The 57671-nt window shown below is 46.3% G+C and carries 51 protein-coding genes and 3 tRNA genes (1 of these 54 running past the window's edge); 24 read left to right on the top strand and 30 right to left on the bottom strand.

The window, feature by feature from the left end; all coding sequences use genetic code 11:
- From argC to ABDW33_RS11900, 4 genes are all read right to left on the bottom strand, one after another.
- A protein-coding gene (argC, locus tag ABDW33_RS11915; RefSeq protein WP_343690289.1) for an N-acetyl-gamma-glutamyl-phosphate reductase crosses the window boundary here: on the bottom strand, positions 1 to 876 show its 5' portion. 108 nt of this gene lie to the left of the window's left edge; only the first 876 of its 984 coding nucleotides appear in the window; the start codon lies at positions 874 to 876; its stop codon lies off the left edge, out of view.
- Between the two features lie 6 nt (positions 877 to 882).
- Positions 883 to 2085, bottom strand: coding sequence for an argininosuccinate synthase domain-containing protein (locus ABDW33_RS11910; protein ID WP_343690288.1), 1203 nt, complete (start codon positions 2083 to 2085; stop codon positions 883 to 885).
- A gap of 42 nt (positions 2086 to 2127) precedes the next feature.
- Positions 2128 to 2955, bottom strand: a complete 828-nt coding sequence (locus ABDW33_RS11905) for a GNAT family N-acetyltransferase (protein ID WP_343690287.1) — start codon at positions 2953 to 2955, stop codon at positions 2128 to 2130.
- A gap of 510 nt (positions 2956 to 3465) precedes the next feature.
- Positions 3466 to 3903 (bottom strand): discoidin domain-containing protein, encoded by a 438-nt coding sequence (locus ABDW33_RS11900; protein WP_343690286.1) that lies wholly within the window; start codon positions 3901 to 3903, stop codon positions 3466 to 3468.
- A 297-nt stretch (positions 3904 to 4200) separates the two neighbouring features.
- Here ABDW33_RS11900 and ABDW33_RS11895 point away from each other — a divergent pair, with 297 nt between their 5' ends.
- Positions 4201 to 5595 (top strand): Gfo/Idh/MocA family oxidoreductase, encoded by a 1395-nt coding sequence (locus tag ABDW33_RS11895; protein ID WP_343690285.1) that lies wholly within the window; start codon positions 4201 to 4203, stop codon positions 5593 to 5595.
- A gap of 106 nt (positions 5596 to 5701) precedes the next feature.
- On the opposite strand, the gene ABDW33_RS11890 is transcribed toward ABDW33_RS11895, so the two are convergent.
- From ABDW33_RS11890 to ABDW33_RS11880, 3 genes are all read right to left on the bottom strand, one after another.
- On the bottom strand, positions 5702 to 6250 hold the full coding sequence (locus tag ABDW33_RS11890; protein WP_343690284.1) for a hypothetical protein: 549 nt from the start codon (positions 6248 to 6250) through the stop codon (positions 5702 to 5704).
- Complete coding sequence (locus ABDW33_RS11885) at positions 6247 to 6606, bottom strand: hypothetical protein (RefSeq protein ID WP_343690283.1); 360 nt, start codon at positions 6604 to 6606, stop codon at positions 6247 to 6249. The genes ABDW33_RS11890 and ABDW33_RS11885 overlap by 4 nt, the downstream gene beginning before the upstream one ends.
- A 92-nt stretch (positions 6607 to 6698) precedes the next feature.
- Positions 6699 to 7994 (bottom strand): sugar MFS transporter, encoded by a 1296-nt coding sequence (locus tag ABDW33_RS11880; protein ID WP_343690282.1) that lies wholly within the window; start codon positions 7992 to 7994, stop codon positions 6699 to 6701.
- Positions 7995 to 8324: 330 nt separating this feature from the next.
- On the opposite strand from ABDW33_RS11880, the gene ABDW33_RS11875 reads away from it, so the two are divergent.
- The 4 genes from ABDW33_RS11875 (at position 8325) to ABDW33_RS11860 (ending at position 12852) form a co-directional block, all read left to right on the top strand.
- Complete coding sequence (locus ABDW33_RS11875; RefSeq protein WP_343690281.1) at positions 8325 to 9977, top strand: MFS transporter; 1653 nt, start codon at positions 8325 to 8327, stop codon at positions 9975 to 9977.
- Positions 9949 to 10914, top strand: a complete 966-nt coding sequence (locus ABDW33_RS11870) for an ROK family protein (protein ID WP_343690280.1) — start codon at positions 9949 to 9951, stop codon at positions 10912 to 10914. The genes ABDW33_RS11875 and ABDW33_RS11870 overlap by 29 nt, the downstream gene beginning before the upstream one ends.
- A gap of 32 nt (positions 10915 to 10946) precedes the next feature.
- Complete coding sequence (locus ABDW33_RS11865; protein WP_343690279.1) at positions 10947 to 12002, top strand: N(4)-(beta-N-acetylglucosaminyl)-L-asparaginase; 1056 nt, start codon at positions 10947 to 10949, stop codon at positions 12000 to 12002.
- A gap of 112 nt (positions 12003 to 12114) precedes the next feature.
- Entirely contained in the window at positions 12115 to 12852 is a 738-nt protein-coding gene (locus ABDW33_RS11860) for a copper homeostasis protein CutC (RefSeq protein WP_343690278.1), read from the top strand.
- 101 nt (positions 12853 to 12953) lie between these two features.
- Here ABDW33_RS11860 and ABDW33_RS11855 read toward each other — a convergent pair whose 3' ends face one another.
- The 4 genes from ABDW33_RS11855 to ABDW33_RS11840 all read right to left on the bottom strand — a co-directional run bounded on the left by ABDW33_RS11855 (position 12954) and on the right by ABDW33_RS11840 (position 19905).
- The gene (locus tag ABDW33_RS11855; protein ID WP_343690277.1) at positions 12954 to 14423 is read right to left on the bottom strand and encodes a RagB/SusD family nutrient uptake outer membrane protein; all 1470 of its coding nucleotides are present in this window, start codon (positions 14421 to 14423) and stop codon (positions 12954 to 12956) included.
- A 14-nt stretch (positions 14424 to 14437) separates the two neighbouring features.
- Positions 14438 to 17851 carry a TonB-dependent receptor gene (locus tag ABDW33_RS11850; protein WP_343690276.1) on the bottom strand — a complete coding sequence of 1138 codons (3414 nt, stop codon included), beginning with the start codon at positions 17849 to 17851 and terminating at the stop codon, positions 14438 to 14440.
- Between the two features lie 302 nt (positions 17852 to 18153).
- Entirely contained in the window at positions 18154 to 19206 is a 1053-nt protein-coding gene (locus ABDW33_RS11845; protein ID WP_343690275.1) for a FecR domain-containing protein, read from the bottom strand.
- A gap of 138 nt (positions 19207 to 19344) precedes the next feature.
- Entirely contained in the window at positions 19345 to 19905 is a 561-nt protein-coding gene (locus ABDW33_RS11840) for an RNA polymerase sigma-70 factor (protein WP_343690274.1), read from the bottom strand.
- Between the two features lie 284 nt (positions 19906 to 20189).
- Between ABDW33_RS11840 and nagB the strand changes: the two genes are divergently transcribed.
- The 5 genes from nagB to ABDW33_RS11815 all read left to right on the top strand — a co-directional run bounded on the left by nagB (position 20190) and on the right by ABDW33_RS11815 (position 25300).
- Positions 20190 to 22115 carry a glucosamine-6-phosphate deaminase gene (gene nagB / locus ABDW33_RS11835; protein ID WP_343690273.1) on the top strand — a complete coding sequence of 642 codons (1926 nt, stop codon included), beginning with the start codon at positions 20190 to 20192 and terminating at the stop codon, positions 22113 to 22115.
- Positions 22116 to 22439: 324 nt separating this feature from the next.
- Positions 22440 to 23327: an SAM-dependent methyltransferase gene (locus tag ABDW33_RS11830; RefSeq protein ID WP_343690272.1), complete on the top strand. Its 888-nt coding sequence runs from the start codon at positions 22440 to 22442 to the stop codon at positions 23325 to 23327.
- Between the two features lie 4 nt (positions 23328 to 23331).
- Complete coding sequence (locus ABDW33_RS11825; RefSeq protein WP_343690271.1) at positions 23332 to 24009, top strand: gamma-glutamyl-gamma-aminobutyrate hydrolase family protein; 678 nt, start codon at positions 23332 to 23334, stop codon at positions 24007 to 24009.
- Positions 24010 to 24053: 44 nt separating this feature from the next.
- Positions 24054 to 25010 carry a YpdA family putative bacillithiol disulfide reductase gene (locus ABDW33_RS11820; RefSeq protein WP_343690270.1) on the top strand — a complete coding sequence of 319 codons (957 nt, stop codon included), beginning with the start codon at positions 24054 to 24056 and terminating at the stop codon, positions 25008 to 25010.
- A gap of 83 nt (positions 25011 to 25093) precedes the next feature.
- On the top strand, positions 25094 to 25300 hold the full coding sequence (locus ABDW33_RS11815) for a hypothetical protein (RefSeq protein WP_343690269.1): 207 nt from the start codon (positions 25094 to 25096) through the stop codon (positions 25298 to 25300).
- A 31-nt stretch (positions 25301 to 25331) separates the two neighbouring features.
- On the opposite strand, the gene murB is transcribed toward ABDW33_RS11815, so the two are convergent.
- Positions 25332 to 26348: a UDP-N-acetylmuramate dehydrogenase gene (gene murB / locus ABDW33_RS11810; RefSeq protein ID WP_343690268.1), complete on the bottom strand. Its 1017-nt coding sequence runs from the start codon at positions 26346 to 26348 to the stop codon at positions 25332 to 25334.
- A gap of 48 nt (positions 26349 to 26396) precedes the next feature.
- On the opposite strand from murB, the gene ABDW33_RS11805 reads away from it, so the two are divergent.
- Positions 26397 to 27086 (top strand): NAD(P)H-binding protein, encoded by a 690-nt coding sequence (locus ABDW33_RS11805; protein ID WP_343690267.1) that lies wholly within the window; start codon positions 26397 to 26399, stop codon positions 27084 to 27086.
- 75 nt (positions 27087 to 27161) lie between these two features.
- Here ABDW33_RS11805 and priA read toward each other — a convergent pair whose 3' ends face one another.
- The 3 genes from priA to ABDW33_RS11790 all read right to left on the bottom strand — a co-directional run bounded on the left by priA (position 27162) and on the right by ABDW33_RS11790 (position 30927).
- The gene (gene priA, locus ABDW33_RS11800; RefSeq protein WP_343690266.1) at positions 27162 to 29609 is read right to left on the bottom strand and encodes a primosomal protein N'; all 2448 of its coding nucleotides are present in this window, start codon (positions 29607 to 29609) and stop codon (positions 27162 to 27164) included.
- Positions 29606 to 30349, bottom strand: a complete 744-nt coding sequence (locus ABDW33_RS11795) for a lysophospholipid acyltransferase family protein (protein WP_343690265.1) — start codon at positions 30347 to 30349, stop codon at positions 29606 to 29608. Before ABDW33_RS11795 ends, priA begins: the two co-directional genes overlap by 4 nt.
- Positions 30350 to 30489: 140 nt before the next feature.
- Positions 30490 to 30927 (bottom strand): DUF4258 domain-containing protein, encoded by a 438-nt coding sequence (locus ABDW33_RS11790; RefSeq protein WP_343690264.1) that lies wholly within the window; start codon positions 30925 to 30927, stop codon positions 30490 to 30492.
- A 172-nt stretch (positions 30928 to 31099) separates the two neighbouring features.
- Here ABDW33_RS11790 and mtaB point away from each other — a divergent pair, with 172 nt between their 5' ends.
- From mtaB to ABDW33_RS11770, 4 genes are all read left to right on the top strand, one after another.
- Positions 31100 to 32377, top strand: a complete 1278-nt coding sequence (gene mtaB, locus ABDW33_RS11785; protein ID WP_343690263.1) for a tRNA (N(6)-L-threonylcarbamoyladenosine(37)-C(2))-methylthiotransferase MtaB — start codon at positions 31100 to 31102, stop codon at positions 32375 to 32377.
- A 121-nt stretch (positions 32378 to 32498) separates the two neighbouring features.
- Positions 32499 to 32573, top strand: a tRNA-Val gene (locus ABDW33_RS11780).
- 34 nt (positions 32574 to 32607) lie between these two features.
- Positions 32608 to 32682, top strand: a tRNA-Val gene (locus ABDW33_RS11775).
- Positions 32683 to 32721: 39 nt separating this feature from the next.
- Positions 32722 to 32796: transfer RNA gene (locus ABDW33_RS11770), tRNA-Val, on the top strand.
- A gap of 72 nt (positions 32797 to 32868) precedes the next feature.
- Here ABDW33_RS11770 and ABDW33_RS11765 read toward each other — a convergent pair.
- Positions 32869 to 33795, bottom strand: coding sequence for a trypsin-like peptidase domain-containing protein (locus tag ABDW33_RS11765; RefSeq protein ID WP_343690262.1), 927 nt, complete (start codon positions 33793 to 33795; stop codon positions 32869 to 32871).
- A gap of 112 nt (positions 33796 to 33907) precedes the next feature.
- Between ABDW33_RS11765 and ABDW33_RS11760 the strand changes: the two genes are divergently transcribed.
- Entirely contained in the window at positions 33908 to 34051 is a 144-nt protein-coding gene (locus ABDW33_RS11760; protein ID WP_343690261.1) for a hypothetical protein, read from the top strand.
- Positions 34052 to 34432: 381 nt separating this feature from the next.
- Positions 34433 to 34870, top strand: a complete 438-nt coding sequence (locus tag ABDW33_RS11755) for a hypothetical protein (RefSeq protein WP_343690260.1) — start codon at positions 34433 to 34435, stop codon at positions 34868 to 34870.
- On the opposite strand, the gene ABDW33_RS11750 is transcribed toward ABDW33_RS11755, so the two are convergent.
- Positions 34814 to 36967 (bottom strand): cation:proton antiporter, encoded by a 2154-nt coding sequence (locus ABDW33_RS11750; RefSeq protein ID WP_343690259.1) that lies wholly within the window; start codon positions 36965 to 36967, stop codon positions 34814 to 34816. The genes ABDW33_RS11755 and ABDW33_RS11750 overlap by 57 nt on opposite strands.
- 130 nt (positions 36968 to 37097) lie before the next feature.
- Here ABDW33_RS11750 and ABDW33_RS11745 point away from each other — a divergent pair, with 130 nt between their 5' ends.
- A complete protein-coding gene (locus ABDW33_RS11745; protein ID WP_072361060.1) occupies positions 37098 to 37406 on the top strand; it encodes an ATP-dependent Clp protease adaptor ClpS in 309 nt (102 codons plus the stop codon).
- Complete coding sequence (aat, locus tag ABDW33_RS11740; protein WP_343690258.1) at positions 37406 to 38044, top strand: leucyl/phenylalanyl-tRNA--protein transferase; 639 nt, start codon at positions 37406 to 37408, stop codon at positions 38042 to 38044. The genes ABDW33_RS11745 and aat overlap by 1 nt, the downstream gene beginning before the upstream one ends.
- A 206-nt stretch (positions 38045 to 38250) precedes the next feature.
- Here aat and ABDW33_RS11735 read toward each other — a convergent pair whose 3' ends face one another.
- Positions 38251 to 39168 (bottom strand): hypothetical protein, encoded by a 918-nt coding sequence (locus ABDW33_RS11735; protein WP_343690257.1) that lies wholly within the window; start codon positions 39166 to 39168, stop codon positions 38251 to 38253.
- 182 nt (positions 39169 to 39350) lie between these two features.
- Here ABDW33_RS11735 and ABDW33_RS11730 point away from each other — a divergent pair, with 182 nt between their 5' ends.
- Positions 39351 to 40010 carry a metal-dependent transcriptional regulator gene (locus ABDW33_RS11730; protein ID WP_343690256.1) on the top strand — a complete coding sequence of 220 codons (660 nt, stop codon included), beginning with the start codon at positions 39351 to 39353 and terminating at the stop codon, positions 40008 to 40010.
- A 9-nt stretch (positions 40011 to 40019) separates the two neighbouring features.
- Positions 40020 to 41897 (top strand): Nramp family divalent metal transporter, encoded by a 1878-nt coding sequence (locus ABDW33_RS11725; protein WP_343690255.1) that lies wholly within the window; start codon positions 40020 to 40022, stop codon positions 41895 to 41897.
- A gap of 99 nt (positions 41898 to 41996) precedes the next feature.
- Here the strand turns inward: ABDW33_RS11725 and ABDW33_RS11720 are convergent, their stop codons facing one another.
- From ABDW33_RS11720 to ABDW33_RS11700, 5 genes are all read right to left on the bottom strand, one after another.
- A complete protein-coding gene (locus tag ABDW33_RS11720) occupies positions 41997 to 42737 on the bottom strand; it encodes a LytTR family transcriptional regulator DNA-binding domain-containing protein (RefSeq protein WP_343690254.1) in 741 nt (246 codons plus the stop codon).
- Positions 42715 to 43776, bottom strand: a complete 1062-nt coding sequence (locus ABDW33_RS11715) for a histidine kinase (protein ID WP_343690253.1) — start codon at positions 43774 to 43776, stop codon at positions 42715 to 42717. The genes ABDW33_RS11720 and ABDW33_RS11715 overlap by 23 nt, the downstream gene beginning before the upstream one ends.
- A gap of 46 nt (positions 43777 to 43822) precedes the next feature.
- Entirely contained in the window at positions 43823 to 44173 is a 351-nt protein-coding gene (locus tag ABDW33_RS11710; protein WP_343690252.1) for a DUF4288 domain-containing protein, read from the bottom strand.
- A gap of 16 nt (positions 44174 to 44189) precedes the next feature.
- Entirely contained in the window at positions 44190 to 44948 is a 759-nt protein-coding gene (locus tag ABDW33_RS11705) for a DUF5668 domain-containing protein (protein WP_343690251.1), read from the bottom strand.
- Between the two features lie 170 nt (positions 44949 to 45118).
- Positions 45119 to 45760: a GDSL-type esterase/lipase family protein gene (locus ABDW33_RS11700; RefSeq protein ID WP_343690250.1), complete on the bottom strand. Its 642-nt coding sequence runs from the start codon at positions 45758 to 45760 to the stop codon at positions 45119 to 45121.
- A 192-nt stretch (positions 45761 to 45952) separates the two neighbouring features.
- On the opposite strand from ABDW33_RS11700, the gene icd reads away from it, so the two are divergent.
- Complete coding sequence (gene icd / locus ABDW33_RS11695) at positions 45953 to 47218, top strand: NADP-dependent isocitrate dehydrogenase (RefSeq protein ID WP_343690249.1); 1266 nt, start codon at positions 45953 to 45955, stop codon at positions 47216 to 47218.
- A 167-nt stretch (positions 47219 to 47385) separates the two neighbouring features.
- Entirely contained in the window at positions 47386 to 48618 is a 1233-nt protein-coding gene (locus ABDW33_RS11690) for an NADP-dependent isocitrate dehydrogenase (protein WP_343690248.1), read from the top strand.
- Between the two features lie 245 nt (positions 48619 to 48863).
- Here the strand turns inward: ABDW33_RS11690 and ABDW33_RS11685 are convergent, their stop codons facing one another.
- The 7 genes from ABDW33_RS11685 to ABDW33_RS11655 form a co-directional block, all read right to left on the bottom strand.
- Positions 48864 to 50522: a L,D-transpeptidase family protein gene (locus ABDW33_RS11685; RefSeq protein ID WP_343690247.1), complete on the bottom strand. Its 1659-nt coding sequence runs from the start codon at positions 50520 to 50522 to the stop codon at positions 48864 to 48866.
- 252 nt (positions 50523 to 50774) lie between these two features.
- Entirely contained in the window at positions 50775 to 51602 is an 828-nt protein-coding gene (locus ABDW33_RS11680; RefSeq protein ID WP_343690246.1) for a hypothetical protein, read from the bottom strand.
- Positions 51603 to 51610: 8 nt separating this feature from the next.
- Positions 51611 to 52159 carry a heavy-metal-associated domain-containing protein gene (locus ABDW33_RS11675; protein WP_343690245.1) on the bottom strand — a complete coding sequence of 183 codons (549 nt, stop codon included), beginning with the start codon at positions 52157 to 52159 and terminating at the stop codon, positions 51611 to 51613.
- 62 nt (positions 52160 to 52221) lie between these two features.
- Positions 52222 to 52605, bottom strand: a complete 384-nt coding sequence (locus ABDW33_RS11670; protein ID WP_343690244.1) for a hypothetical protein — start codon at positions 52603 to 52605, stop codon at positions 52222 to 52224.
- Positions 52606 to 52766: 161 nt separating this feature from the next.
- Positions 52767 to 52982, bottom strand: coding sequence for a hypothetical protein (locus ABDW33_RS11665; protein ID WP_343690243.1), 216 nt, complete (start codon positions 52980 to 52982; stop codon positions 52767 to 52769).
- 147 nt (positions 52983 to 53129) lie between these two features.
- Positions 53130 to 55097 (bottom strand): putative porin, encoded by a 1968-nt coding sequence (locus tag ABDW33_RS11660; protein ID WP_343690242.1) that lies wholly within the window; start codon positions 55095 to 55097, stop codon positions 53130 to 53132.
- Positions 55098 to 55160: 63 nt separating this feature from the next.
- Positions 55161 to 55982 carry a purine-nucleoside phosphorylase gene (locus ABDW33_RS11655; protein WP_343690241.1) on the bottom strand — a complete coding sequence of 274 codons (822 nt, stop codon included), beginning with the start codon at positions 55980 to 55982 and terminating at the stop codon, positions 55161 to 55163.
- A 284-nt stretch (positions 55983 to 56266) separates the two neighbouring features.
- On the opposite strand from ABDW33_RS11655, the gene sucC reads away from it, so the two are divergent.
- Positions 56267 to 57481 (top strand): ADP-forming succinate--CoA ligase subunit beta, encoded by a 1215-nt coding sequence (gene sucC, locus ABDW33_RS11650; protein ID WP_343690240.1) that lies wholly within the window; start codon positions 56267 to 56269, stop codon positions 57479 to 57481.
- Positions 57482 to 57671: the final 190 nt, after the last annotated feature.

Below are 57671 nucleotides of genomic sequence, written 5' to 3'. Positions count from 1 at the left end.
GATAGAGTGGATCACGAGTTTGTTGCCCACTTTTTCCAGCTGGATCAGGACCTTATTGGTGTTTACCACCTGTTTCAGGTCAATCTGTTTATCACTTACATGTGTGAAAGGATGAGTAGCATAGTAGTCTTTATACAGCTGCTGAGCTTCTTCGAGAGACAGATCGCTGTTCAGGTAAGAAGTGATCCAGATGCCTCTTGGAAAGTCACCTCTTACAGGTACAAAATTGATCTCACCGCCGAACGAAGGTTGCAACAGCTGTAAGCTTCGTCGTATTTCCTTCAGGTGCTGATGGCTCAGCACTTTGTACGTGCTCACGTTGTTAGCTCTCCATGTAAAATGGGAAGTCGCCTGCAGGCTTTGGCCGGCACCGGTAGAACCAGTGATACCGGTAGTATGTACTTCCTGCAGTTTACCCGCCTTTGCCAGTGGCAACAGGCCGAGTTGTATAGCAGTAGCAAAGCAGCCAGGGTTGGCAATATTCTTTGCACTGGCAATTTTTTCTCTGTTCATTTCCACCAGGCCGTATACAAACTCACGACCTTTGGCGGTCTCTCCAAGTCGGAAATCCTGACTCAGATCGATGATATTGATGTGTGCAGGAATGTCATTCTCTTCTACGAATTTCTTCGCTTCGCCATGTCCCAGGCAAAGGAAAATAACATCTACATCGTCGCTGAGCGCTCCTGTAAAGGTGAGCTCAGTTTCGCCCAGCAGGTCAGCATGTACGGCATATAACGGATTGCCGGCATTGCTGCGACTGTGTACGAAAGATATATTGACGTTAGGATGATTCAGCAGCAGGCGGATCATTTCACCACCACCATAACCGGCACCACCTACGATTCCCGCATTTATTTTTTTCTCAGTTGCCATTCGTAATTATTTGCCGCCGTTGGCGCTCTCAGTTACCTGATGCCAGATCATAGTCTGGTTACCGAAGATCTTGCTGAAACCTCTCACGTCTTCACCGCTCCAGCCATTGTTCATTTCACCATACTTACCAAACTTGCTGCTCATCAGATCGTAAGCAGATTCGATACCGGTTACCTGGAAGCGGTAAGGTTGTAATGTTACAAATACTTCGCCGGTTACGTTTTCCTGGCTATGCTGTAAGAACGCTTCGATGTCGCGCATTACAGGGTCCATGATCTGACCTTCATGCATCCAGTTGCCGTAGAATGAAGCCAGCTGGTCTTTCCAGCTCAGCTGCCATTTTGTAAGCACGTGTTTCTCCAGTGCATGGTGAGCTTTGAGAATGATGACAGGCGCAGCCGCTTCGAAACCTACGCGGCCTTTGATACCGATGATGGTATCACCTACATGTATATCGCGGCCAATGGCAAATGGGCCTGCTATCGTCTGTAAATATTGAATTGCTTCAGAAGGATGTGAGAAAGTCTTGTCGTTCACACCCGTCAGTTCTCCCTTCACAAATTTCAGTTTCACCTGCTCAGTACCTTCTTTCGTCAGCTGTGTAGGCCATGCTTCCTCAGGCAGGAAACCGTTTGAAGTCAGGGTCTCTTTACCCCCTACAGAAGTACCCCACATACCTTTGTTAATAGAGTATGCTGCCTTTTCAAAGTTCATTTCAACACCTTTGGATTTCAGGTAAGAAATTTCTTCTTCGCGGCTCAGTTTCATATCACGGATCGGAGTGATGATTTCAACACCCGGGATCATGATATGGAAAATCATATCAAAACGCACCTGATCGTTACCAGCACCGGTACTACCGTGTGCAACAGCGTCAGCACCCACTTCTCTTACGTATTCGCCGATGGCAAGTGCCTGGCTCATACGCTCTGCACTTACGCTCAGCGGGTAAGTGTTATTCTTCAGTACATTACCGAAGATGAGGTATTTGATTACACTATCATAATAAGAACGTACTGCATTTACCGTCTTATGGCTCTTCACACCTAAATTGTAAGCGCGTTTTTCAATTTCTACCAGCTCTTCTTCAGAAAAACCACCGGTATTCACGATTACAGAATGCACTTCATATCCTTTTTCTTCGGTCAGATATTTAACGCAATAGGAAGTATCGAGTCCTCCGCTAAATCCCAGTACTACTTTTTTCATTTACTTATAGTGATAATGATTGTTGATAATAATATTGTCTATCTATAAAAAATTAAACAGGAAGAACCGCTTCTTGCTCGCTGCTGTAGCACCACCGCCACCGCTTCCACCTTCTTTCTCTTTACCGCTCTTGAGCAACACATATCTTTTGAAACGTAACCAACGTTCAAACAGCTTGAAGTTGTCAGAGAACTTACGCTTCCGCTGTGGTTGCTGGATAGTACCATTTGCGGCCACCATCACTTTCGGTTGCATGATCACATTGTAATGTTCTGCTGCACGCTTCGCTGCTTCCTCTTTCTCTGCGGCTTCTTTTGCCTTCTCTACAGGATCGTAAAGCATAGCCGTACACAGGCAGTTCTTACGATTCTTGCTCGTGAGTACATCAAAGTTAACACAACTACGGCAACCTTTCCAGAACTCTTCATCATCTGTCAGTTCGGAATAGGTAACCGGCTCATAGCCCAGTTCGGAATTGATCTTCATCACAGCGAGACCTGTCGTGAGACCAAAGATCTTGGCATCAGGATATTTCTCTCTTGAGAGTTCAAATACTTTATGCTTAATGGCTTTCGCCACACCATGTCCACGGAATGCGGGGTTTACAATAAGACCTGAATTGGCTACAAACTTCTCATGTCCCCAGGCTTCTATATAACAGAAACCTACCCATTCACCTTTGTCAGTAACTGCGATCACAGCTTTACCTTCTTCCATTTTATGCTGTACATATTCCGGAGAACGCTTGGCTATACCTGTTCCTCTGGCCTTGGCAGATGATTCCATCTCGTCGGTTATGGTCTTACCATAATGCTGATCGTCAACGGTGGCAACCCGTACGATGATATTCGGATTTTCCAATCTTGTCAATTGAAAACGTTACAATAAATAAATTGAATCTACAACCCATTCTGAATGGGGGAAAATACCTTAATGGATTTGTGAGGAGGCATTAAGGTTGCGATAGCGGGCTGGCTAGGCGGCACTATCAAATACGAGGTCGTCGGGAAAGGTATCTAAAGACATTGAACCCAATGGAGTATTCACCTTCCATCAGGGAAGGGTGATAAGGAGAAAGAGTATGGGCCGCAAAGTTTTCCAACTTCAGTTCAGCATTAAATTGTTAAAAACTGTCTTTAATTAATCAACCGCAAAGTTATAATATTATTTATTCAATGTGGTCAAAAAATTTTCAGGTTTACTGTTAAATTTCCAGTGCAAAATTAACAAAAGCCGAGCCAAACAGAGATTTACAGGAAATATTTTTTTCGAATTTATATTTTACCTGATCTACAATATGTTATAAAAAAGGAGCCCTGAACAGAGCTCCCCGTTTTTGTAGTTGTGTTAATGAAAATTGTTTGTAGGTGTAGGAATAAATCAGCCTTTCGGTGCATTGAACAGTTGTACCTCACTCAACACCGGGCAGGCTTTGGCACCGGTAATCGTGATCCGGACCTCTCTTGTCTTCGTAGCCGGTAATAATAATATACGCTTATGGCCAATGGTCGTTTCGTTCGCTATCTCTTTATATTGACCGTGATCCGGCACTTCTACCCTGAAGCGCTGTACACGCTGCCCCGGTGCAATGTACTCCTGCAACAATAACCTGTTGAAAGTCATCGCCTTCCTGAAGTGCAGCTGGGCTCTCTTCGCCGTGCGCGCCCATTGACGGGTATCAAATTGCATAGGATTAAAAACTTTCGGATCTTCCTTTCCATCCTCCCATTTCTTATCCGTAAACGTATTGGGGCCGAAATGAATAAATAAGTAGTTCTCGAGGTCCTGCCACTCCAGCTGCGCTTTTGTGGGCACCATAAGAGGCAATGTCCTGAGCTTTTGTTGCAGCCAGACAGGTTAACAGCAAGACTGTAATCAATAATCTTTTCATTGTTTTATATCATGGTCTCCGCAAGTAATACCATCGGGAAGACGATGACGGCTACTGGTAGAGAAAATAAAGGAAGTCATAGTTAAAATACTGGCAATCCGCTACCCCTGCCATGAATGAAAAAATTGCATTTCAAAATCATTTACATTACATTTAACGACCAGCTACACAATACAATACACCATTCAATCATGTTATCGCCAAGAGCAAAACCAAAATGAAACATGAAAAAGCAGCACTTACACCGGAGAACATTTCTCAAAAACACAATGGCCGCCGGAGTCGGCCTCACTTTGCTGGATACTCCTTCCAGACTTTTCGCTAACGTAAAAAAAGAAAAAGTAAGAATGGGACTGATCGGCGTCGGCGCCAGGGGACAAGGCCACCTTGAACTCTGCCTGAACCGTGCAGACGTAGAGGTAGTCGCCATTGCCGACCCTGACACCAACTGGGCAATACCCGGCGCAAGAAAACTCATTGATAAAATTTACGGCAGCAAAAGGAAAGTAGCAGAATACACAAACGGACCCGAAGATTTCCACAATCTACTGAAGAGAGACGACATCGATGCTGTCATTATCGCCACTCCCTGGGAATGGCATACACCACAGGCTGTAGCCGCCATGAAAGCAGGCAAAACTCCTGCCGTGGAAGTATGCGGCGCTACCGATGTAGCAGAATGCTGGCAACTTGTAAACGTGAGCGAAGAAACAGGCGTTCCTGTCTTTGCTATGGAAAATGTAAGCTATCGTCGCGACATCATGGCTGTGCTCAACATGGTGAGACAAGGCCTGTTCGGAGAACTCATTCACCTGCAGGGAGGCTACCAGCACGACCTCCGCAAAGTGAAGTTCAACGATGGCAAACAAATTTATGGCGGCGGCGTGGAGTTTGGCGAGAAAGGACTCTCCGAAGCCCACTGGCGTACCAATCACAGCGTACACCGGAATGGCGACCTCTACCCTACCCACGGTCTATGGCCGGTAGCCAACATGATCAATATCAACCGTGGCAACCGCCTCATTTCCTTAACATCAGTAGCCACCAAATCGCGTGGCCTGCATAAATATATTGTTGATAACAGCAGTGAAAGCCACCCTAACGCCAAAGTACAATTCAACCTCGGCGACATCGTCACTACCCTGATCCGCACCAGCAACGGGGAAACCATCATGCTAAGCCATGATACCAATTCTCCCCGCCCCTACTCGCTCAACTTCCGGGTACAGGGTACCAACGGCCTCTGGATGGACGACAAAGCCAGCGTATATGTAGAAGGTAAAAGTCCCTACGATGAATGGGAAAAAGCCGGCACACCTGAAGATGCTGGCAGCTACATGGGCAAATACGATCACCCGCTCTGGAAACGCTACACCAAAAGCTCTGCCGGTGCAGGACATGGAGGCATGGACTGGTACGTGATCAACAGCTTTGTAGAAAGTATCAAAAGAGGGGCGCCATATGCACAGGATGTGTATGACCTGGCCACGATGTACGCCATCACGCCACTAAGCGAAGCTTCTGTAGCAGAAGGCGGCAGCGTGCAGTATATACCAGATTTCACAAGAGGCAAATGGATTGACCGGAAACCGGTCTTTGCACTTGATGACCAATATTAAAAAAAGCGGGTGTTCATAAGAACACCCGCTTTTTTTATAGCTTACGACGCTTCTATATGCAAGTTTATCTGCCTCGATATCTCCACCCTGGCAATCAGTATAAAAATTACCTTACTTTTCCATATACAAGCTTCGCCATCACCCAACCCGTCTTGTTGATCATGCCGGGATTCATAATCCATTTCACACGGCTGTTTTCATTCAATATCGCTGTAAAATCGATCTGGCGATTTGCACCCTCTTTCCCCTGGTAAGTTCCGCTCCTGAAAACTGACAACTTATTCCCATTAAAAAACTGCTGTAAAAAGTAATTGAAATCAGCACTCATCAGGTAAAAATCCGGATAAGAAGACAGGCATAACAGATAGGACTGATCAATGGCATCGGCCGCCAAAGCCTCATGGGTATTCAGTTTAAATGCCAATGTGTTAAACAGTGCATCATCTCCCTTTTTATCGCCTGCATACACTCCGGTTACAATAGAATCCAGTCCGCCTTTAGTACTCCGGTAATACACACCCCTTGCATACGGCATTCCCGCCGGAATACTGTCGCCATTTGTACGTGTAAAAGAAGACGTATACGCATGCAAATACCCGCTACTATCATATGTGAGATTAAAAGTTGCTTCATTGGCCTCATTATAGTAGATCATTTTATCCAGCCGCCAGTCATAAGTATATTAAACCTGTAGATCCTGAACCAGGGTTGCTTTGCAGTACGTGCTATTGCCATAAAATCAGACACACAATGCTCATTATAGTACATAAAACTATATTCAATAGAATCCGCAGGTGAGGCTGTAAAATGTCTTGTTACACCCGCTATTTTATGTAGGCTGTTGTAAGTAATCGTGTCGTGTGCTACATAGCCGGCAGTCGTATCAGAAGAAGCATAGAAATAAACCGATGTAGGCAATGAGGTATTCGTATCAGTAGCAGGTGTATCCTGCTCTTTATTACAGGCAACAACAAGCAGGATCAGACAGCAACAGCAAACAGGTAATCTCATAAACCGGGATTTGGGTGAAGGAATCGAACCCTGTAAAAATAGAAAAACCGCCCCAATGAGGGACGGTTTTCACAAAATATTAAGTATCTTATTTAAGCCTTCTTCAATCCTACTTTATGACCACTCAGGCCGTAATACAGGATATACAGGTAACATGGCAGCATCACTACATAAGCAATATGCCTGTCAGAGCCTTTCGCAATAGCACCATAGATCAGCGGCAGGATCGCACCGCCACAAATCGCCATCACCATAAAAGCAGCACCGATCTTTGTATACTTACCCGCCTTATTCATTGCCAGCGGCCAGATACCAGGCCACATTAACGCATGTGATAAGCTGAGCAGGATAACGCAGATGATAGAAGTCCAGCCAGTAGTTGCCAGCGCAGCTACAGAGAGGATCAGCGCCAGTGAGGCACAAATGATCAGGCCTGTTTTCTGGGAGATCACTTTCGGAATCAGTACGATACCAGACAGGTATCCCACTGTCAGGGCAATCAGGCTATAAATACCCAGGTTGGTCGCCACCATCTTCTCCAGGCCATTGTATTCACCATACAGCGCCAGGGAATCGATCGCCAGCACTTCCACACCCACATAAGCAAAGATGCAGACTACACCCAGCAGCAAATGAGGAGGGATCCCTTTCTTAGCACCCGCTTCTTCCACAACAGTACCCTCTTCTTCCGTATTAATTTCAGGCAGATCAGATTTTCTCACCATGAAGGCAAGCGCCAACAACACTACGGTCATGACCAGGTAAGGCACCACGACGCGCTGTGCCAGTGCCTGTAATTCCGCTTCTTTGGCTGCACCGGTCAGGGTTTCGATCCTGGCAGATAACTGAGCGGCATCACTGAATAACAACTGCACGAGTACGAAAATGCCAATCATACCGGCTACCTTGTTACAAATGCCCATGATACTGATACGCTGTGCCGCTTTTTCAATCGGCCCCAGGATCGTCACATACGGGTTAGAAGCTGCCTGCAGCAATGTCAGCCCGGTGCCCTGTGCAAATAATCCCAGCAGGAACAAGGGGAAACTACGGGTGTAGGCAGCAGGAATAAAGATCAGGGAACCTACGGCCATGATGAGTAATCCGAGGGACATCCCTTTCGTAAAACCAATTTTTTTCAGGATGGCAGAAGAAGGTATCGCCATCACGAGGTAAGAGATGTAAAAAGCAAAGGTGACGAAGAACACCTCGAAGTCTGATATTTCACAGGCCTGCTTCAAAAAAGGGATCAGCACGCTGTTCAACCAGGTCACAAATCCAAAAATGAAAAATAAAGTGCCGATAATGCCCATCGCTTTGCCATAGCTGGTTGGCTGTTGTGGTTGCATAGGTAAAGGCTCTTTAATAGATGTAGCGGAGTTCCCCATACTGCTGTTTTATATATTATTTAAACACTTTGATTGATATTTGCGAACATACTTAACAATTTCAGCATTTCCTAATGAACAACGATAGTTTGGGCGTTGTTAATAGACAGATGCTAAATTTCCACGCTAAAAGGATTAAAAAGTATGTTAAATCATTCCTTCTTTCGCGTTTTGTTAACTATCGAAGGAATTAGATAGATATTTTATACCATATTAGCTAAAACGTTTTTGCATCAGAAAAATAGGGATATTTTTCTTAAATATTTAGGAATTCTCAAAAAATAATTTATACATTTATCGCTGCAAAAATTACAGTAATTTAACACGTTTATGGTTCAACAAACAAAGCAAAGTACACATCCATCTTTCTTTGTACTGATACTTGTATTTTTCTTCTGGGGTTTCGTTGCTGCTTCCAACAGCATATTCATCCCCTTCTGTAAGGCACATTTCCACTTGAATCAGCTGGAATCACAGCTGATTGATTTCTCATTCTATGGTGCTTACTTTATCGGCTCCCTGCTGCTGTACTTCCTGTCAGCTCTCAGAGGCGTTGATATTCTCAACAAGATCGGTTATCAGAAAGGTATTATCTACGGCCTGCTTATCTCTGTCGTAGGCGCTGTGGCGCTCATCGCTGCAGTCAATCTGGGTAGCGGCATGGCAAATGAAACCTATGCCTTTTATCTCATTCTGGGCGCATTCTTTATCGTTGCCCTGGGTTTTTCCCTTCAGCAGACCGCTGCCAATCCTTTTGCCTTCCTCCTGGGAGATCCTGCAAAAGGCGCTCACCGTCTGAACCTGGCGGGAGGTATCAACTCGCTTGGTACCACCATCGGCCCACTTATCGTGAGTATCCTGCTCTTTGGTAGTGCCAAGGGCGCAGCTTCCGCAGATACTGACATCAGTAAGATCAACACACTTTACATCCTGCTGATCGTACTGTTCCTCGTAGCTGCTGCTATCTTCTGGTTCTCGAAAATGCCGAAAGAAACGTCGGACGAGCCATTTGAACAATCGCCCAAAGCCAGTAAGACACTGGCTGCTATCACAGCGTTGTTCGTGCTCATCATGATCGGACTGGGCCAGGAAAATAAACTGCCTTTCTTCGTGATCGGTATCGTAGGTATCCTCGCGGTGCTGTTCTACGCAAAAGTAGTTTCGCAGAAAGGTGCTAACCTTACCCTGCAGAAAGGCGGCGACGGCTGGGGTGCTATGAAATACCCACAGCTGGTACTGGGCATGATCGCCATCTTCGTATATGTTGGGGTGGAAGTAACCATCGCCAGCAATATGGGTGGCCTGCTCGAAACCAAAGGCTTCCTCACTGAAAACGGTCTGACCACCGCTGAAATCGATCCTTATGTTTCCCTGTTCTGGGGTAGTATGATGATCGGTCGCTGGACAGGTGCCATCTCTGTATTCAATGTATCGGAAAGAATGCGTAAAATCCTTTGCGTAATCGTGCCGTTTTTCGCCTATGGACTCGTACTGGCAGCTAACTATGCAAAGGGTACAGATGTAAGCGTATTGTACCCATATGCAGGTATCCTGGTGATACAGATCATAGGTTTCTTCGCTGGTCAGGACAAACCTGCCCAGACACTCATGATCTTTGCCATACTCGGTATCGCAGCCAATGTGATTGGCCTGATGACCACCGGTTATGTTTCTCTCTTCAGTTTCATCAGTGGCGGTTTATTCTGCTCCGTGATGTGGCCTTGTATCTTCGCTCTTTCCATCGCTGGCCTGGGCAAGTATACAGCACAGGGATCTTCCTTCCTGATCCTGATGATCCTGGGCGGTTCCCTCGTACCTCCGGTACAGGGTGGTCTGGGAGACGATCCGAATATTGGAACGCATTATTCTTATATAATCCCAGTAATATGCTTTGCATATCTGGCATTCTTTGCATTCAGAGTTAAAACTATTTTAAAATCACAGGGAATCGATTATGAGTCAGCAATTAGCGGTGGGCATTGATATTGGTGGAACCAATACAAAGTTTGGCATAGTAGATCGCAGAGGTAATATTCTGTGTGATGGTCGTATGCTAACGAACCAACACGAACATGTAGATGCATTCCTGGACGAATTGCACGGACACCTGTCCGTACTCATCGAACAGGTTGGTGGTATCCAAAACATCAGAGGAATTGGCGTAGGAGCCCCTAACGGAAACTTTTATACAGGAAATATTGAATACGCACCAAACCTTCGCTGGAAGGGTGTCGTTCAGATGTCTAAATTGCTGGAAGCTAAATTTGGTGTCCCTGCTGTTTTAACAAATGATGCAAATGCTGCTGCCCTGGGTGAATTTATGTATGGTGCTGCCAGAAGCATGAGAGACTTTATCGTTATTACCCTGGGTACAGGTGTTGGTAGCGGTATCGTTGCAAATGGTCAGCTGATCTATGGTCACGACGGTTTTGCCGGCGAACTGGGTCACTGCATCGTGATCCCTGGTGGCCGTTTCCACCCCGGTACCAAGGCACATGGCTCACTGGAAGCATATGCTTCCGCTACAGGTGTGACCAACACGGCCCTGGAATTCCTGGAAACCCGCCCGGAGACAAAAAGTATGCTGCGTGAATTCAAAAAAGAAGAAGTAAATTCAAAAGTAATTTATGAAGCTGCCATGAAGGGAGATCCCCTGGCCATGGAAGTATATGAATTCACTGGTAAAGTACTGGGTGAGGCATTAGCGAACTTCGTGATGTTCTCCAGCCCTGAAGCCATCGTACTGTTCGGTGGTCTTACCAAAGCCGGTGACCTGTTGATGAAACCAGTTCGTGAGCATATGGAAAAGAACCTGCTGCCTATCTTCCAGAATAAGGTAAAGCTGGTATTCTCCGAACTGAAAGAAAGCGATGCTGCTATATTAGGTGCGAGCGCACTGGCATGGGAGATGAAAGATTAATACCAACATAAAGCACTTGTAATTTAAACATCATGCAAGATCGCAGACATTTTTTAAAAGCAGCGGCCCTCGGTGCCGCTGCTTTGTCTTTAGACGGGGTAAAGAGCGCACACGCGGCACCGTTTGTAAAAAAAGACAGGAGCACTAAGCCCATCGTACTATCTACATGGGATTTCGGCCGTGCTGCCAACCTGGCCGCATGGGAGATTTTGAAAAAAGGCGGTCGCGCATTGGATGCCGTAGAAGCCGGTGTGAAAGTACCTGAAGCAGATCCGAACAACCATACCGTAGGCTTCAGCGGTTATCCTGACCGCGATGGCCGTGTGACCCTCGATGCCTGCATCATGGACGAAAAAGGTAACTGTGGTTCCGTGGCCTCCCTGGAGCACATTACGCATGCTATCTCCGTAGCAAGGCTGGTAATGGAAAAAACACCGCACGTGATGCTCGTAGGTGATGGTGCCCTCCAATTTGCACTGTCTCAGGGTTTCAAAAAGGAAAACCTGCTCACACCCGAGTCTGAAAAGGCCTGGAAAGAGTGGCTGAAAAAATCCGAGTATAAACCCCTCATGAACATCGAAAACTCTTCATACGGACAAGGGACCAACCCAACTACTTTTAGTCCGCTCATGCTGCCTGGCAACCAGTATAACCATGATACAATCGGTATGGTGGCGATCGATGCAAACGGTGACCTGTCAGGTGCATGTACCACCAGTGGTATGGCGTACAAACTGCATGGCCGGGTGGGTGACTCCCCTATCATCGGTGCAGGTTTGTATGTAGACAACGAGGTCGGCGCCGCTACTTCTACCGGTGTGGGCGAAGAAGTGATCCGCATCGTAGGCAGCCACCTGGTAGTTGAACTGATGCGCCAGGGTTACTCTCCCGAAAAAGCCTGTAAAGAAGCCGTGGAACGCATTGTAAAAAAAGGGCCCGAAAGATCAAAAGGCCTGCAGGTAGGCTTCCTCGCAGTGAACAAAAAAGGAGAATATGGCGCTTACTGCCTGCAGAAAGGATTCAGTTATGCTGTACTTTCTGAAAAGGAAAATAACGTGCTGATTGACGGCAAGAGCTACTATAAATAAGTGAACAGCTCATTTAAACAACGGGAATTGCCACTGCTTTAAAATTCAACCCGATTCAATCCGGGTGAATGATGTATACAGCCAACATAGGGCATTCTCTATTTAATAAGACATGATTACACTTGAAATATGTGCAGCTTCGGTAGCATCCTGTATCGCTGCGCAGGAAGGTGGTGCTAAACGTATAGAATTGTGTGACAACCTGCTGGAAGGCGGTACTACCCCCAGCTATGCAACCATCGCACTGGCACGTGAAAAGGTGAATATTGACCTGTATCCCATTATCCGTCCCCGTGGTGGCGACTTCCTGTACGATGAACTGGAATATGCGACCATGCAGAAAGACATCCAGCTCTGTAAGGAACTGGGTTGCAATGGCGTGGTGATCGGTCTGCTCACAGCCGAGGGCAAAGTAGATGTACCCCGTACCAAAGCACTCGTAGAACTGGCATGGCCCCTGGGCGTCACCTTTCACCGGGCATTTGATATGACGGACGATCCTTTGCAGGCACTCGAAGACGTGATCAGCACCGGTTGTGAGCGTATACTTACTTCCGGACAACGCAATACGGCCATTGAAGGCACCGACCTCCTGAAAACACTGGTGGAAAAGTCAGCAGGCCGCATCGCTATCATGGTGGGCTCCGGCGTGCGGGCAAATAATATCGCTACACTGATCAGGGAAACCGGTGCAACCGAGTTTCACACCACTGCCAAAGGATATAATGAGAGTAAAATGATATACAGGAATCCCAATGTAAGTATGGGTGGCATACCCGGCGTACCGGAATATGGCATTTCCCAGACACAGGTGGAAGAAGTGATGAAAATATTAGCATTAGCTAAATAAAACATCCGGGAAAAGGGCATTCATCAAATCCATTTTCCAGAATAAAAAAAGCGCTTTTGCCATGGCAAAAGCGCTTTTTTTATTGTATTGAGCAGGTCTTACTACAGTTCATTTTGTTCAACCGCCTTGTTGGCATTCAACTCATCCTGTGGTATCAGGAACTGCCACTGCTTATCACCTGCGGGCATGGTCAATACTCCACCTGCGAGTGTGCTGCTATGGTTCGCCCCGGTCCTATCCAGTGCCATATTCAGACGTTTCAGATCAAAGAACCTGAACCCTTCTCCCCACAATTCGATCCGGCGCTGAAACAGAATTTCCTGCAGCAGGTCATCCCCTGTTTTCGTACTTTTTACATAAGAAGGATCCCTGTTAACTGCCAGCGTATACAATACATCTGCCGCTGCTGCAGACTGTCCCATTCTTACATCAGCTTCCGCCTCTATCAGGTACATTTCTGCAGCGCGCATGAGCGGTACGTCCCCGATGCTGCTGCTGGAGCTGGCTGCCAGGAATTTCTTATTCATATATGGTTTGAGTAAACCACCGGAAGGCACCGTTACACCACTACCATCCACACTCCACATTTTTCTACGCACGTCCGTCGTGCTGATCTGGTTATACAGTTTACTGTTGATCGCTTTGGGATTGGTGCGGATATTTGTAGAATTGTAATTGCTCGACATGAAAGCAAAAAATGAATAGAAGTAACTGGTCTGTTCAGAGATCTGGTGACTTCCCCACATCCATTCTGCATTGGTATAATCGTTGAAACCAGCCTGGTAAGTCGCGTTGGACATCAGCGTATAACCCGCTTTTGCCTCAGCGGCATACTTCGCTGCTACCGCCCAGTTCTGTTGAGTCAGTGCTATGCGGGCCTTGATCCCCTTTGCAGTAGCCAGGTTGATGTGTGACTTGTTATGCGCCGCAGAAGCAACTGCAAGATCCGCAATGGCTGAATCGGCGTCTTTATTCATCTGTGTGTATACTTCCTCCACCGTCATTCTGGGCTGACCTTCTGTGATGTTCGTTGTCAGCACAGGAACGCCTGGCTGTGTATTCGCACTACCAGCTTCATAGCGCTTACCAAAATACTGTACAAGATTCCACAAGGCCCATGCCCTGTAAGCGTAAGCCTGCCCTTTGATATTTTTCCTGTCACTTTCAGAACCGGTAGCACCATCAATATTATTGATGATCATGTTCGCATTTGAAATGATCTTGTAGTAAAAGACGTAGCTATATTTTAGCAGGCTGGCAGTAGCATTACGATGCATGGTCCACTTATAGGCAGTATTGTACCAGCCATTACCTGTTGCGGTCATCACCACATCATCACCCATAAAATCGTTGATGATCATTAAACTACCCTGGCCGCCCTGGTCCTGGTTATCATACTGTTTGTACAATGAGCGGTGAATACCATTGATGGCATTCCAGGCGTTCGGCACGGTTGTAAATACCTGGTCAGAAGCATAACTGTCTGTAGGCATTGTATCCAGGTAATCCTTCTTGCACGCGGAGAAAACAAATATAGCGGCAATTGAAAGTATGTATAGTAAGTTCTTCATTAGTCAATCCTGTTTTAGAGTGAAACGTTTATACCCAAAGTCACAACACGGGAAGGCACATAGCCGTTAGAAGTCACACCGGTAAACGACTGTGTGATGTTCATACCCTTACGCGCGGAAAAGAGCGCCAGGTTCTCGCCGCTTGCAAATACATTGACAGCAGCCAGGTGCATACCTGAAGTAATCCGCTTAGGCAATGTATAGCCCAGTGATACCCTTCTCAGGTTCAGGAAGGAAGCGCTTTCCAACCAACGATCTGAATTTGAACCTGCGAGGTTAGTTGTTTCGTTGGCATCCATTCTAGGTACATTTGTTATGTCTCCCGCTTTCTGCCAGCGTTTCAGCGCATCTTTATGCAATGCAGTTCCATAGGTACTCTGGTGCATCAGCGCAGCATAGTTGGCGTCGTATACTTTACCGCCTATCTGGTAACTTACCAGGAATGACAATTCGAAATTTTTATAATTAAACGTGTTGGTGATACCACCGTATACATCAGGTATAGCAGAACCTGCATAATGATACCGGGCATTATTGACATTTGTAGTGACGGTGTCTCCTGTTTTAGTCACCCAGGTAGTCGTATCCCCGAAAGTGGCTGCCCTGTACAACGGAGCACCGTTGGCTTCATTCACACCTTTGTATTCGCGCAGCCAGTAGTCATACATACCATGACCTTCAGTCAGCTTTTTGGTACCGGTGATAATCTCCTTGCGCGGCAGTTTGGTTACTTTGTTTTTATAGGTAGTAGCGTTTACATCCACTCTCCATTTGAAATCCCTGGTTTTCACTACTTCTGCACCAATGTTCACCTCAAAACCACGGTTGTACATCGTTCCGATGTTGGCATACTGTTCGGTTACACCGCTGGACAATGGCAATGGTACACTAAACAGGAGATTGCTGGACTGGCGATGAAAATACTCCACGCTACCGGTAATGCGTTGTTTGAAGATCCCGAAATCCACTCCTATATCATAGGTTTTATTCTGTTCCCATTGCAGCTTACTGCCAATTGTGCTCTGCAGCATACCTGGTTCATTTGCATTTGAATAAGGGTCGTATAAGGCCTGCCAGGCATAGTAAATGGCATTTTGATTCGCATCCAGCAACATATCATTACCTACTACACCATAAGAAGCACGTACTTTCAACAGGTCAATCCAGGTAATATTTTTGATGAAGTTCTCCCCATCCATTCTCCAGGCACCTCCGATTGACCAGAAGTTACCCCAGCGCAGGTCTTCTGAAAAACGGCTGGTACCATCCCGACGGAATGAACCAGAAAGGTAATACTTATCATCAAAACTATAGTTCACCCTGGATAAATAACCTTCTGTGCGGTATTTAATCTGGTAGGAATAAAGGGTGTTGGTCGTCGTAAAGTTGATCAGTTCAGTATTGCCTGCGTCCAGGATGATATTCTGCCGGGAACCGTACAGATAGTCTCTGGTCAGATCATAATTTTCATGACCTGCCAGTGCCTCCACCCTGTGTTTACCAAATGAATGTCCGTAGTTCAACAGCTCATTCACGGTAAAGCCAACTCTCATCTGGTTTTCACGGGAAGCTCTGCCTGCAGGAGCACCATCGCCTACAGTCGTGTTGTCATAAGTACCAAACAGGGTATTCGTGATATCCACGCTGACGTTGGTAGTGAATTTAAAATCACGCAGGAAGCTCACCTCGCCAAATGTTCTTACAGATAAGTTATTTCGTTTAAAATTGTTGTTGTTGTATTCTGTTTCAGCAATCACATGGCGACCAGGAGTTGCGCCGCTGGGGCGGGCTTTCAGGCCATATGCGGTCATATTACCCAGGTCATACATTTTGTTTCCGTTATCATCCAGCAGGTATGCACCTGTAGCCGGATCGTGTGCATGTATCGGGTAAATAGGACCCAGGTAACGGGCAAAGTTGAATGGGTTGACGAAAGAAGCGCTACCATCAGTATTTGCCTGGTTAGACGTAATAAAACTACCATTCGCATTGATACCTGTTCTGAACCATTTAAGTGGTTGTGTATTCAGGTTAATACGACCCGTCACACGCTGAAAATCAGATTTCATCACAAATCCTTTTTCCTTTACATAACCCAGGGAAATGAGATAATCACTTTTCTCGCTGTTACCATTGAAATTAACGTTGTAATCACCGCGGGAACCTGTGCGTTGGAGCGCTTTTTCCCAATCCAGGTCTTCTGCATAACGCAGACTGGCATTCGGATTCAGTTTTCCGTCAGTACCTACGATTTCATTATTGGCTACATTAAATGGATTATAAGCCAGCTGTTCAAAGATACCTTCTTTGCCGGCAACCTGTCCTGAAGCGATGGCATTGGCATCCGCCAGGGAATAATCTTTACGCAGTGCATTGCGATAGGCTTCCCACATCAGTGGATAATACTCTTTTGCACTCACACGGTCGTATTCGGGCAACCCGCGGCTGGTCACCCCTTGCATACCTCTCAGGCTGATATGATTGCCTCTTTGTTTACCCTTTTTGGTCGTGATCATCACTACCCCATTGGCAGCTCTTGCGCCATACAAGGCGGAGGAAGCTGCATCTTTCAGCAGGGAAATGCTTTCTATATCGTTGGGATTGATACTGGAAATATCACCGGAATAAGGCACACCATCTACCACATACAGCGGATCACTGCTGGCATTGATAGAACCGATACCGCGAATGCGGATACTGGGGCCATCGCCGGGCTGACCGGAGCCTGCATTGACCTGTATACCCGGCGCGGCACCTTCGAGTGCACTGAATGCGTTGGTAACCGGCCTGTTTTCCAGGGCTTTCCCTTCCACCTGGGCCAGGGAGCCGGTAAAAGTCTTCCGGTTGGCAGTACCATACGCAATGACCACCACCTCATTCAGGCCCTTTGTGTCCAGCGCCATGGTTACATTTATAGTAGAACGGCCATTGACGGGTAATTCCTGGTCCATATACCCTACAAAACTAATGACCAGGGTAGCGGTGGAAGGTGCGTCCAGCTCAAATTCCCCCCGGGCGTTCGTAACAGTTCCTTTCCCGGTTTTAGCAATCCGTACACTTACACCCGGCAGTGGTGCGCCGGAGGCATCTGTGATACGGCCTTTCACCGGGTTATCGGTAATCACCTGCGACCCGGGAGCAATGCCTACCAGGTTACCGGCCATCACTTTGAAAGTGAGTCCGGTATGGGTCAGCGCCTGCTGCAGCACCGTCTCCAGTGGCTTATTATTTACATTGACAGTTACCTTTTCATCAGCGGCAATCAGGTCATTGCTGTACACAAACCTATAATCACTTTCCTTTTCAATCAGCTTCAGTAGCCTGGCCAGCTTAATTTCCTCCAGGTTTAATGTGAAACGCTGCTGCGAAAAAACATTCGCAGACACCTGCATGCAGGTCAGCAATATCACCGTAAAGGCCAGTTTCATGACAAAAAAAACTTTTAAGAGAGATTTCGGTTTTGGTAAAAAAGACAGAAGTCTGGTTTTTTCCATACTTTTAGATTGTTAAAGGTCAATAAAATACAGGACCAGCCTCATCGCCAAATGAAGCAGCCGGTAACTGTAATGATCTTGGTTGAAGGGGGAATGTTCGTCTCATTTCCCCTTTTTATTTTATGTTGTAATAAGAAACAGGTATGTGTTTACATTAAAAATGCATACGACGGTTTAGTTATTATGAGATATTATGTTCAATAGTTATCAGCAAAACTGGTTGATAATTTCTTCTGCTATCGTTTTATAATGACCTGCTTTTTGTCAATGTGATAATGGAACATCGATGAAAACTGCAATGCATCCAATGTCTGTTCAACTGTTTCATTTGCAAAGGTGCCGGTAAACCGGTAATTCTTTACGATGGAATCCTGGAATACGACATTTACATCGAACCAACGTTCCATTTTAATCGCTATATCTTCAAACCGTTCATTGTTGAAGATGAGATAGTTCTCTTTCCAGGCTGTTTCAGCCACGAGGCTGTCGCGCGGATTGATACGTACTTCGCTCAGTACATACTGTCCTTTGCCCGCTGCGGCTACATTGGCCGGGGGGCTTGCGATCGTTTCCTGGTTCGGCAAAACGATTTTCTGGTTAGGTACCAATATTATTTTTTCGGGCCTGTCCCCTTTGATTGTCACTTCTACTTTCCCCTGTATCAGGGAGGTTTCAACCGTTTTGTCCTCGCGGTACGCCTTTACATTGAATGTCGTACCCAGTACGGTGATATCCATTTTGCGGGTATGGATCAAAAACGGCCTGTTCTCGTCTTTTTGTACATCAAAAAAAGCCTCTCCTTCCAGTACGACTTCGCGGCTTTCTGACTTTCCATAGTCGTAGTTTAATTTACTACCTACATTCAGCCATACAGTCGAACCATCCGGCAGTGTAATTTTTGAGCGGGAACCATGTCTGGTAGACACTTCACTGGAAAGTACTCCCTGTTTTAATCGTCCCTGCCCCAGGTTTGTCCGGATTCCCCAAATAGCGACAGCGGCAATCAGGACACTGGCGGCCACCGCCATGCTGCGGAAGTACACCCGCCTGGAACGTTTTGCCTGCAGACCCGGACCCGGTGCCTGGATCAATGCCATCTGCTTTTTCAACGCCTCTTCGACATCTGTGAGCGGATCGGGCGTCTTCAGCGCTATTTCCTTCATCAGCGATGCGTGATAACTTAATGCGGGATCATTCTTCAGTAATATTTCCAGTTCCCGCAACTCGTCGAGGGTGGCTTCACCAGAAATTTTTCTTGCCAGTAGTAACCAGATTCTGCTTTGATCCATACAAAATAAAAAGGCTTCAATTATCAGGACACAGAAAGTGCATGAATCCACTAAAGGGAATGTAATTTTTTTTTACTTTTTTTTGGATGCTGGCTGGCAGGGGGTTTAATGCCTTTTGTACACAATGAATTGTAGGGTTTATCCCTGGAATGGCAGGTATAATTTCAGGGATTCGCTGATCTTTTTGCCCGCAATGGCCATTTGCACATCGACCGTATTGACAGAAATATCTAATATCCGGGCTACTTCTTTATATTTTAACCCGTCTTCACGGACCAGCTTAAAGATGATCTTACACCTCGGAGGGAGATTATTTACCGCTTCGCTTATTTTTTTTGCCATTTCCCCGGTGATCATGAGCTGCTCCGGGCTCCTGTCCTGCGCACTCATTTCCACATCCAGTTCATCAAGACTGAAATGCGGTAACTTCTGCCTGTTCAGGTAATTGAGTGAATGATTTTTCGCGGCAACATACAGGTATACTTTCAGGCTGGCAATCTCTAAAAGCCGCTCCCGGTTCTTCCAGACGTTTACAAAAACGTCTGAAGCAATTTCCTCCGCCTGCTCCATTGATTTTACAATCGTAAACGCGAACTTGCTAAGCGGCTTATAAAATAACCTGAATAATTGCCGGTAGGCCTCTTCATCACCTGTAGCGACCCTCCCGGCTAACACTCTTATAGTGGCCTCATCTATCATTGCTCCCAGCTCTCATAGTTTGTTGTAGTGTAAGTTCAAAGAACGCTAAAATTAAATAAGAAGAATGAGAACTCCCACTTATTTATTTGGCAGTTGCGTATTTTAAATCCCGCTCCCCTGATACCTTTTTCTCATTTTTCAATACAAATGCTACAAGCGTACCTTATACATTTATGATTTTTGTCGTTTCTGCTTAAACAAGCACAAAAATTCTACCTCCGTAAGAAGATTTTTTTTAATTTTCGGTCTCGTTTTTAAACCGCATCTAATCCAAATTAACAATCATGACGCTAAATCATCAGGAAATTGAACTGATTGACAGTTTCGAACAAATAGCCGTGGATATATATCCTACCGCTAAAGACGGTTCCAAAGCAGTGGCACAGGAAATAGCAGCATTGATCAAAGCAAGACAGGCCGCTAACCAAAAGGTAGTATTAGGCCTGGCTACCGGCTCTACTCCAAAGTATCTTTATGCTGAACTTGTCCGCCTTCACAAAGAAGAAGGTCTGAGTTTCAAAAACGTGATCACTTTCAATCTGGATGAATACTATCCGATCGAACCAGATGCGCTGCAGAGCTACAACAGGTTCATGAAGGAACAGCTGTTCAACCACATTGACATTCCGGCAGGTAACTACCACATTCCAGATGGTACTGTTCCAAAGGAAAAAGTGAAAGAATTCGCAGCTGAATATGAAGCAAAAATCGAAGCTGCCGGTGGTATTGACCTGCAAATTCTCGGTATTGGTACCAATGGCCATATCGGGTTCAACGAACCAGGTTCCACCCTCAACTCTCATACCCGCCTCGTAACGCTGGATAACTCAACAAGAATGGCAAATGCATTCGAGTTTTCCAATATGAGCCTGGTACCCCGTCTCGCTATCACCATGGGTCTGAGCACCATTTTCAAAGCGAAACGCGTTGTACTGCTGGCATGGGGTTCTCATAAATCAAAGATCGTTCAGCGCTCTGTAGAAGGTCACAGCAGTGACCAGGTGCCAGCTTCCCTGCTGCAACAGCACCCTGACTGCAAATTCGTAATCGATGAGCAGGCAGCAGAAGACCTTACCCGTAACAAAGAACCATGGCTGACCGGTGATTGCGAATGGACGCCTAAACTGCGTCGTAAAGCAGTGACCAACCTCGCCCTGAAGCTGAACAAGCCAATCCTGATGCTGACTGACAGGGATTACAATGAAAACGGCTTAAACGACCTGATCGTACAATACGGTTCTGCATACGAATTAAATATCGAAGAATTCAACGGTCTGCGTGATACCATCACCGGATGGCCAGGTGGTAAACCAGGTGCACAGTTGCCCAGCCACCCGGAACGCTCCGAGCCACTGAAAAAACGTGTGCTGATCTTCTCCCCACACCCTGACGATGACATCATCTCTATGGGTGGTACCTTCATCCGCCTGCATGAGCAGGGTCATGATGTACACGTAGCCTACCAGACTTCCGGTAACATCGCTGTTACTGACGAGTTCGTACTGCGTTATATCGACTTCGCAGTAGGCTTTGAAGATATGTTCGGCATCGACCGTAGCAAGAGCTCCCAGGTACTGGCAGATGCAAAAGCATTCCTCGGTTCCAAGAAGCCTTCCCAGAAAGATACGCCTGAAATCCGTGCGATCAAAGGGCTGATCCGTCGTGGCGAAGCTAAAGCTACCTGCCGCTACGTAGGTATTCCTGAAGAAAATATCCACTATAATAACCTGCCTTTCTACGAAACAGGCCTGATCGAAAAAGCACCTGCCAGCCAGGCTGATATCGATATCACCAAAGAACTGATCCGCCAGGTAAAACCACATCAGATCTACTGTGCTGGTGACCTCGCAGATCCACATGGTACCCACAAAGTATGCCTGGAAATCATCTTCGCTGCTCTGGAACAACTGAAGCACGAAGAATACATGAAGGACTGCTGGGTATGGTTGTACAAAGGCGCATGGCAGGAGTGGAAGATCAATGAGATCGAAATGGCAGTGCCAATGAGCCCGGACCAGGTAAGACAAAAACGCCTGGGTATCTTTATCCACCAGAGCCAGAAAGACGTCGTGCCATTCCAGGGTACTGACAGCCGTGAATTCTGGGAAAGAGCAGAAGATCGTAACGCAGATACCGCCAACCTCTACGACCAGTTAGGTTTGCAAAAGTATGCAGCGATGGAAGCTTTTGTAAGATACCATTTCATGTAAGTACTTGCTTGCTATACGAAAAGGGTGATTGGGCAACCAGTCACCCTTTTTTGTTTGTGCACGCAGCTTACTCATCACCCTCCTTATCTTCAATGAACCCTGCACCTACCATCCCTCTCCACCGCATAAGATGCCCTCACACCCTCCCCGATATAAAAAGGACTCCTTTGCATTTTGCACAATTTAATTTTGCCACTATCCTTATCAGAATGAAAATATTCTTTACATTTATCATCCAAAATTTTTAACCAAAATCTTGACTTTCCCGAATCGTCATTCCACGGTTTTAACCTATTGATTGTCATCTCTTAAATTGTTATTTGTATGAGACTGCTCCTTGCCAGCAGATCAGCCGCTTATTTGGCTTTATTTCGTGCCATTGCTTCTAACCGACTTCCCGGCCAACGGCGCTATCTTTTCAATGACCCATATGCCAAATACTTCCTGCCAACCAACCTTCGCATCATTGCCAGCCTGTCTGCAATACCCGGATTGAACTTCCTCATCAGCAAGATCCTCGATGCCTGCTTTTCCGGTGCATTCACCAGCTGCCTGGCCCGGACAAGGCTCATCGATGTCATGACACAGGAAACTATCCTCAACTATGGCATCAATCAACTCATCCTCTTCGGCCCCGGCTACGATTGCCGTATTCATCGCCTTGCCTTCAGAAGCAAACTGGCATTTGTTGAAATTGACCATCCCCGCCTGCAGGAAGAGAAAAGAAACGTACTTGAACATCTGAAAAACAAACCTGCGGAATTTATTGATTATCTTCCCGTAGATTTCGAACATCAACAACTGGAAACGACCATTCCTCATCACCTGCTCAAATCTCATTACAAAACACTGATGATCTGGGAAGGTGTGACGAACTCTCTGACAGTTCCTATTGCTGATAAGCTCTTCCAATATTTCAGTAAATTCGCAAGCGGCACCCGGATTATTTTCATCTACATTGATGAAAAAGTCCTTACCCATACCCAATCTTTCTTAGGCACAGCGATTTCCCCAAAAGAATTGCGCCAGCACCAGGAATTCCGGAACTTTGGAATGGCCCCTTCTAAAATGGAACAATTCCTGGCAGGCTATAATATGGAGCTCCTGTATGACGTTGATGCTGATAGCTACAGGCATAGCAGCTTTGGTAAAAGCGCTGATAAAATGAATGGATTGGAATACTACCGGGTAGTAATGGCCGTAGTAAAATAAACTTATGCATATACACATCTTCATGCACGTGCCTTTTGAAGGTCCGGGATGCATACTGGACTGGATCAACGCCAATGCACACGAAGTCACCTACACTCACTGGTTTAAGCACACAACCCCGCCAACTGCGTCTGACTTTGATTTCCTCATTGTAATGGGAGGACCGATGGGGGTTCATGATGAAAGTGAATACCCCTGGCTGACTGTAGAAAAAGCCATTATCAGACAAGCCATTCATGACAATAAACCCGTACTGGGTATCTGCCTGGGCGCACAGCTCATTGCCCATGTATTAGGTGCGCAGGTGTATGCGAATGAACAGAAGGAAATTGGTTGGTACCCCGTACGATTCAGTCCCTCTTCCCCCGTGAAAGTGCTGCCACAGGAAATGACCGTATTCCACTGGCATGGAGATACCTTTGATCTGCCTGCTGGTGCAGCTGGATTTGCAGCGTCTGCAGCTACGCCCAATCAGGCATTCGTGTACAATAAAAAGGTAATTGCGCTGCAATTTCATTTCGAAGTAACGCAGGAAAGCCTGGAAAGTATGCTGGCACACGGAGAAGACGAACTGGTCGCCGCGCCTTATGTGCAGGATAAAGCATTCATTCACGATCTGTCTGGGTTTATTCCGGAGAATAATGCACTGATGCATGAAGTGTTGACGTATCTGACGAAGTAAACCGGCACACCCCACTCCCCCATTTATTTCGTAAATTTGCTTTCATGGAAAAGTACGATATCCTGATTGTCGGCGCTGGTCCGATAGGACTGGCATGTGGACTCGCAGCGCAAAAGGCCGGATTAACCTATCTCATCATAGAAAAAGGCTGCCTAACCAACTCGCTCTACAATTACCCGTTATACATGACCTTCTTCTCTACCTCGGAGAAGCTGGAAATTGGCGGCATTCCCTGGGTATCAATCAATGCAAAACCAATACGCCCGGAGGCGCTGGAATACTATCGACGTGTAGCGGTGGCTAACAAACTGCATGTACGCCTGTTCGAGAAAGTAGAAAGCATCACGCCCGGGTATACTATTAAAACAAGTAAGGAAACATATACTGCTGATCATGTCATTATCGCGACTGGCTTCTATGACATTCCGAATATGCTGAACATTCCGGGTGAAGACCTCGCAAAAGTGACACACTATTACAAAGACCCTCACTTCTATGCCACACAGAAAGTAGTGGTAGTAGGCGCTAATAACTCTTCTGTAGATGCAGCACTGGAAACATACCGCAAAGGCGCCGATGTGACAATGGTGATCCGTGAAGGAGCAATAGGCAAACGCGTAAAGTATTGGGTAAAACCAGATATAGAAAACCGCATTGCGGAAGGATCTATCAAGGTATATTATCATGCTAACCTGAAAGCGATCAGGGAAAGAGAGGTAGATATCCAGACACCCGAGGGAATCGTCACAATTCAGAACGATTATGTATTGGCCCTCACCGGTTACCAGCCGAATTTTGCCTTTTTGGAAAATGCAGGTATCCAGTTGTCTGATGATGAGAAACGACATCCGAAATATAACCCGGAGACCATGGAAACGAACATGCCGGGAATGTACCTGGCAGGCGTGGTGTGCGGGGGTATGAATACAGCCGTATGGTTCATTGAGAATTCAAGGGATCATGCAGATAAGATTATTGCAGATATTCTACGCAAAAAATAGCAGAGGTATTGTACGTATGACACCGGCAGCATCTCATAAAAAGAGTACTGTTACCCGACAAAAGAAACAGCTGCTATTAAAGAATGACACCGGCAACACCTCCTAAAAAAGAGTGCTGTTACCCAGCAAAAGAAACAGCCGGTATCAAAGAATTACACCGGCAGCATCTCCTGAAAAGAGTGCTGTTACCCGACAAAAGAAACAGCCGGTATCAAAGAATTACACCGGCAGCATCTCCTAAAAAAGGTTGCCGTTACCCGACAAAAGAAACAGCCGGTATCAAAGCATAAAAGATACCGGCTGTTTCTCCCTGAAATATGATTAAATGATATTCACTTCCCGCTCAAGCAATACCCCAAACTTCTCCTCCACACTATCCAGCACCTGCTGCGATAAATGATAGATCTCCCCTCCTTTCGCCTCTCCATAATTCACCAGCACCAACGCCTGTTTTGCATGCACCCCTGCATCTCCTGCCCGATACCCTTTCCAGCCACATTGCTCTATCAACCACCCCGCTGCCAGCTTGAACTGTCCCCCATCTACCGGGTACGCCACTACATTCGGGTACGTACCTTTTATTCTTTCGTATTCACTTCCACTCACAGTTGGATTCTTGAAGAAACTACCCGCATTACCGATCTTCGCCGGATCAGGCAACTTAGAAGACCTGATATTGATCACCGCCTGACTGATCGCCTGTATACTCAGTTCCTGTACACCCATTTCCTTCAACTCAGCCTCTATCGCCCCATAACTGGTGTTAAACCGCGGCTGCCTGCTTAGTCTGAATGTTACAGAAAGGATGGCAAACTGCCCTTTGTACTTATGTTTAAACACACTCTCCCTGTATCCAAATGCACACTCCTCCCTGTTAAAAGTCACTACAGACAGATCTTCTACATGCAATGCCTCCAGGGAATGAAAGGTATCTTTGATCTCCACACCATACGCCCCGATATTCTGCATAGGACTAGCCCCCACATTGCCGGGTATCAGGGACAGGTTTTCGAGGCCCGCCCTGTTATGCCTGATATTCTCCATCACAAACCCATGCCAGCTTTCTCCCGCCCCGGATTTCACATATACATACTCGTCATCCTCCTTCACTACCTCAATCCCTTTAATTCCGTTCTTCAGGATCACCCCATCAAAATCTTTTGTAAAGAGCACGTTACTTCCTCCTCCCAGGATCATATGGGGCAAGGTCTTGAACTGCGGAGCGCTCAACAGCTCCCGCAACTCATCAGGGGTAGAAAAAGCAGCAAAGTACCTTGACTGAGCAGCTATGCCAAACGTATTATAAGGCCGGAGCAAAACATTTTCAGAAATCAGCATATGGTCGTAAATTTATAAACACACATTCCTGACAAAGATAACAAAAGCATGTCTCAAACAGCCGTAGTAATAGGAGGAACCGGGTTGACCGGTCGGAACCTGGTCACCATGCTCCTGCACGATGAGCGTTTCAGCAAGGTAAAGGTACTGCTACGCACACCTACGTTGAAGCAGCGCCCCGGCCTGGAACCGGTCATTGTTGACTTCAATGACGAAGAGGGATTGGCACAGGCACTCACAGGTGATGCCCTGTTTTGCTGTATCGGTACTACTATCCGTCAGGCAGGGAGCCAGGAAAAGTTCAGGGAAGTGGATTTCAGTATCCCGGTACGTTGTGCAACGATTGCACGTAAGCAAGGTGTCAGGCAATTCCTGCTCATGTCGAGTGTAGGTGCTTCCGCTATTTCGAAAAACTTCTATTTGCGTACCAAGGGAGAGACTGAAAATGCCATCATGGCGCTGGCGTTTCCGGGTTATCATATTTTCAGGCCGTCTATGCTCGTAGGATTAAGGAAAGATTTCAGGTTGGGGGAATGGCTGGGATATATCCTGACCGGGTTGTTCTATTTCTTCCTGCTGGGAAGATGGAAGAAATACCGGCCTATTAAAGCAGGTAATGTAGCCCTTGGAATGATCTATGCAGCCACCAACACGCCCGATGGGGCACATATCTATGAATCAGATAAAATCAGGGAAATGGCGGAATGGGAGAAAGAACGGGCGATTACGCAATCATAAAGGCTGGCTTATACGTTGTACACGTCAGACCGGATGGCACCCGCCGGGGAGTTGACAGGCCAGTCATTCAACGTTCTATATGTAATCGACATCGGGCACAATAATTACACTCCTGAATTGTTTCTCCGCCAGTAATTGTATAAACGTTTCTCTCAGCAGCTGCTTTGTTTGTGCAATCATTTTTACATCTCTTGGCAGCTTGATCATCATCTCCTGCAGGTAATAATTTCTTACCCTACCTACCAACGGTGCTGCCGGTCCTACCAGGTGAGGCCCTATATGTGGCCGGAGCCAGTTTGCCAATACCTGTGCTGCCTGCTCTACTACTTTCTGGTCCTTGTGTTTCAATGTCAGCTTCAGTAAACGGAAGAACGGTGGATAGCCAAAGTTCTGCCGCTCCGCGATCTCGGCGGCATACATTGCCTTATAATCATGAATGGTCACATAATGTAAAATAGGATGCTGCGTCCGGTATGCCTGTATCAACACTTTTCCCTTTCCATGCTTGCGCCCCGCTCGTCCGCTCACCTGCTCCATCAGTTGAAACGCCCTTTCATTCACCCTGAAATCAGGGAATCCCAGCAGGTTGTCGGCACTCAATATGCCCACCAGGCTCACATTTTCAAAATCCAGTCCCTTCACTACCATCTGCGTACCCACAAGAATATCTATTTCCCGGTTTTCCAGCAGCTGGATCATTTTATTATGACTATCCTTGTTCCTCACCGCATCCATGTCCATACGGGCAATGCGTGCTTTCGGGAACAATTCCAGCAGATCGGTTTCGATTTTTTCGGTACCAAAACTCTTTGATACGATCGATTGACTACCACATGCCGCACAGGTATGCACATAAGGATAGCGGGTACCACAGTAATGGCACGTCAGCTGATCCTGGTACCGGTGGTAGGTAAGCGATACATCACAGTTCTTACAGGTGGGAATCCATCCACAGGTGGTACACATCATAAAGGGTGCATACCCTCTCCTGTTCTGGAACAGGATGACCTGGTTCCCCTGTGCAAGTGTCGCCTGGATGGCCTCCGTGAGTTGTGGTGAGAAATTCTCCTGCATCCGTTTCTCTGACTGTACCTTCTTTACATCCACAATCTCTATCTCCGGCATTTCCAGTCCGCCAAAGCGTTCGCTCAGTTCCACCAGGCCATATTTCCCCTGTGTGGCATTAAAATACGACTCCAGCGAAGGCGTGGCAGAACCTAACAATACTTTTGCCTTAAAGAGACCAGCATAATAGATAGCCGCATCTCTGGCATGATAACGGGGTGCGGGATCCTGTTGTTTATAGGAAGGATCATGCTCTTCGTCGAGAATGATCAGGCCCAGTTCACGGAAAGGCAACAACAGGCTGGAACGGGCACCCAGCAGGATGCGCAGTTCCCCGCTCTTTACCTTGTGCCATATTTCAACCCGCTCATTGTTATTGAAACGGGAGTGATAAATACCTATTTTATTGCCAAAATGCTTTTGCAGGCGGCGTACGATCTGGGCGGTAAGCGCAATTTCGGGTAACAGGTACAGCACCTGTTTGCCGCTGGCAATATATTCCTCGATCAGCTTGATGTACAACTGTGTCTTCCCGCTGGAAGTCACCCCGTGCAATAAAGTAACCGATTTCTGTTCAAAACTGGTTCTTATCTCCTGCAGCGCTTTATCCTGCGCTGGACTCAACGTGAAATCTATCTGTACATCCACCTTGCCACCACCGGGTACACGGTCTACCACTCTCTTTTCAATCCACACGATCTCTTTGTCTACCAGGCCTTTCAGTTGTGCGGCAGAGGCACCGGATTTTTTGAGCAGTTCACTTTGCAATACACTCCCCTGTGTTTTTACGAGGTGCAGGTATGCCAGCAACAATTCCATTTGTTTGGGTGCTTTACCCAGTGTATTGAAAAGGTTGGACAGTGCCTCTTCTGCCTCGTATTGGGCGTGGAGCTGTACGTAGTTTTCCTTCTTTTCTTTATATACTTCTTTCAGCTCTTCATATACCAGCAGTACCTGCTTTTCGATCAGTTTTTTGATCACAGAGTACACTTCTGATTTGTCGAGAATGAGCTGTACTTCTTCAATACGGAGTTCTTTGCGGATGTGCAGTGCTTCCGCAATCATGTATTCATCATCACTCAGGTCCGTGAAATCCTCCCCGTAAGCATCGTTGAACAGCAATACCGTTTCACTGGAGAGTTTAAGGTGTGCAGGCAGGGCGGCGTTGAGCACTTCCCCTTCAGTACACATGTAGTAAGACGCCAGCCATTCCCAGAAGGAAAGCTGTGTAGGATATACGATCGGATCTTTGTCAAGCAGGTCCAGTAATGGTTTGGTTTTGTAGTCAGGTGGCGCCAGTTCGTGAATGGCCTTTACCACACCGGCATACTTCTTCTGGCGGCCCAGGGGTACAGCCACGCGGCTGCCCACTTTCAGGCTGTCTACCATATGGTCAGGTACTGCATAAGTGTAATTCTTAGGCAGTGCTAAAGGAAGTATGACGTCGGCAAATTTCATCGGTAACTTAACAATTCTTTTTCCATGATATCGAACACCTGTTGTTTCAGTGCCGGCAGATCTTCCATCGTCATACCGTCTACTCTTACAGGCGGCAGGTATACGATGCGGCAACGGCCAGGGTTCAGCCTGGCAACTTTTGAGCGTGGCAGGCGGTCCTTACAATCCAGGTATAATACGGGTTGCAGGGCAGTCTGTGTTTCAATCGCTATGCGGAAAGCCCCGTTGTGAAAAGGAGTGAGTGGCTTATCGGTATCGTTGGTAGTACCTTCAGGGAAAATGAGGATGGATACCCCTTCCTTAATGGTAGCAATGAGTTCACGCACACTTCTGGAGCGGGCTTTGGCATCAGAACGGTCTACAGGAACAACAGCATGTTTATAGATAAAACCAAACAGGGGAATTTTCTGCATCTCGATTTTACCCAGCGGGCGGAAAGGGAGGCGCATCACACCTACGGCCAGTGCGGCATCGAGGTAGGTGCTGTGATTCACAACGTAAATGAAGGGCGTTTTATCTTTACGGTCGTATTTATAAATTCTTTTAACGAAGATACCAACAGCAGGAAACCAGGTGCGTGACCAGAACCACAGGAAATAGTAGATCACATTTCCACCTTTAATTCTACCTAAAAAGGAGGCCAGGAAGATAAATGGAAGTATGAGTAACATGACTCCTACAAAGATGATAGCGGCATATAAAATATACAGCCATTGAATTGGTTTTAGCAAAAGCTTCATGATAAACGCCTGTCTGTTTTTAGTCAAATGCAAGCCTGAAAATTACAGTTAATTGTGTAAAGATGGAGAATTTTTATTTTATGACAATCACTGCGGCGGGTAGCGAGCCGGCCTTCGCTATCTATACAACTATATGAAAATCAACGACAATCGCATTGCCATTCTTTTTCAAGGTCTATACAGGTCACGACTTTTGTTTCTCCACCACAAGGTGCAAAAACGATGCGGAGATGCTGACCTTCTTCCGAGTAACCTTCGAGTGCATAGGTAGGACAAGGCAGGTCATGTGGATTCGATTTTTCGGTATTGATCTGTCCTGTTTCCAGGATTTCGGTGACTTCATGTTCAGTGATGTGCCGGCAATCCATACGGCAAAGTGCATGTTTGGTGTAAGTAAGGCGTGCATGCCTGTCAAGATTGGAAGGGTCGTTTACCGGGTTGGGTAATGTGCGTTCCACCGTACCGGGCCTGTTCACCTGTGGTTGGTGTGAGGGACCTTTCCACCATTGCTGCTCCCATGCCAGGAGCAATAGCAATGCAAGTAACAACATTGGAATATACTTACCTTTTGATCTCATAGTGTCTCAACAGATTATGGAAAGATTGCAACTTGGAGAGGCAAGCTAGACATTTTTGTCAATATAACCCTAAAAATTCACCCTTACCAACTCTCACAAAAAGGAATTACCTTTGCGGGTTCGGTAGCAGGCCATTCCGGCTCCTACCCTTAGTGACAAAGTAATTGAAACGATGACAACAGCGAAAACAGTAGCTTTCCATACACTCGGCTGTAAGCTGAACTTCTCTGAGACCTCTTCCCTGAGCAGGTTGCTGGAGCAGGATGGCTTTGTGCAAACGGATTTTGAGGGACCGGCAGACGTGTATGTGATCAATACCTGCTCTGTGACAGACAATGCCGACAAGGAATGCCGTTACCTGGTACGCCGCATCCAGCGCAGGGCGCCGGAGAGCAGGGTAGTCATTACCGGGTGCTATGCGCAGCTCAAACCAAAAGAAATTGCTGAGATCGAAGGGGTAGACCTCGTACTGGGGGCTGCTGAGAAATTCAACCTGGTAGAACACCTGAAAAACCTGACCAAGGGCGACAGCGCAAAGATCTGCAGCTGCGATATTGAGCAGGTGAATATTTTCCATGCTTCTTATTCAATGAACGATCGTACCCGTACCTTCCTCAAGGTACAGGATGGTTGTGACTATACCTGTTCATTCTGTACCATTCCAATGGCAAGAGGTAAGAGCCGCAGTGATGCTATCACCAATGTGATGGAACAGGTACAGCAGATTGCGGAAAGTGATGTGCGCGAAATCGTACTGACCGGTATCAACCTCGGAGATTTTGGAAAAGGACTGCAGGGTGGCAAAAAGAGAGAAGAAACATTTTTTGAACTGATACAGGAACTGGACAAGGTAACAGGTATAGATCGTTACCGTATCTCTTCTATAGAACCCAACCTGCTGAGTAATGAGATCATTGAGTTCGTGGCAAACAGCCAGCGCTTTATGCCTCACTTCCATATTCCTTTGCAGAGTGGCAGCAACGATATACTGGGCATGATGCGTCGCCGTTATCGCAGGGAACTATATGCAGAGAAAGTTGCACTGATCAAACAGTTCATGCCGCATTGTAGTATAGGGGTTGACGTGATAGTTGGTTTTCCGGGAGAAACGGATGCGCATTTCCAGGAGACATACGATTTTTTACATGCGCTGGATGTGAGCTATTTTCATGTATTTACCTACTCGGAAAGAGCCAATACCGCAGCACTGGAAATCCAGCCTGTAGTGCCTGTACACGTACGTAACGAGCGTAATAAGATCCTGCGTAACCTGAGTCATAAGAAGGCGCAATTCTTTGCCGCACAGCATACCGGTGAAACCAGGAAAGTGTTGTTTGAAAAGTACCACAAAGACGGTGTGATGGAAGGATATACAGACAATTATATCAAGGTAACAACACCTGTTAAAGAAGAATGGGCGAATAATATTATTGACTGGAAACTCAGTTAGGTAAAGGGTTTCAGCGGTTAGACAGAAATTATTTTAAAAGTTTTTTAAAAAAAATTTGGCGAAATAAAACAATTATCTACCTTTGCAATCCTCTCAGACGAGAGAGACACAAAAACAAAAAGGGAGTTTAGCTCAGCTGGTTCAGAGCATCTGCCTTACAAGCAGAGGGTCGATGGTTCGAATCCGTCAACTCCCACCTCTTCAAAAGTTCTTTCACATTACCATTAATTGGGAGTTTAGCTCAGCTGGTTCAGAGCATCTGCCTTACAAGCAGAGGGTCGATGGTTCGAATCCGTCAACTCCCACTTTTTTCGAGAATGTCTTTTAAATGGTAATTTAGTAATGGGAGTTTAGCTCAGCTGGTTCAGAGCATCTGCCTTACAAGCAGAGGGTCGATGGTTCGAATCCGTCAACTCCCACAAAAAGCCTTAGCAAATTGCTAAGGCTTTTTTGTTGCTGGCAGGTCCTGCTATTCTGTCGTTTCTCTGCATTTAATCTCCCTTTTCCACCGGTGTCACCCTCACTTCCACCATCTCACTCCCTCTGATCACTTTCAAAAACTGCCACTGCCCGATTTTCTCTTCTGTCATCATTTTAAAGAACTGATCTGCCGTCTCCACTACCCTGTCTGCAAACCCCACGATGATATCTCCATCCTTCACACCGGCTTTTGCCGCCGGACTATTCCGCTCCACCTGCGTCACAAACAATCCCTGCCTGTTCTTCACTTCATGCATCGCCCGCAACCTCGGCACCAGGTCTACCTGCTGCATGGCCACACCGATATAAGCACGCTTTACCTTCCCGAAACGAATAAGCTGGTTTGCGATCGATTTAGCGGTGTTTATACTGATAGCGAAGCATAACCCCTGCGCACCATTAATGATCGCTGTATTGACGCCTATTACCTCTCCATCGCCATTGATCAATGGTCCTCCTGAATTGCCCGGATTCAATGCAGCATCTGTCTGTATCATACTGTCCATCATCAGTCCGTCAGCACCCCGTAATGAACGCCCTAACGCACTGATCACACCAGCTGTAACCGTATGCTGAAAACCTAACGGATTGCCGATCGCAATCGCAAGTTGGCCGATCTTCAATACATCTGAATCTCCCAATGGTACAGTCGTCAGTTCCCCTGCTTCAATCTTTAACACAGCTAAATCTGTCGCGGCATCCTGCCCTGCAAGATAAGCGGGGTAAGTCCTCCCGTCCTGCAACTTCACTTTCAGCTGATTGGCACCTTTTACAACATGACTGTTGGTAAACAGGTACCCATCTGATGAAAAAATAAAACCGGAACCCGAACCACCCACCACATCACCGCGGGGGCTGCGTTCCAGCCTTTCAATTTTTACGACCGCCGGACTTACTTTTTCTACGGCGTCGATAATTACCTGAGAATATGTGTCCATGCCAACAGACATCAAATACCTTACCCCGGGCAAATGAGGGACAAGGTGACAGCATGAACAGGAGAATTTATGACAAATCAGGTTAGTGCAGTTTTTATTGTGGCTTTTTAGCATGAAAGCGGCAGCTTTATTCTCCCGGTGGGTTGAAAAGTATACAGTGGAAACAGTTCCTGCAAGAGGAACAGGAAGTCCCTATTCAGTAGGTCCGTTTGCATCCCGCTGGCAAATGCAGGTGGGTGCCAGGTATTCATTTTAAGAATAATAACGATGCAGTAGCCATTAACTATACCTTAGACTCGAAACCAACATAGCACCAATAGCTTACTATAAGGGCACTAAAAGGGCACCTCAATATCCCTGGGATATTGAGGTGCCCTTTTGATGACGTCTTAGTGCTGATTTAATGACGGGTTGATAACGGCTTTGACTTGTAGTCAGGCTACCTTTTTAGTGGATAGGTATTGGATGTACCTGATATCCAAATTATCCTTTTAACGGGTGGCATCCGATTTATCCTATCATCCTCCACATATCTCAACCCCCGCTTATCGCTTCGCCAACTGCATTTATCGCTTCGTCAACAGTTTTTTTCAACGCCTGTTCCCCTACCCCTTATTATTGCCTGAAAAACAAGCTTATGGCAATTGTAAAAGACAATATCCTCCTCAAACTGGTAGACGGTAGTCTGGGAGACATTATCACGATCTACGTGCGGAATGGACAGATCATCATGGCCAAAAAAAGAGGACCATCCACTGTCCCTCCAAGTTGTAAACAATTAGTGGCGCGCCTGAAAATGAAAATCGCCGTAGCACTGGCAAAAGAAATGATCAAAGACCCGGAGGTGAAGGCAGCGCTGGCTGCTAAAGCGGGCCCGGGGCAAAATGCTTTTAATATGGCTGTGAGAGAAGCCTATAACACCCCCATTGTGCAGGAGGCTGAATGGCCGGTTGCGGCAAAGAAGGAACTGAGCGGGGCTAAAAAAAATACCCCGCCTCGGGGAGGCGGGGTCAATCAATTATTTCTTCCTGAAAATCTTCTTGATCGCTTTACCCAGTTTCGAGAAATTAGCTAGCTGCTCCTGTATAGGCCGCAGTGTCAGATCTTCCGGCTGGATACCTGCTTCGATATATTCGATCTCTGTCTGCTCAGGATAGATCAGGATCACGTTGTTATTATGAAAGTGCTTCGAAATACGGGAAGGCAGGCCTTCCAGCGAAGGACGGTAAGAGAGGGTACCTTTGCGTGCTGCTACCACGATCAGGAGATCGTTCCGCGTGGTTTCGTAAGACAGTGCCGGCAGGTCGTCCAGACCATGCCAGAGTTTGAAACCGATATCCACTGTTTGCTTCAGGTTACGCACCAGTTCTTCGGTGAACTTCTGCGTTGCCCCTTCGCAATAGATCATCAGTTTTCCACCTACCTGTTTGCTGAGCAGGAACAGCTTTTGCATATAATGTGAAAAGCCCAGTTCAAACTCGGCATTGCGCGGCAATACCAGCAGGATACGGCGGGTGGTATTCAGCGGAAAAGTAAAATCACATACATACAGGTTCTCCCACACACTCTGCAAAACGTTGTCCAGCGTGGAACCGAAGATAGAGCCAAAGAGCCTTTCCGTAGCACTGGTTTTGTCTGTCCAGCCGATGATCACATCTGTAATACCCAGCTCTTTCGAAGCACGGGCAATACCATCAGATACATTGAGATCGATACGGGTCACTACCTGTACCTTGCTTTCGGTCGCTGCAGCATGTGCCACTACGGCTTCCATCAACCTGTTTGTCTGCGTCATGCGGGCTTTTGCCTCTTCGTCGTCCTGTACAACTGCCAATGGATATACCGGCGTTTTAGCATTCGGATCTTTGATCATCACAGCAAAGTCGAGCATGGCTTCCATCTTATCCGGGTTGGCGATGGGAATGAGCATCCGTTCTGTGATAGCTTCTGCCTCCGGTTGTTTATCAGACTCAATGATGGCTAGTTTACGCCCGGCACTTTCCGTTACGAAACTACCTACCAGGCAGGTGATCAGGATAAGGATGACAGTACCGTTCAACACGTTTTCGTTGATGATGCCCATATTGAACCCGATAAGGATCACCGCAATCGTGGCAGCCGCATGCGCACTGCTTAACCCGAAGATCACGTTGCGCTGTGGCGCTGTATACTTAAAAACGAGTTGTGTAAAGGTGGCGGCCAGGTATTTACTTACCAGTGCCATGATGGTGAGCACACCTGCGATCAGCAAGGCTTCGGGGCCTTTGAGCAATACCCTCAGGTCAACGAGCATTCCTACACTGATCAGGAAAAAAGGGATGAACAAGGCATTTCCGGTAAACTCAATCCTGTTCATGAGCGGAGAGGTATGCGGGATGAGCTGGTTCAATGCAAGACCTGCCAGGAAGGCGCCGATAATCCCTTCAACGCCGGCCAGTTCTGCCAGAAACGCGGCCAGGAATACCATGCCCAGTACAAATATGAAATGCGATGTCTTGTCGTCTTTTATTTTCTTGAAAAACCACCTTCCGATCATCGGGAAGATCCACAGTACGATGGCAGCAAATACGATCAGGCTCACGCTGAGTCTGATCCAGAAGTGCAGGTTGAGGTTGCCGGCAGCGGCCCCGGTAATGATGGCGAGGATCACAAGCACGGCAGTGTCTGTAATAATGGTACCTCCCACCGCTACAGTCACCGCTTCATTTCTTGTAATACCCAGGCGGCTGGCCAGCGGATATGCCACCAGCGTATGCGTAGCGAACATACTGGAAACCAGCAACGTAGCCATAAAATTGAAATGCAGCAGGTAAGTACAAACGAGGTAGCCTAAAATAAGCGGTATAAAGAACGTAAATGCCCCAAAGACAAGGCTTCGGTTCCGGTTCTTACGAAACTCCGTCATATCCAGCTCCAGGCCGGCCAGGAACATAATGTAAAGCAGTCCCGCCTTGCCGAACAGGTCGATACTTCCCTTTTCGATGATTTTAAATCCGTGATCACCAATGAGCATACCTGCAATGATCAATCCTATAATGCTGGGTATCCTGAACTTACGCAGGATGATCGGTGCCAGCAGGATGATGAACAGTACCAGGGCGAAGATAGGTACCGGATCTTTGAGAGGTAAACTAATATCAATCAATAATTTAGTGCCATTCATTCCTATCATATTTCCTGTTTTCGATGTTCACAATAATAATGATAATCACCGAGATTGTCATCCCGTATAAAATGGGGTTACTTTAATTTAAAATCACGATTCTAAGCTGTATTTTTGTGCAAATTATATAATTCCGGATATGAGCCAGCGTCAGCAAACAGGCACACACACCAAAGAGTGGGAAGATGTGTTGGTAGCAGAGGATGAACAATTTCCATACAGTCTCATCGTGTGGAACGATGAAGTAAATACATTTGACTGGGTGATCCAGTCCCTGATGGAAGTATGCGGTCACTCACAGGAACAGGCTGAACAATGTGCGCTGATCATCCATCACAATGGAAAGTATGCCGTGAAGCAGGGAGAATTTACCGATCTGCGCCCGATGTGTGAAGCATTGTTGGACAGAGGAATTAGTGCCACTTTAGAAGAAGCTGTTGAAAGCTAATGCCTGTCTTTTATCTCACAGATGAGCTGATTTTCCCGCCCGTTAATTTAGCAGATGAAGATGGTCTCCTTGCCTATGGAGGGGATCTTTCTACCGAGCGATTGTTATTGGCTTACCAGGAAGGGATTTTTCCCTGGTATAATGAACCGCCTATCTTATGGTGGAGTCCGGATCCCCGTTTCGTATTATTTCCTGAAGAGTTGAAATTAAGTGCCAGCATGAAGCAGGTGCTGAAGAAGGGTATTTTTGAAATCACCTTCGATGAAGATTTTGCAGGGGTGATTGCGGGGTGTAAGCAATCGCCACGGAAGGGACAGGATGGTACGTGGATTACGGCGGAGGTAGAGGCAGCGTATACGGCATTGTATAAACAGGGGTATGCGCATTCGGTGGAATGCTGGCAGGATGGTGAGTTGGTAGGCGGATTTTATGGGGTGATGCTGGGGGATTGTTTTTTTGGGGAGTCGATGTTTGCGAAGGTGAGTAATGCGTCGAAAGCAGCATTTGTAACGTTTGTGCAGAAGGCAGCGGGCTTGGGATTGAAGGTGATAGATTGCCAGGTGTATACGGAGCATCTGGCTTCGCTGGGGGCCAGGTTTATTCCGCGGGAAGAGTTTCTGGAGATGATACGGGGGTGATGTGCAGATAGCCGCTACGCTATGCTGGTAATAAAAAAAGGCAGCAGCCAGCTCTGTATTTCTGATATAAGCAGATAGCCTTCAAACCCTGACTGGTAAATGGATTATCGCATAATTTATAAGGATATCCCTGATGCTTCACAAAACAAAAAGGGCCGGAAAAAAATTCCAACCCTTACTATTCCAATCTATTTTAATTCCAAAAACTATTTCTTCTTTGTAAACCCTCCTTCAAATAAACAACGCACGCCTCTATAAGCCCCACAACCACCTATCTCCTTAATCGTTAATCTACCTGAAGAGAACTGGAACGCTATCCCACACTCTGAATCCTTATCTCTAAACTCTCCTTTGTTAGTCGCAGTAAAATGACCTGTTCCGGACAACTCTCCCTTACAACCAGACTCCTTCGTAAATGAAATAAAGAACAGGAAAGATTTAGCATCCTTGCCATCACGGATGGATACGATACTATTCTCACCCGCTGCATAATCACCAGACAATTTATTTTTCTTCGGCAGTGTATCTATCGGATTGAAGAGCTGACCAGGAATCGCCTCGCCGGTTGAATTGGTCATGATCAGTGAAGTACTGCCGTTTGGTTCTACCGCGTAGAAGTTTTCAGTGGTAGCCGTATGACCAGGCGTTACTTCTGTTTCTGTCGTGATCTTCAGCATTTCTTTGCTGTCGATGGAAAAGTATTCCTTTTTATTTCCCTTGCTACCAATCTTGGCTACCTGGATACGGCTCAGGAAATGGTCTTTTTTATCAAAGACACAAAGGTAAGCAGCGGTGGTATTCTTATCTACCGCTTTTACCACCAGGTAATTGATCTTATTGCCCGTTAAAGATGCCAACGGGTAATAACTCACCTTCCCTGAAGGGAAATCTGCTTTCGCCAGTGTATCGGCCAGGAACTGGCTGATAAGGGCAGTATCGATAGCAGCAGTATCAGCAGATGTATTGCTGAGCACATCAGGGGGCAGTTTGTAAGGAAATTTGCTGTCAGCAAACGACTGACGGAATTCTTTAAAAGTGACTGCGTTAGGACCAGATTTTTTACCGCCGGACTTGCAGGAGGCGAAAAGACCCAGTGCTAATGCTGCTATCAACAGCTTATTCATGCGTATTTGCTTGTTTATTATGGCCGAAAAGTTAAAGAAAAAATTGATATGAACAAAAGCGAAGGGCAAAAATGGGCTTTTTTATCGACTATTTCATGAAAATCCCGAATCAATAGGTGGAAGCACTACTTGCATATTTTGTATAAAATATTTAGATTTACCTAAATTTTATTTTTAGCATCATGAATTTGTCGATCGCAGAGGAGAACTATATTAAATCAATCTACAAACTGGAAGAAGGACAGGAACCGGTCAGCACCAATGCGCTTGCCTACGAGCTCGATACCAAACCTGCATCGGTGACAGACATGGCCAAGAAGCTAAAGGAAAAGAAACTCATTGCTTACGAGAAATACCAGGGCATTAACCTCACTACCGACGGTAAAAAAGCCGCTCTTCAAATCATCCGCCGTCACCGCCTCTGGGAATGCTTCCTCGTGGAAAAGCTCAGTTTCAGCTGGGAAGAAGTGCATGAACTGGCCGAAGAACTGGAACATGTACGCAGCGAAAAACTCACTAACCGCCTCAGCGAGTTCCTGGGCAACCCGCTGATAGATCCTCATGGCGACCCTATCCCGGACGCACAGGGAAAACTGGGTAAACCCAGGGTACAGAGCAGCCTGCACAAGTCAAAAGCGAACAGGCTGGAGGTAATGGCTGTATCCGATAAATCAACTGCCCTCCTCGAATTCCTGAATACAAAAGGCGTTCGGTTAGGCACCCAGCTGGAAGTGATAGAACGATATGAATTTGACAACTCTATTGAGATCAAAATAAAGAACCAGCCAGCCTTTACCATCAGTGAACAGGTGGCGAAAAATATTATGGTAAAGCCGATTTAAGTTAATTGTATGAACCATCAGCACACATCCCTCGGAGAAGTACATCAGAGTGTAGATACTACCGTAGCCAATCCAGGCCGTTGGAAAAAAATACTAGCCTTTTTTGGACCTGCCTATCTGGTGAGTGTAGGTTATATGGACCCGGGCAACTGGGCCACCGACCTTGCCGGCGGCAGCCAATATGGCTATACCCTGCTATGGGTACTCCTGATGAGTAACCTCATGGCATTGCTCCTGCAGTCACTCAGTGCAAGATTAGGTATTGTTCGCGGGCGTGACCTCGCCCAGGCCAACAGGGAAACTTATCCCCCGGCTGTGAACTTCATCTTATATATCCTGGCAGAAATCGCCATTGCTGCTACTGACCTGGCAGAAGTGTTAGGTATGGCCATCGGTATCCAGCTATTGACAGGGTTACCTTTGCAGTGGGGTGTGAGCATTACTGTATTTGATACCTTCCTGCTGCTCGTATTGCAACGATATGGTATCCGGAAGATGGAGGCGTTCATTATTGCGCTGGTAGCAATTGTAGGCGTATCGTTCCTGACTGAGTTAATTATGGCGAAGCCTGTGATGAGCGAAGTAGTGACGGGGTTTGTACCGCGTATTCCTGATAATACAGCACTGTATATTGCTATCGGGATCATTGGGGCAACCGTGATGCCGCATAATTTATACCTGCATTCTGCATTGGTACAAACACGAAAAATCAGGCAGGATGAAGCGGGTATCAGGCAGGCGCTGAAATTAAATTTTATTGATAGTGCGATTGCATTGAACCTTGCTTTCTTTGTAAATGCGGCGATACTGATCCTTGCAGCGGCGGTGTTCTTTAAATCAGGGAAAACCAATGTGGCCGAGATACAGGATGCTCACCAGTTGCTCGAAGGCCTGCTGAGCAATAAATGGGCCCCTATCCTGTTTGCCGTCGCCCTGATCGCTGCCGGCCAAAGCTCTACCGTGACAGGTACCCTGGCTGGTCAGATTGTAATGGAGGGATATTTAAAACTCCGTATCAATCCGTGGCTGAGAAGATTGCTGACCCGGTTGCTGGCGATTGTTCCTGCACTGTTGGTCATACAGATCGCAGGTGCTGACAAAGTGGGTGAGCTACTGGTGTTTAGCCAGGTATTGTTGAGTTTACAGTTGGGCTTTGCAGTGATCCCGCTCATTCACTTTGTGAGTGATAAGCAGACGATGGGAAAATTTGCCGTGAACGTACCGGTGAAGATCCTGAGCTGGGTTATTACCGCAGTACTGGTATACCTGAATACCCGCATGGTATTTACGGAGGCCATGCATTATATAGAGGGTGGTGGATCTGTATGGATAGATATCATTATCAGTGTGCTGGGTATTGGTTTTGTGGTGTTGTTGTTTATCACCGTATTCTATCCACTGGCTACGAAATACAATGCAAAGAGCACAGCGAATATACATCCCGCTACGGCCGTGTCGCTGGACAATATTAAGATACCGGTGTATAACCGGATTGCGCTGGCACTTGATTTTAGCAGGGATGACGAGGCGATTATTTCAAATGCAATTGCGCATGGAAATGAGCATACAAAGTATTTGTTGATTCATATTGTGGAGAGTGCTTCTGCGAAGTATTTAGGGAGGGAATCGGATGATTTTGAAACGCGCAAAGACAAGGAGCAGATGGAAACCTATGTACGCCTCATGAAGAGCAAGCATTTGCAGGCCGAAGGATTCCTGGGATACAGGCACAGGGCGGAAGAGATTGTGCGGATTGTGAAAGCGGAACGGGCAGATTTTTTAGTGCTGGGCGGACATGGGCATACCGGGATTAAGGACTGGATTTACGGCGAGACAACTAACCAGGTAAGACATAAAGTGAAGATACCTGTATTGGTGGTACAGTAAATAAAAACGGATTGCGAACTACGTACTACGATGAAAAAAGGCAATCGTAATACATAATTCGCAATCCGTTTAATATTTTGAAGGGGAGGCTTTGCAGCGTTATAACCCCAGTGCTGATTTCAATTTTGGATACCCCGTTTTACTCACCGGTACCTTTGCGCCGTTTTTCAATATGGCCAGGTGATTTTCCTTTTCATAAGGCTCGATTCTTGTCACCTGGTTTACATTCAGGATATAAGACCGATGTACTCTTGCAAACTGCTGCATATCCAAGGTCTTCTCAAAGAATCCCATCGTTTTATTTTTCAGGAAAGGCCCTTCAGCCGTTACTATCTTCACATAATCGTCTGCAGCTTCCAGGTAATGAATATCCTGTATGGGAATGATCTTAATCTTTCCATTGATCTTCACCACTACCCTGTTGCTCTGTAAGGGCGATGCCGCGGCAGTTTCCAGCAATGCCGCTGTCTCTACAGGCACTGTTTCCTGTCGCTTATCCAACCATTTCTGCACGGCCTTATCAAAGCGTTCTTTCGAAAAAGGTTTTAACAAATAATCAGTTGCATTTACTTCAAATGCCCGGATTGCATGTTCTTCAAAAGCAGTTGTAAAGATGACAGCGGGCAGTTCTTCCACCAGCTCCAGCATCTCAAATCCATTGATCTTTGGCATCTGTACATCCAGGAAAATGATATCCGGCTGATGCTGCTGGATGGCCTTTAATCCTTCAAACCCGTCATTGCATTCCTGCAAGATCCCGATCTGCGTATAAGTACTGAGGTATTCTTTTACAATCTCCCTGGCCAGTGGTTCGTCATCAATTATTACTGCTTTTATCATAGCGTTGCGGCACTTTAATCAGTGTTGTGTAAATGTTGTCTTTTGCTTCTGTTTCCAACAGGTCCTGTCTTGCAAAGAGCAGGTATAATCTCCTGCGGATAGAGTTTAATCCAAAGCCGGTACCTGTCGGTTGTTGCTGCAGGTCGGCATCGTATGGGTTCTGTACCTGTATGTAGAGCAGATCGTCTACTGCCCAGGCCTGTATGGTGATGGTAATTGCTTCTGTTGTATCATACAATCCATACTTGATCGCATTTTCTACTACGGGTTGCAATAGCATGGGAGGTATCATCATCTTCTCCACTTCCCCGTTGGCGGTGACGGCTGTGGTCAGGCGGTGACCGAAGCGCACTTTTTCGATATCCAGGTACCATTGTAAGTATTGCAGTTCTTCGGGCAACAGGATCCATTGCTGGTCCTCTCTTTTCAGGGTACCTCTCAGGAAATCGCTGAGTTTAAGTACCATCTCTCTTGCCTGTTGCGGGCGCAATGCGATCAGGGCATTGATTGAGTTCAGACTGTTGAATAAAAAATGCGGTTGCAGTTGTTGTCTGAGCTTATACAATTCTGCCTCGCGTGCTAATCTTTCTGTAGCCTGTTTCCTGGAGATCTCCTGTCGCTGTTCTTCCAGGTCATACCAGTACAGGCTTTTGAATGCGATGCCTGTGATCAGTAACCATCCGAAAAGGAACCTGACCGGCATTGCGAAATGCATCCATTCCAGATAAGGCAGGTTGTTCTGAAAGGTATATTGCAATGCCCATGTACTCAGTGAAATCCAGATCAACGTTTGTGAGGTGGAAAAGCAGAGTACAAAAAAGACTTTTCCTTTTTGTGGCCGGTAATAGGCCAGGCTATAACTGATGGTCAGTGCACACAGTGCGAGGAAGCCGATGTGAATGCCGCTGTCCACCCACGCAATGGAATCAGGGAAACGAAACCAGAACTGCAGCAGCACGGCCTGCACAATGAGGGATACATATCCTGTGGCTGCGAACGACCAGCGAAATGATTTATCTGAAATGAGTTGATTTGCCAAATTTCAATTTTGTTAGTAGGTACATTCTTTTTTGAAATTGTTACACTCAGTTAGCATGTACATCTACCGCTCCATTCAGCTGTGCTGCTCTTACCTGCAACCATGAGATATAAGCATTTGGGTCTCCGGGTTCTTCTATTCTTGAATACAGTTCCATACCATCATCCAGGTTTTCCAGGCTATTGATTTCGGGTACATTGATAAAGCGCCATTCTACCAGTTCCTGTTTTTGGTTTCTGAATGAATATTGCTCCTGCTTACCGATCTCACATGCCCTGTTCCAGGCTTCCTGTTTGCTGCCGGCGCTGATCAAACGCAGTTGTTCATCGAACTGCGGGGTGTGATAGCCGGTACCAGTGATGATCTGATAAACGATCTTGGCTACAAACCATTGCATAATTGTACTATTTAAATCAGCTATAACTTTTAATTTCAATACCGCCGAAGGTGCAATTGCCCTTGATCATGAGGACCTTGTTAGGATTGCTGCCGATGAGTTCTATCGGGCGTTTATCTTCTACTCCGCCAAATACACTTTTGGTCAGGATTTTCACTTCCCAGTTCGCGGGTACCACGAGTTCCACACCGCCAAATACACATTGACAGTCGAGTACGATCACACCTTCAAAATCGGCCTGTAAGAGGTTTACATCGCAACCACCGAAGACTGCGGAGATGCGGCCGCCTTTGAAATTCTTTGATACGATCAGGCGGTTTTCGCCACTGAACAGGACCTGTGCATTGATGTAATCTTCATCTACAGGAAAGAGATCCGGGACCACTTTGGCTGTTGAATCAACAAAATCATCCGGCGATTTAGGAATTTTATTATCGGGACGGAATATGATGAAGAGTAAACCGATGATGATTAAGAGTGCTGGCCAGAGAAAACGATCGATGTCAAAAGGCAGAAAGAAATATTCCCGTATCATAAAGACAGCACCTACTGCGATCATGATGAGGCCACCCACATTTTTACATTCGCTCTTCAACCAGAGTATGCCGCCAATCACCATTATCAGCATTTGCCACGATATCAACCAGCGCGGGAGGTTCAGGTCTATGTCGAGGTTACGCAATAAGAGGAAAACGCCTACCAGCAGGATTACAACGCCTCTCATGGCTCCGTTCTTTTCGTGTCTTCCCCGTCTGTACAAGTCTTTATTTCGCATTGTTTGTTTTCATTTACGATACAAACTTAGTAAGGAAGGGCGGGTTAAGGAAGGGTGTTTAGGTTAAAATTGGGGGGATGCCGGTAAGCGGCATGAAAAGGTCGGTGAAATTTCAAATGACGCGGGCTGACCTCCCGGTCAGCCCGCTGCCCCGCTGCGACTGCAGTAATTTAATAGGCTGGTGGTGGTGCGAGTATCGCTTTGAGGATGATGGACAACCTGGCTGCCCACATGCCCATTTCCTGGCCGGAGTAATGTAACTGATCCTTTGCCAGTAAGTTAGTCACATCGCTCATTACATCGCGGGTATCGGCTGTAATATCCAGGTACTTTACCTTGTATTTTTTGGCGATAGATTTATTGCCCTCATTGTACTGGTCTATCTGCCCGGCTATCTCATCCCGGTCACGGCCTTCCGCATACGGGGTCACGCCCCAGTCGGGAATGGAAATGACTACAACATGGCCTGCTTTGCCGCCGGCATAGCCAATTGCTCTTTCGAGGAGTTTGGTAAACCAGGGCTTGTAGCTTTCCACAGGAAAGCGCCTATACTGGTCATTGACGCCTATGAGGAGTGTGACGATATCGTAGGTGTCGGTAATAGGATGGGTATTGAGCTCATCGTTGAGTTCGATGGTGGTCCAGCCCGTTTTGGCTACTATTTTAGGATCAGCCACCTCTATTCCACTGTTTTTCAGAATCTTAACGACCTGAACCGGGAAACGGTCATTTTCACCCACACCTTCGCCAATGGTATAGCTATCGCCCAGGGCTAAGTATGTGAACACGGAAGTATCGGATGGAGTTGTCATGCAATTTGCTTTAAGCTGTAAGGTGAGGAACAAAAAGCAAATTAAAAATAATTTGTACATAGGGATAGTTTTTAAACTGTTAGGCAGGTTACGACGAAGAATCCCTGCTTTAACATTACGTTTCGGTCATTAATTAGTACCTTTGCGCTCGAATATTTTACAAAATTACGAACACGTAAAGAAACTAGTTTTATGCCGGCAGAAAAAATATCAATGACCAATGGCCAGTTATCGGTTCCTAATCATCCCATTATTCCTTTTATCGAAGGTGATGGTATCGGGCCGGATATCTGGGCTGCCAGCGTGCGAGTATTTGACGCCGCTGTCGAAAAGGCCTATGGTGGAAAAAGAAAGATAGAATGGAAAGAGGTACTGGCGGGTGAAAAAGCCTTCCAGCAGACAGGTGAATGGCTGCCAAAAGCAACGCTGGAAGCCTTCAAGGAGTATCTGGTTTCTATCAAGGGTCCGTTGTCTACCCCGGTAGGTGGTGGTATCCGTTCCCTGAACGTGGCCATGCGCCAGGAACTGGACCTGTATGCCTGCGTACGTCCTGTGCGTTGGTTCGACAAGGTGCCTTCTCCTGTTAAGCATCCTGAGAAAGTAGACATGGTCATTTTCCGCGAAAACACGGAAGATATCTATGCCGGTATCGAATATATGTATGGTACGCCGGAAGCTGAAAAGCTGCTGAAGTTCCTGCAGGAAGAAATGGGTGTAAAAAAGATCCGTTTCCCTGAAACTTCTTCCCTGGGTATCAAACCAGTTTCTAAAGAAGGTACTGAGCGCCTGGTACGTGCGGCACTCAAATATGCGCTGGAAAAGAAGCTGCCTAGCTTAACGCTGGTGCACAAAGGTAATATCATGAAGTTTACCGAAGGTGGTTTCAAAAACTGGGGCTATGAACTGGCAGTACGTGAGTTCGGCGAACAGGTATATACCTGGGAACAATGGGAAGCTACCAAGAAAGAGAAAGGTGAAGAAGAAGCGAACAAAGAACTGGCTGTAGCCACTGCTCATAAGAAACTGATCGTGAAGGACGTGATCGCTGACAACTTCCTGCAGCAGATCCTGCTGGCACCACAGGATTATTCAGTGGTTGCTACCCTGAACCTGAATGGTGACTATATTTCTGATGCGCTGGCTGCCGCTGTAGGTGGTATTGGTATCGCTCCCGGTGCAAATATCAACTACCTGACCGGTCACGCAGTATTCGAAGCTACCCACGGTACGGCTCCCCGCTTTGCCAACACGAATACTATGAACCCCAGCTCCGTGATCCTGAGTGGTGTGATGATGCTGGAATACATGGGCTGGAATGAAGCTGCCAGCATGATCGTACATGGTCTGAGCACAGCAATCGCGCGTAAGCGTGTAACGATCGACTTCTACAAGTTGATGGATGATGCAACCCTGGTTAAAACCAGTGAGTTTGCTGATGAAGTGATTAAGCACCTGTAACAAAGGTCAATTTATAAGTTTTTAAGGGGCTGGCTAAGAAGCGATGAGCTTTTTAGCCGGCCCTTGGCAACTAAGGGAAACCGTTGCACCTCAAAAAACTTGTAAATTGTTCCCACTTATTGTATATTTCGCGATTACTCGTAACTATTTAAAAATCAAACCCGAAAATGGCAGAAAAAATTAAAGTCGCAAATCCTGTCGTAGAACTCGATGGAGATGAGATGACCAGGATCATCTGGAAATTTATTAAAGACAAACTGATACTTCCTTATCTCGACGTTGAAATTAAATACTTCGATCTTGGCATGGAGCACCGTGATGCTACCAATGACCAGGTTACTATAGACGCTGCGAACGCGATCAGAGAAGTGGGTGTAGGTATTAAATGTGCTACCATCACTCCTGACGAGGCTCGTGTAAAAGAGTTCAATCTGAAACAGATGTGGAAATCACCAAACGGTACTATCCGTAACATCCTGGATGGTACAGTTTTCCGTGAGCCAATCGTTACTTCAAACGTTCCACGCCTGGTGCCTAACTGGACTGCTCCTATCTGCATTGGCCGTCATGCCTTTGGTGACCAGTACCGCGCTACTGACTTCGTAGTAAAAGGTAAAGGTAAACTGACTATCAAGTTCGAAGGCGAGAATGGTGAAGTGATCGAGCATGAAGTATACAACTTCAAAGGCGATGGCGTTGCGCTGGCTATGTACAATACGGACGAATCTATCAAAGGTTTCGCACGTGCATGTTTCAACCAGGCACTGATCAAGAAATGGCCTTTGTACCTGAGTACCAAGAACACCATCCTGAAGAAATATGATGGTCGTTTCAAAGATATCTTTGAAGAGATCTACCAGCAGGAATTCAAAGCTAAATTTGATGCAGCTGGCCTGACTTATGAGCACCGCCTGATCGATGACATGGTGGCTAGCGCACTGAAATGGAATGGTAACTTTGTATGGGCATGTAAGAACTATGATGGTGACGTACAGTCTGATACAGTTGCACAAGGTTTCGGTTCACTGGGTCTGATGACTTCTACCCTGGTTACCCCTGATGGTAAAGTAATGGAAGCAGAAGCTGCACACGGTACCGTGACCCGTCACTATCGTGATCACCAGGCTGGTAAGCCAACATCTACTAACCCGATTGCTTCTATCTTTGCATGGACAAGAGGTCTGGAATTCAGAGGCCGTCTTGATAATAATCAGGCGCTGATTGATTTCTGTCATGCACTGGAGCAGGTTTGTGTGGAGGTTGTAGAGAGTGGAAAGATGACGAAAGATTTGGCTGTTTGTATTCACGGTAATAAAGTTGAACACGGAAAGCATTATCTTTACACTGAAGAATTCCTGACGGCATTGGATGATGCACTGAAGGTGAAACTGGGTAAATAATTAAGCCACACGTTTGCAATACTGATATGAGACGACGTCCTTCCTTTATGGGGGGACGTTGTTACTTTATAGAAGTTTGTTTTTAAATGAATTTTAAAAAAAAAGGCTGTATCATAAGTACGATACAGCCTTTTTTATTCGTATCCCTGATGGAGTCGGGTATCCGTTTAAGTGATTCTCAGCGCCTGTTTTTACTTCTGATTCATCCTCATTTTTTTCTATCGAAACTTTTTGTTCAGGAACGTTTATAAGGACATTAATTTCTTCATGATTTTGTCTTCGCCATAGATGTCTTCGTAGAACATCATTTGACCATCTTTGCCTTCTGCCGTGTAGTATCTCAAATAGATGGGAATACTGTGAGATAAATCGATCTGTTTCTTCTGTCCTCTATCCAGCCATGCACGCACACTATCGCGTTTGAAACGCTTATCATCTTTAATCAGGTACATCGCCAGGCTATCCCATTGCTGGATACGTACACAACCGTGGCTCATGGCGCGATACGCATTCCTGAATAATCCACGGTTGTTGGTATCATGCAGGTATACAGCATATTTGTTGAAGAAATTGAACTTCATGATACCCAGTGAATTCTCCAGCCCATCCATTTGCCTGAGTACATACGGGAAATAGTTTTTACTAAACTTCTTCCAGGGCACACCATCCGGATCTACGGCATTCCCGTCTTTGTCTATCACTTCCAGGTTCTTTTTAGCTAAGTAATGCGGATCCTTCTGGATTGCAGGCAGCATTTCCTTGATTGAAATACTGAATGGCACACGCCAGTAAGGATACATCACGAAGTTCGATAACCTTGAATTCAGCAGGGGTGTGCGGGTACGTGGTGCCCCTACAATCACGCGGGAATCGAGCACGACCTGTCCGCTATCCCATACCATCATATGATAGCCCGGAATATTCACAAAGATGTAACGGTTGGGCAATGAATCGGGCCATTTACGCCAGCGATCCAGGTTTACGGCAGCTTGTATCATCCAGTCGTGGAATGATCTGTTCAATACCTGGACAGTTTTCTTTCCGGCCTGTCCATCTTCAAATAAGCAGAATTCTTTCTGAAATGCTTTGACGCCCTGTCTCAGCAACGCAGTATCGGTACCATGTCCGTTAGATGTATCCACATGTCCTGTCTGCGCCAGGCGGTTCAACACCAGTTGTTTGAATGCAGGCGTATCAGCATAGGTAGTGGGCAGGGAATCCCAATGCAATGACTGGTACTTCGCTTTGAAATTCAGCAAAGCAGCTTTCAGCGCATGATATCCTTCATAAGCAGGTTCCAGCTGGTGCAGTGTACCGGCGATGTTATTTTCTTTTAATGCAGTTGTGAGCAGCTGCACCAGTGTAGAATCGGTGAGTACTGAATCCGGACGTAACGTAATGCTATCACGGGGAGCTATACCATAACGGAGATGGCTAGCCATTTTCATAAAGGCATCAGACATCATGACATCTACTTGCGCCAGGAGGGCGGCATCTTTGCCGGCACCGGTAGCGGCATGAAGTTGCTGCATGGCGGAATCCAATGCAGTGCGGTGATAGATGCCGGCTGGTAAGCCTACTTCGTCGGCATGGTCAATGAAATATAACATTGAATCTGCAGCAGGGCTCAATTGTCCATCTACAGACCATCTGGCCTGATTGGCTGCGAGCTGGTAAAAGTTCTGTAGCGCAGGTACGCTATGTACAGGTACTTTATCTTCAAGTGTTTTATTGTCAGCCATGTAGCTGATTCGTTCACCTATTTGTTCCGGCACAACTTCACTCAGTTCTTTTACGTCCCTCACAATTTCTCTTTTCCGGAGCTCCCGCTTCTGATGGCAGGCAAACAATGCAAACGATGCTACAAGACATAGCGGTATGTCCCTTACAAACTTATACTTCATTGGCGTTTGAAACAATTAATTAAAGGTACGTATTTGAAAATATAATCATAGAAGTTATTGACGGGGTCGTAATAATACTACAAAATTGATGCTAATATTTTTATCGGGTTAATTGTTAGTTGAGCACCCGCTTCTGCCAAAGGTAGAAGCGGGTGCTGGTGACTGCTGCCGGCGATAAACGCATGGACTATCTGCAGCAGTTTTTCTTTATAAATAAAGACTGTATGAACTTTAATACTGACACTACTATTTTCATCCTTTCTTCTTTAAAGCATTAAAAATGTTATGTTCAAACCTTACTGTAAAAGTGTTAAAAACATTCCGTGACATGTTCCCAAAGATCTGTGTTCTATATGAAAAATCCAACCTGGTGGCGCTATTAAATATAAACTGAATGGCCGGGGCTATATCCATATACTGACTGCGGCCTACAGCATCTGTATTTGCCTTTCCTAAAAATTCAACATACAAATTTACATTTGTTTGCTCATAACTCCGGTAGGTGCGTGGCAATAACAGGTAGCCGGCGGACAAACTATAATTTACTGCATTGGCCGACATGCCGGCAGGGTAATGGTCTTTCAGGTTGTTCATAAAATGATTATACCCGAATGTAGCAGATATAGCCAGTTTGTGGACTAACTGTGTAGCCACTATACCGCCTGCAAAACCAGACGCCCCTCCTTCCAGATCCATTTCTTCATTTTTTACAGTTGCCGGGTAAAAAGGATTATCGATCACTGCTACCCGGCCATATGCTGCCATTCTGAAATGTGACTGCAGATCATCGTGCGATAAGAACCGGTATTTTGCATACACACTACCTCCTTCCGGCCTGATGGAAGATTGCATCTGGTTGGAGGCAAATGCCTGTGCATGGATCATGAAATTCTTTGAGATCCCAAACATGAGTTCGGGTTCAAAACGCATCCCGGTAATCCCTTCCTGCTCCATTTTAAAGAACCTGCTCGTCATGCGAATGCCTAAAGATTTTGCAGGCATATTACTCGCCGGTTCACTCGACACATACAGCTCCTGTGCCTGACCGAATAGTGGTAACAGGCATCCTAGCAATAGCATGCATTTCCTCATATCGTAACATGGTAGATGCGTGTAGAATTGCTTTTGCCGGGTATTTCGCAACAGCTGTTCATGATGCCTGTCTGGTAGCAGGGCATGGTGGTTTGAGTGCTGTATTTCTTAAATTGTCTGGCGGATACAAAATGCTGATCGATCACGGTGAGATCGTGGTCTCCGTTCAACACCTGTTGTTTCACATTCATGAAATGGAACTGGGTATTTCCGTAAGTAACATGTGCATCTTTCGCAACAGCTAAATGATCAAAGCCTGCTGTAAAGGTGAGTTTGGCAATGGAGAACCCGGCTTCTTCCACTTTATTCCTGATGGCATCTATACTGACTGTAGCATTGGGCCTGATGAGTAAAATAAAAGTGGTGGCGTTCAGGTCGGTTTCAATTTTATCTACAAATGGCAGTGTTTCGAGAGACTTGAGAGTTGCATTGGAACACATGGCGCAGGTTAAACCAGCTGCCTGTAAAGTGACTTTCTTGATTTGTGCGGATGCGGAGAGAGACAGGCCGGTGGCCATTAAAAGAAAAACAATTGCTTTTTTCATGATCTGAATTATTTAAAAAAATAAAAACCTTGTTTGATTTCGAATAGACAATCAAACAGGGATCAGATCCTGTATACGCAATGCTGTATAAAGAGAGGAATGGCACCCTGACCTGGCGGGCCGTGCAGATTGTATGCCGTGAACTGGTGAATGGCAGCTACAGGAGGTACCGGGAGTATAATAACCGGCAGTGTAAGGTCTTTTACAGCTGGAACTGTATTCACCTGTACTTTGGCAGCTGCTTCATGGGAGAAGTCAGCCTTGCAAAATTTGATTTCATCTTTGCAGCACTTACCGGACTTTCCGCATTTATTACAATGCTTGTCTGCATGTGCCTGCAATTTCACGGCCGCTAACTTGCCCATGCAGTAATGCATGTTGACTGTAAAACCGCTGCCGACAGCGATATACAGAAAAGCGATGAATATGGCTACGAGCTTTTTCATGATTGCGACCATGCAAAGGTAACACATTACTGCTTTTCAAAAAGTCAATAACAAGTTAACGCGGAAACTAAGAATGAGTTATTTCATTGGAGATGGTATGGGGAAAAGGGTCAGGATTATATTCTAATGGTGGTAATGCGGATGATTAGCTATGCCATGGACTATTTCTCTTCGTTGTTCTCTTCGATCTGATCTGCGATTGCTAATAACAAAGACATGCTGGCAACTTTGGTTGCTTCTGCGCGTACATGACCATCCAGGTCGTGTTCGAAAAATACATCACTACCATTAAGATTCACTTTGAAGCGTGGGGAATGCCCGTTAATAGGCTGAACTGAGTATCGATTTCTGTTGTAAACTACTGTAAATGCCTTCATGATCTATCATTTTGTACAGTAAGTTAAACAAACTTTACGCCAGTTGAACGCAGTTGTGGAAAAAAACAGGGCATAAACACGCTAAAACGGTTTATGCCCTTGTTTAAGTAATATATTAATTATCAATCCTTTACAATCCTACTGATTTTAGTTTACGAACCACCAACGCAGTCCCAGCCTGAATTGAAAATTATTGTATGGATAATGCGGTCCTGCGAAGTTGTTCGTCGCGAAAAACGTGTTCAGGTTCTCCGTTCTGATGAAAGCATTGAACGATTTTATGCGGAAATGCACGAAAGCTGACAGATCAGGTGCATAATATTGAACCTTTTGGGTAGTCTGATACACAAATTGACCGATAATCGGAGAGTAATCATCTGCATTATAGGCAGTCATGTATTTAGCTTCCACGCCCACCATGAGATTCAGGTTGTTAAACAACCTGTTTTCGTAAGCGATCCGGTGACGGGTCCAGAAGGTAGGAATATTTACGGGTGCGGTTCCATGTACCTGCTGGAAGGTAAAATCAGCGTACCAGTTCCAGTGTTTCCAGGTGAACTTCTTGCTGAATATGATTTCCAGCATATTGAAGATCGCATCTGCCTGTGCGCTCTGATAGTAACTGCTCATATACGTGTAATTGCCGATGATGTAGTAGTTGACGGTCAGATTGTACTTCAGTTTAGGATTGTCTGCTATGAACTGTAATTTGGAGATGTTTTCCTTTGCCAGGGAGTTGTTGTACCAGCTATCGTAGTTACTTGCGAAATACTTGTACACGTACGATGGTTCCCTGTTGACATTTGAGAACGCCAGTTTTACGTTGCCCAGGGTCGGGTTCAGGTAGCGGCTCAGCATACCGCTTACGGCGTAGTCTCCCTGGTTCTCTCCGGCCAGGTAAAGTTCACCTTTGGCCTGAAAGTCCCATTTCTGGTTTTTGGTTTTATTGCGGTATTCTCCGTGGAGGGCCAGGTTGCTGAATTTGATGTTAGCATCCAGGAAGGTACCTGTTGTATTTTCTATCCTTGCCCCTGCTGTGATAAAGTGGGCCTGGTTGCCCCTGATCGGGAACTGTACCAGGGATAGGTCGTTGGAAATTGTTCTGAAGTTATGCTGTGCCTTGACGGTATCGCCGGAGTAAGCCCAGCCGTAGTGCTTCGTATAGAAGAACGTATCTGGCGTAGGATCGAGGTAGGCGATCTGGTCTTTGTTCAGTTTGAAAGTGTATTGTACCCTGAATACCGGATCGAATTTATATACGTCGGTCGTATCGTTTACGTGAATGGTATCGCCTTTTCCCCAGTCGTAGGACTGCATGAAGAGGAAGCCAGCCTGGTCGATAGAACTTTTCACCGGGATGGTGGAGTTGAAGAGGCTGCTGGTAGTGCTGGCGTCATTCCCCAGGTTCACGTCGATGGTTTTGCGCTGGCTGTAGCGGGGATTATCCAGGTCGGCGTCGTTCCTGATACCTCCGTTTTCACCATTTGCATACTTGTTATAATAATAACTCAGGGTAGCATTGTACCGCTTGTCTTTCGAGTTGTACCTGCCGGTTACGCGGTAAATGTTATGATTCGTGGTTTGAGAGCGGAAGTAGCCGGGAGCGTAGATCTTCTGGTACTCAAATCCGAAATTGAACCTGTCGGTACGGTTTTGTGTATGCATAACGCCCAGCTGTTGTTCCTGCTGGCTACCAATCATATAGTTCAGTTCCGTGTACGGGCGGTTGGAATAGTAGATCCTGGCGTTGTCATGGTTGAATCCGTAGGGGTCAAAGCTATGAAAACCTGGGTCGAAACCTGCCGTCATACGGGGAGTGAAGGCCACCGGGCGTGCCGGAGAGCCATTGTTGCCCAGGTAGATGTAGTTCGCGGGCACTCTCAGAAAAGGGCCATTGAAATCGGCTATCGAGGAGTCCATCCTGTAGTCAGTTGGTTCTCCCAATTTCCGGTAAGTGATGGTCAGGGTGTCCGGCGTCTGATTCTTAGAGCTGGAGTCCTTTGTCGTTTTGGAGCCACTACCACCGCTACCCATGTTACTGAAACGGCTGGTGATCTGCGCCTTTACCTGCGACATTATGACCAACAATAAAAACGTAATAATAAATGACCGCATTCTATGTTTAGTTTCCTGCTTCTTTTTGTGCTAGCTGAAAAAGTGTGCAATTTATGTAAAACCTTATAACACGCTGATCAGTTCCCTGAAAATAAGTGTTAATTTCGGTTCGGCTGCGTTAGCGGCTTCCAGCACTTCTTCGTGTGTGATCACATTTTCTTCTTCACGAATGCCGATATCGGTGATCACGCTCATGGCAAATACTTTCATACTGCTGTGCATGGCAACGATCACTTCGGGAACGGTGCTCATACCTACGGCGTCGCCACCGATGGTGTGCATATACTTGTATTCAGCCCGGGTTTCGAAGGTAGGGCCCTGTACGCCTACATACACGCCGGTATGTACCGGAATGTTATTGTTCGCGGCGATTTCTTTGGCCCTGGCGATCAATGCTTTGGAGTAAGGTTCGCTCATATCGGGGAAACGGGGACCTAATTCAGCAATATTTGGGCCACGCAGGGGATGTTCCGGCTGCAGATTGATATGATCGCGGATGATCATGAGGTCGCCTACTTTGAAGGCCTGGTTCATGCCGCCGGCAGCATTGGAAACCAGGAGGGTATGTACGCCGAGGGCTTTAAATACTCTTACCGGGAAGGTCACCTGCTGCATGGAGAAACCTTCATAATAATGGAAACGACCTGCCATAGCTACTACGGGGCGGCCGTTCATTTTGCCCAGAACCAGGCGGCCACGGTGTCCTTCTACAGTCGAGGTAGGGAAATGCGGAATAGACTCATATGGAATTTCGATGGCTTCGGAGATGTCGCCGGCCAGGTTCCCTAAACCACTTCCCAGAATAATACCTACCTCAGGTGTAAGGGACCACATTTTTTTAATATAGTCCGCAGCAGCAGCTATTTGTTGTAACAGATCACTCATTTTTTGAAAATAATTATAGTTTTATGGTGCTGATCCCTGTCATATTTTTTTAAAGGTAGCGGTCATTTTGGAACCGGGCCACATGGTGAATAACTATATGATATCCAACGAATCGCGCGTAATCGGCTGACGGTAGTCAGAGATCACTGTCAGGCACACTGCGGTGTTTTATGCTGACGGTTACCTTTTCGACAGGGTTGCGCAAAGTTATTTTTAAATTCACAAAACACTAGGGTTTTATATTTAAATCATAATGCCCTATTTTAGCGGCAAATTTTTATCAGATGAACTTACATGAATACCAGGCTAAAGAACTGTTGAAGAAATACAATGTTCCGGTACAGGAAGGGATTCCGGTTGATACTCCGGAAGCGGCGGCTGAAGCGTACAAACAATTGAAGGTACAGTATGGTAATGAGTTTGCAGTGGTGAAGGCACAGATACATGCCGGTGGACGTGGTAAAGGTACCATTCGTGGTAAAGACCAGCGTGGTGTGGCTGTTGGTAAAAATGCGGAAGACGTAAAAACAATTGCCGGAAACATCCTTGGCGGCGTACTGGTAACCATCCAGACCGGAGAGGCCGGCAAACTGGTAAATAAAGTACTGGTGGCTCAGGACGTTTATTATCCTGGTCCTAACCCTGTTAAAGAATTATACCTTTCTATCCTCCTGGATCGTGCTAAAGGTCAGAACGTAATCATGTACTCCACTGAAGGTGGTATGGACATTGAAGAGGTGGCGCACAAAACTCCTGAGAAGATCTTCAAGGAGCTGGTACAGCCTAACACTACCCTGCAGCCATTCCAGGCGAGAAAGATCGCTTTCAACTTCGGTCTGAGCGGTGAAGCATTCAAAAACATGGTAAAGTTCGTTACGAACCTGTACAATGCGTATGTAGGTCTGGATGCGGCTATGCTGGAAATCAACCCGCTGTTCAAAACCAGTGATGAGAAGATCATTGCGGTTGACTGTAAACTGGGCCTGGATGATAACGCACTGATGCGTCATCCTGACCTGGAAGCGCTGCGTGACATTTCTGAGGAAGATCCTACTGAAGTAGAAGCAGGTAAATACAACCTGAACTTTGTGAAACTGGATGGTAACGTAGGTTGTATGGTGAACGGTGCGGGTCTGGCTATGGCTACCATGGACATGATCAAGCTGAGTGGTGGTGAGCCTGCAAACTTCCTGGACGTAGGGGGTACTGCAAATGCACAGACTGTAGAAGCTGGTTTCCGTATCATCCTGAAAGATCCTAAGGTAAAAGCGATCCTGATCAATATCTTCGGTGGTATTGTTCGTTGTGATCGTGTAGCACAGGGTGTAATTGATGCATACAAGTCAATTGGTAACATTACTGTTCCGATCATTGTACGTCTTCAGGGTACGAACGCTGAAGAAGCGAAGAAGCTCATTGAAGAGAGTGGTCTGACAGTACAGTCAGCGATCCTGCTGAGCGAAGCTGCAGCGCTGGTGAATAAGGCGGTAAGCGCGTAATATAAAAATGACTAAATAGCAATAGCAAAGAAAGCCCCTGGTAAAAACCAGGGGCTTTCTTCACTTTAGATCATTGCTATTTAGTAATTTTTATTATTACGCGCGCCAAAAATGGATGTCTTCCCATAAGGGAAGACATCCATTTTTGATAGCATGGTCGCGCGGGGAGCCTAACAATCGGCCCTCCCCC

This window comes from Chitinophaga sp. (assembly GCF_039596155.1).
Lineage (GTDB): Bacteria > Bacteroidota > Bacteroidia > Chitinophagales > Chitinophagaceae > Chitinophaga.
Note: the sequence above shows the minus strand (reverse complement) of the source record. Positions and strands in the feature narration are given on the sequence as shown.

Excerpts from the sequence above, each read along its gene's own strand:
- ABDW33_RS11865 (WP_343690279.1), top strand. The coding sequence starts at position 10,947 with ATGCAAGATCGCAGACATTTTTTAAAAGCAGCGGCCCTCGGTGCCGCT.
- ABDW33_RS11880 (WP_343690282.1), bottom strand. The coding sequence starts at position 7,994 with ATGGGGAACTCCGCTACATCTATTAAAGAGCCTTTACCTATGCAACCA.
- ABDW33_RS11890 (WP_343690284.1), bottom strand. The coding sequence starts at position 6,250 with ATGATCTACTATAATGAGGCCAATGAAGCAACTTTTAATCTCACATAT.
- ABDW33_RS11675 (WP_343690245.1), bottom strand. The coding sequence starts at position 52,159 with ATGAAAAAAGCAATTGTTTTTCTTTTAATGGCCACCGGCCTGTCTCTC.
- ABDW33_RS11845 (WP_343690275.1), bottom strand. The coding sequence starts at position 19,206 with ATGGATCAAAGCAGAATCTGGTTACTACTGGCAAGAAAAATTTCTGGT.
- ABDW33_RS11655 (WP_343690241.1), bottom strand. The coding sequence starts at position 55,982 with ATGAGTGATCTGTTACAACAAATAGCTGCTGCTGCGGACTATATTAAA.
- ABDW33_RS11710 (WP_343690252.1), bottom strand. The coding sequence starts at position 44,173 with ATGCAATGGTTTGTAGCCAAGATCGTTTATCAGATCATCACTGGTACC.
- ABDW33_RS11735 (WP_343690257.1), bottom strand. The coding sequence starts at position 39,168 with ATGAATAAGCTGTTGATAGCAGCATTAGCACTGGGTCTTTTCGCCTCC.
- sucC (WP_343690240.1), top strand. The coding sequence starts at position 56,267 with ATGAACTTACATGAATACCAGGCTAAAGAACTGTTGAAGAAATACAAT.
- ABDW33_RS11875 (WP_343690281.1), top strand. The coding sequence starts at position 8,325 with ATGGTTCAACAAACAAAGCAAAGTACACATCCATCTTTCTTTGTACTG.
- ABDW33_RS11790 (WP_343690264.1), bottom strand. The coding sequence starts at position 30,927 with ATGAGATCAAAAGGTAAGTATATTCCAATGTTGTTACTTGCATTGCTA.
- priA (WP_343690266.1), bottom strand. The coding sequence starts at position 29,609 with ATGAAATTTGCCGACGTCATACTTCCTTTAGCACTGCCTAAGAATTAC.
- ABDW33_RS11665 (WP_343690243.1), bottom strand. The coding sequence starts at position 52,982 with ATGAAGGCATTTACAGTAGTTTACAACAGAAATCGATACTCAGTTCAG.
- ABDW33_RS11680 (WP_343690246.1), bottom strand. The coding sequence starts at position 51,602 with ATGCTATTGCTAGGATGCCTGTTACCACTATTCGGTCAGGCACAGGAG.
- ABDW33_RS11760 (WP_343690261.1), top strand. The coding sequence starts at position 33,908 with ATGAAAGCGGCAGCTTTATTCTCCCGGTGGGTTGAAAAGTATACAGTG.
- ABDW33_RS11700 (WP_343690250.1), bottom strand. The coding sequence starts at position 45,760 with ATGACAACTCCATCCGATACTTCCGTGTTCACATACTTAGCCCTGGGC.
- ABDW33_RS11910 (WP_343690288.1), bottom strand. The coding sequence starts at position 2,085 with ATGAAAAAAGTAGTACTGGGATTTAGCGGAGGACTCGATACTTCCTAT.
- ABDW33_RS11685 (WP_343690247.1), bottom strand. The coding sequence starts at position 50,522 with ATGAAGTATAAGTTTGTAAGGGACATACCGCTATGTCTTGTAGCATCG.
- murB (WP_343690268.1), bottom strand. The coding sequence starts at position 26,348 with ATGCTGATTTCTGAAAATGTTTTGCTCCGGCCTTATAATACGTTTGGC.
- ABDW33_RS11660 (WP_343690242.1), bottom strand. The coding sequence starts at position 55,097 with ATGCGGTCATTTATTATTACGTTTTTATTGTTGGTCATAATGTCGCAG.
- ABDW33_RS11825 (WP_343690271.1), top strand. The coding sequence starts at position 23,332 with ATGCATATACACATCTTCATGCACGTGCCTTTTGAAGGTCCGGGATGC.
- ABDW33_RS11725 (WP_343690255.1), top strand. The coding sequence starts at position 40,020 with ATGAACCATCAGCACACATCCCTCGGAGAAGTACATCAGAGTGTAGAT.
- ABDW33_RS11815 (WP_343690269.1), top strand. The coding sequence starts at position 25,094 with ATGACACCGGCAACACCTCCTAAAAAAGAGTGCTGTTACCCAGCAAAA.
- ABDW33_RS11855 (WP_343690277.1), bottom strand. The coding sequence starts at position 14,423 with ATGAAGAACTTACTATACATACTTTCAATTGCCGCTATATTTGTTTTC.
- ABDW33_RS11870 (WP_343690280.1), top strand. The coding sequence starts at position 9,949 with ATGAGTCAGCAATTAGCGGTGGGCATTGATATTGGTGGAACCAATACA.
- ABDW33_RS11755 (WP_343690260.1), top strand. The coding sequence starts at position 34,433 with ATGGCAATTGTAAAAGACAATATCCTCCTCAAACTGGTAGACGGTAGT.
- ABDW33_RS11860 (WP_343690278.1), top strand. The coding sequence starts at position 12,115 with ATGATTACACTTGAAATATGTGCAGCTTCGGTAGCATCCTGTATCGCT.
- ABDW33_RS11830 (WP_343690272.1), top strand. The coding sequence starts at position 22,440 with ATGAGACTGCTCCTTGCCAGCAGATCAGCCGCTTATTTGGCTTTATTT.
- aat (WP_343690258.1), top strand. The coding sequence starts at position 37,406 with ATGCCTGTCTTTTATCTCACAGATGAGCTGATTTTCCCGCCCGTTAAT.
- ABDW33_RS11885 (WP_343690283.1), bottom strand. The coding sequence starts at position 6,606 with ATGAGATTACCTGTTTGCTGTTGCTGTCTGATCCTGCTTGTTGTTGCC.
- ABDW33_RS11765 (WP_343690262.1), bottom strand. The coding sequence starts at position 33,795 with ATGGACACATATTCTCAGGTAATTATCGACGCCGTAGAAAAAGTAAGT.
- ABDW33_RS11820 (WP_343690270.1), top strand. The coding sequence starts at position 24,054 with ATGGAAAAGTACGATATCCTGATTGTCGGCGCTGGTCCGATAGGACTG.
- ABDW33_RS11895 (WP_343690285.1), top strand. The coding sequence starts at position 4,201 with ATGAAAAAGCAGCACTTACACCGGAGAACATTTCTCAAAAACACAATG.
- nagB (WP_343690273.1), top strand. The coding sequence starts at position 20,190 with ATGACGCTAAATCATCAGGAAATTGAACTGATTGACAGTTTCGAACAA.
- ABDW33_RS11670 (WP_343690244.1), bottom strand. The coding sequence starts at position 52,605 with ATGAAAAAGCTCGTAGCCATATTCATCGCTTTTCTGTATATCGCTGTC.
- ABDW33_RS11795 (WP_343690265.1), bottom strand. The coding sequence starts at position 30,349 with ATGAAGCTTTTGCTAAAACCAATTCAATGGCTGTATATTTTATATGCC.
- ABDW33_RS11690 (WP_343690248.1), top strand. The coding sequence starts at position 47,386 with ATGGCAGAAAAAATTAAAGTCGCAAATCCTGTCGTAGAACTCGATGGA.
- ABDW33_RS11720 (WP_343690254.1), bottom strand. The coding sequence starts at position 42,737 with ATGATAAAAGCAGTAATAATTGATGACGAACCACTGGCCAGGGAGATT.
- ABDW33_RS11730 (WP_343690256.1), top strand. The coding sequence starts at position 39,351 with ATGAATTTGTCGATCGCAGAGGAGAACTATATTAAATCAATCTACAAA.
- ABDW33_RS11850 (WP_343690276.1), bottom strand. The coding sequence starts at position 17,851 with ATGAAACTGGCCTTTACGGTGATATTGCTGACCTGCATGCAGGTGTCT.
- ABDW33_RS11705 (WP_343690251.1), bottom strand. The coding sequence starts at position 44,948 with ATGCGAAATAAAGACTTGTACAGACGGGGAAGACACGAAAAGAACGGA.
- icd (WP_343690249.1), top strand. The coding sequence starts at position 45,953 with ATGCCGGCAGAAAAAATATCAATGACCAATGGCCAGTTATCGGTTCCT.
- mtaB (WP_343690263.1), top strand. The coding sequence starts at position 31,100 with ATGACAACAGCGAAAACAGTAGCTTTCCATACACTCGGCTGTAAGCTG.
- ABDW33_RS11745 (WP_072361060.1), top strand. The coding sequence starts at position 37,098 with ATGAGCCAGCGTCAGCAAACAGGCACACACACCAAAGAGTGGGAAGAT.
- ABDW33_RS11750 (WP_343690259.1), bottom strand. The coding sequence starts at position 36,967 with ATGATAGGAATGAATGGCACTAAATTATTGATTGATATTAGTTTACCT.
- ABDW33_RS11840 (WP_343690274.1), bottom strand. The coding sequence starts at position 19,905 with ATGATAGATGAGGCCACTATAAGAGTGTTAGCCGGGAGGGTCGCTACA.
- ABDW33_RS11900 (WP_343690286.1), bottom strand. The coding sequence starts at position 3,903 with ATGGTGCCCACAAAAGCGCAGCTGGAGTGGCAGGACCTCGAGAACTAC.
- ABDW33_RS11805 (WP_343690267.1), top strand. The coding sequence starts at position 26,397 with ATGTCTCAAACAGCCGTAGTAATAGGAGGAACCGGGTTGACCGGTCGG.